The sequence below is a fragment of the Pseudomonas sp. 21LCFQ010 genome (genome assembly GCF_024129905.1).
GTDB lineage: Bacteria > Pseudomonadota > Gammaproteobacteria > Pseudomonadales > Pseudomonadaceae > Aquipseudomonas.
In genome coordinates this window covers 1-57,671 of sequence record NZ_JAMYDZ010000030.1, presented here as the reverse complement: position 1 = coordinate 57,671, position 57,671 = coordinate 1, and the positions used below count along the sequence as shown (strand labels likewise).

The 57,671-nt window shown below is 60.0% G+C and carries 52 protein-coding genes, 1 rRNA gene and 1 pseudogene (1 of these 54 running past the window's edge); 38 read left to right on the top strand and 16 right to left on the bottom strand.

What is annotated here, in order from left to right:
• From gpmI to NJC38_RS25075, 11 genes and pseudogenes are all read left to right on the top strand, one after another.
• On the top strand, positions 1-923 hold the 3' portion of the coding sequence (gene gpmI / locus NJC38_RS25125; RefSeq protein WP_253117559.1) for a 2,3-bisphosphoglycerate-independent phosphoglycerate mutase. The gene continues 601 nt to the left of window position 1, outside the view; the window shows 923 of its 1,524 coding nt (coding positions 602-1,524); its start codon lies beyond the left edge, outside the window; it ends in the stop codon at positions 921-923.
• A gap of 192 nt (positions 924-1,115) precedes the next feature.
• Positions 1,116-1,847 (top strand): TerC family protein, encoded by a 732-nt coding sequence (locus NJC38_RS25120; protein ID WP_253117557.1) that lies wholly within the window; start codon positions 1,116-1,118, stop codon positions 1,845-1,847.
• Between the two features lie 375 nt (positions 1,848-2,222).
• Positions 2,223-4,284, top strand: a pseudogene (locus NJC38_RS25115) (DEAD/DEAH box helicase); the annotation flags it as partial.
• 99 nt (positions 4,285-4,383) lie between these two features.
• Positions 4,384-5,097 (top strand): response regulator transcription factor, encoded by a 714-nt coding sequence (locus NJC38_RS25110; protein WP_253117556.1) that lies wholly within the window; start codon positions 4,384-4,386, stop codon positions 5,095-5,097.
• Positions 5,094-6,431, top strand: a complete 1,338-nt coding sequence (locus tag NJC38_RS25105; RefSeq protein WP_253117555.1) for a sensor histidine kinase — start codon at positions 5,094-5,096, stop codon at positions 6,429-6,431. The genes NJC38_RS25110 and NJC38_RS25105 overlap by 4 nt, the downstream gene beginning before the upstream one ends.
• A gap of 67 nt (positions 6,432-6,498) precedes the next feature.
• The gene (gene tusD / locus NJC38_RS25100; RefSeq protein WP_253117554.1) at positions 6,499-6,891 is read left to right on the top strand and encodes a sulfurtransferase complex subunit TusD; all 393 of its coding nucleotides are present in this window, start codon (positions 6,499-6,501) and stop codon (positions 6,889-6,891) included.
• Between the two features lies 1 nt (position 6,892).
• Positions 6,893-7,249, top strand: coding sequence for a sulfurtransferase complex subunit TusC (gene tusC / locus NJC38_RS25095; protein WP_253117553.1), 357 nt, complete (start codon positions 6,893-6,895; stop codon positions 7,247-7,249).
• Positions 7,249-7,533: a sulfurtransferase complex subunit TusB gene (gene tusB, locus NJC38_RS25090; protein WP_045493088.1), complete on the top strand. Its 285-nt coding sequence runs from the start codon at positions 7,249-7,251 to the stop codon at positions 7,531-7,533. The genes tusC and tusB overlap by 1 nt, the downstream gene beginning before the upstream one ends.
• Positions 7,530-7,865 (top strand): TusE/DsrC/DsvC family sulfur relay protein, encoded by a 336-nt coding sequence (locus NJC38_RS25085; protein WP_253117551.1) that lies wholly within the window; start codon positions 7,530-7,532, stop codon positions 7,863-7,865. The genes tusB and NJC38_RS25085 overlap by 4 nt, the downstream gene beginning before the upstream one ends.
• Entirely contained in the window at positions 7,862-8,863 is a 1,002-nt protein-coding gene (locus NJC38_RS25080; protein ID WP_253117550.1) for a glycosyl transferase family protein, read from the top strand. Before NJC38_RS25085 ends, NJC38_RS25080 begins: the two co-directional genes overlap by 4 nt.
• Before the next feature lie 104 nt (positions 8,864-8,967).
• Entirely contained in the window at positions 8,968-9,960 is a 993-nt protein-coding gene (locus NJC38_RS25075) for a glutathione S-transferase family protein (protein WP_253117549.1), read from the top strand.
• A gap of 120 nt (positions 9,961-10,080) precedes the next feature.
• Here the strand turns inward: NJC38_RS25075 and cysG are convergent, their stop codons facing one another.
• From cysG to NJC38_RS25045, 6 genes are all read right to left on the bottom strand, one after another.
• Entirely contained in the window at positions 10,081-11,475 is a 1,395-nt protein-coding gene (cysG, locus tag NJC38_RS25070; protein ID WP_045493098.1) for a siroheme synthase CysG, read from the bottom strand.
• A complete protein-coding gene (serS, locus tag NJC38_RS25065) occupies positions 11,476-12,756 on the bottom strand; it encodes a serine--tRNA ligase (RefSeq protein WP_045493100.1) in 1,281 nt (426 codons plus the stop codon). It lies immediately after the preceding gene.
• 16 nt (positions 12,757-12,772) lie between these two features.
• Positions 12,773-13,147 carry a fluoride efflux transporter CrcB gene (gene crcB / locus NJC38_RS25060; RefSeq protein WP_045493103.1) on the bottom strand — a complete coding sequence of 125 codons (375 nt, stop codon included), beginning with the start codon at positions 13,145-13,147 and terminating at the stop codon, positions 12,773-12,775.
• Complete coding sequence (locus tag NJC38_RS25055) at positions 13,144-14,469, bottom strand: replication-associated recombination protein A (protein WP_045493106.1); 1,326 nt, start codon at positions 14,467-14,469, stop codon at positions 13,144-13,146. Before NJC38_RS25055 ends, crcB begins: the two co-directional genes overlap by 4 nt.
• A gap of 25 nt (positions 14,470-14,494) precedes the next feature.
• Positions 14,495-15,118, bottom strand: coding sequence for an outer membrane lipoprotein chaperone LolA (lolA, locus tag NJC38_RS25050; RefSeq protein ID WP_253117548.1), 624 nt, complete (start codon positions 15,116-15,118; stop codon positions 14,495-14,497).
• Positions 15,119-15,191: 73 nt separating this feature from the next.
• Positions 15,192-17,675 carry a DNA translocase FtsK gene (locus tag NJC38_RS25045; RefSeq protein WP_045493112.1) on the bottom strand — a complete coding sequence of 828 codons (2,484 nt, stop codon included), beginning with the start codon at positions 17,673-17,675 and terminating at the stop codon, positions 15,192-15,194.
• 410 nt (positions 17,676-18,085) lie between these two features.
• On the opposite strand from NJC38_RS25045, the gene aat reads away from it, so the two are divergent.
• The 3 genes from aat to infA all read left to right on the top strand — a co-directional run bounded on the left by aat (position 18,086) and on the right by infA (position 19,853).
• Positions 18,086-18,775 carry a leucyl/phenylalanyl-tRNA--protein transferase gene (aat, locus tag NJC38_RS25040; protein WP_253117546.1) on the top strand — a complete coding sequence of 230 codons (690 nt, stop codon included), beginning with the start codon at positions 18,086-18,088 and terminating at the stop codon, positions 18,773-18,775.
• A 50-nt stretch (positions 18,776-18,825) separates the two neighbouring features.
• Positions 18,826-19,533, top strand: a complete 708-nt coding sequence (locus NJC38_RS25035; RefSeq protein WP_045493118.1) for an arginyltransferase — start codon at positions 18,826-18,828, stop codon at positions 19,531-19,533.
• Between the two features lie 101 nt (positions 19,534-19,634).
• Positions 19,635-19,853 (top strand): translation initiation factor IF-1, encoded by a 219-nt coding sequence (infA, locus tag NJC38_RS25030; protein ID WP_002553999.1) that lies wholly within the window; start codon positions 19,635-19,637, stop codon positions 19,851-19,853.
• A 131-nt stretch (positions 19,854-19,984) separates the two neighbouring features.
• On the opposite strand, the gene clpA is transcribed toward infA, so the two are convergent.
• Together clpA and clpS are read right to left on the bottom strand one after the other, a co-directional pair.
• A complete protein-coding gene (gene clpA / locus NJC38_RS25025) occupies positions 19,985-22,258 on the bottom strand; it encodes an ATP-dependent Clp protease ATP-binding subunit ClpA (RefSeq protein ID WP_045493120.1) in 2,274 nt (757 codons plus the stop codon).
• Between the two features lie 30 nt (positions 22,259-22,288).
• On the bottom strand, positions 22,289-22,651 hold the full coding sequence (clpS, locus tag NJC38_RS25020; RefSeq protein WP_045493123.1) for an ATP-dependent Clp protease adapter ClpS: 363 nt from the start codon (positions 22,649-22,651) through the stop codon (positions 22,289-22,291).
• 240 nt (positions 22,652-22,891) lie between these two features.
• Between clpS and cspD the strand changes: the two genes are divergently transcribed.
• A complete protein-coding gene (cspD, locus tag NJC38_RS25015) occupies positions 22,892-23,170 on the top strand; it encodes a cold shock domain-containing protein CspD (RefSeq protein ID WP_045493125.1) in 279 nt (92 codons plus the stop codon).
• Between the two features lie 83 nt (positions 23,171-23,253).
• Here the strand turns inward: cspD and icd are convergent, their stop codons facing one another.
• Positions 23,254-24,516: an NADP-dependent isocitrate dehydrogenase gene (gene icd, locus NJC38_RS25010; RefSeq protein WP_253117545.1), complete on the bottom strand. Its 1,263-nt coding sequence runs from the start codon at positions 24,514-24,516 to the stop codon at positions 23,254-23,256.
• Positions 24,517-25,118: 602 nt separating this feature from the next.
• On the opposite strand from icd, the gene NJC38_RS25005 reads away from it, so the two are divergent.
• From NJC38_RS25005 to nuoN, 22 genes are all read left to right on the top strand, one after another.
• Positions 25,119-27,344, top strand: a complete 2,226-nt coding sequence (locus NJC38_RS25005; protein ID WP_253117543.1) for an NADP-dependent isocitrate dehydrogenase — start codon at positions 25,119-25,121, stop codon at positions 27,342-27,344.
• Between the two features lie 243 nt (positions 27,345-27,587).
• Entirely contained in the window at positions 27,588-28,034 is a 447-nt protein-coding gene (locus NJC38_RS25000) for an NUDIX hydrolase (protein WP_253117542.1), read from the top strand.
• 60 nt (positions 28,035-28,094) lie between these two features.
• Positions 28,095-29,225 (top strand): tRNA 2-thiouridine(34) synthase MnmA, encoded by a 1,131-nt coding sequence (mnmA, locus tag NJC38_RS24995; RefSeq protein ID WP_253117541.1) that lies wholly within the window; start codon positions 28,095-28,097, stop codon positions 29,223-29,225.
• Entirely contained in the window at positions 29,225-29,845 is a 621-nt protein-coding gene (gene hflD, locus NJC38_RS24990) for a high frequency lysogenization protein HflD (RefSeq protein ID WP_045493135.1), read from the top strand. The genes mnmA and hflD overlap by 1 nt, the downstream gene beginning before the upstream one ends.
• Before the next feature lie 117 nt (positions 29,846-29,962).
• A complete protein-coding gene (gene purB, locus NJC38_RS24985; protein WP_253117540.1) occupies positions 29,963-31,333 on the top strand; it encodes an adenylosuccinate lyase in 1,371 nt (456 codons plus the stop codon).
• Between the two features lie 81 nt (positions 31,334-31,414).
• Positions 31,415-32,581 (top strand): cupin domain-containing protein, encoded by a 1,167-nt coding sequence (locus NJC38_RS24980; protein ID WP_253117538.1) that lies wholly within the window; start codon positions 31,415-31,417, stop codon positions 32,579-32,581.
• On the top strand, positions 32,574-32,999 hold the full coding sequence (locus NJC38_RS24975) for a GNAT family N-acetyltransferase (RefSeq protein ID WP_045493144.1): 426 nt from the start codon (positions 32,574-32,576) through the stop codon (positions 32,997-32,999). The genes NJC38_RS24980 and NJC38_RS24975 overlap by 8 nt, the downstream gene beginning before the upstream one ends.
• A 260-nt stretch (positions 33,000-33,259) precedes the next feature.
• On the top strand, positions 33,260-34,000 hold the full coding sequence (locus tag NJC38_RS24970) for a secretin N-terminal domain-containing protein (protein ID WP_253117537.1): 741 nt from the start codon (positions 33,260-33,262) through the stop codon (positions 33,998-34,000).
• Between the two features lie 573 nt (positions 34,001-34,573).
• The gene (gene aceA, locus NJC38_RS24965) at positions 34,574-35,899 is read left to right on the top strand and encodes an isocitrate lyase (RefSeq protein WP_045493151.1); all 1,326 of its coding nucleotides are present in this window, start codon (positions 34,574-34,576) and stop codon (positions 35,897-35,899) included.
• Positions 35,900-36,362: 463 nt separating this feature from the next.
• Positions 36,363-36,776, top strand: a complete 414-nt coding sequence (locus tag NJC38_RS24960) for an NADH-quinone oxidoreductase subunit A (protein WP_045493154.1) — start codon at positions 36,363-36,365, stop codon at positions 36,774-36,776.
• Between the two features lie 10 nt (positions 36,777-36,786).
• The gene (locus NJC38_RS24955) at positions 36,787-37,461 is read left to right on the top strand and encodes an NADH-quinone oxidoreductase subunit B (RefSeq protein WP_045493157.1); all 675 of its coding nucleotides are present in this window, start codon (positions 36,787-36,789) and stop codon (positions 37,459-37,461) included.
• Positions 37,462-37,534: 73 nt separating this feature from the next.
• Positions 37,535-39,316, top strand: coding sequence for an NADH-quinone oxidoreductase subunit C/D (nuoC, locus tag NJC38_RS24950; RefSeq protein ID WP_253117536.1), 1,782 nt, complete (start codon positions 37,535-37,537; stop codon positions 39,314-39,316).
• 2 nt (positions 39,317-39,318) lie between these two features.
• On the top strand, positions 39,319-39,816 hold the full coding sequence (gene nuoE / locus NJC38_RS24945) for an NADH-quinone oxidoreductase subunit NuoE (RefSeq protein ID WP_253117534.1): 498 nt from the start codon (positions 39,319-39,321) through the stop codon (positions 39,814-39,816).
• Positions 39,813-41,171: an NADH-quinone oxidoreductase subunit NuoF gene (gene nuoF / locus NJC38_RS24940; RefSeq protein WP_045493166.1), complete on the top strand. Its 1,359-nt coding sequence runs from the start codon at positions 39,813-39,815 to the stop codon at positions 41,169-41,171. Before nuoE ends, nuoF begins: the two co-directional genes overlap by 4 nt.
• A 146-nt stretch (positions 41,172-41,317) precedes the next feature.
• Positions 41,318-44,041, top strand: coding sequence for an NADH-quinone oxidoreductase subunit NuoG (nuoG, locus tag NJC38_RS24935; RefSeq protein ID WP_253117533.1), 2,724 nt, complete (start codon positions 41,318-41,320; stop codon positions 44,039-44,041).
• A complete protein-coding gene (gene nuoH / locus NJC38_RS24930) occupies positions 44,038-45,045 on the top strand; it encodes an NADH-quinone oxidoreductase subunit NuoH (RefSeq protein ID WP_045493172.1) in 1,008 nt (335 codons plus the stop codon). Before nuoG ends, nuoH begins: the two co-directional genes overlap by 4 nt.
• A gap of 12 nt (positions 45,046-45,057) precedes the next feature.
• Positions 45,058-45,606, top strand: a complete 549-nt coding sequence (gene nuoI, locus NJC38_RS24925; protein WP_045493175.1) for an NADH-quinone oxidoreductase subunit NuoI — start codon at positions 45,058-45,060, stop codon at positions 45,604-45,606.
• 10 nt (positions 45,607-45,616) lie between these two features.
• Positions 45,617-46,132 (top strand): NADH-quinone oxidoreductase subunit J, encoded by a 516-nt coding sequence (gene nuoJ, locus NJC38_RS24920; protein ID WP_045493178.1) that lies wholly within the window; start codon positions 45,617-45,619, stop codon positions 46,130-46,132.
• Complete coding sequence (gene nuoK / locus NJC38_RS24915; RefSeq protein ID WP_003317980.1) at positions 46,129-46,437, top strand: NADH-quinone oxidoreductase subunit NuoK; 309 nt, start codon at positions 46,129-46,131, stop codon at positions 46,435-46,437. Before nuoJ ends, nuoK begins: the two co-directional genes overlap by 4 nt.
• Positions 46,434-48,284 (top strand): NADH-quinone oxidoreductase subunit L, encoded by a 1,851-nt coding sequence (gene nuoL / locus NJC38_RS24910; protein WP_045493186.1) that lies wholly within the window; start codon positions 46,434-46,436, stop codon positions 48,282-48,284. Before nuoK ends, nuoL begins: the two co-directional genes overlap by 4 nt.
• 39 nt (positions 48,285-48,323) lie before the next feature.
• Complete coding sequence (nuoM, locus tag NJC38_RS24905; protein ID WP_253117531.1) at positions 48,324-49,856, top strand: NADH-quinone oxidoreductase subunit M; 1,533 nt, start codon at positions 48,324-48,326, stop codon at positions 49,854-49,856.
• A gap of 7 nt (positions 49,857-49,863) precedes the next feature.
• The gene (nuoN, locus tag NJC38_RS24900; protein WP_045493192.1) at positions 49,864-51,333 is read left to right on the top strand and encodes an NADH-quinone oxidoreductase subunit NuoN; all 1,470 of its coding nucleotides are present in this window, start codon (positions 49,864-49,866) and stop codon (positions 51,331-51,333) included.
• A 54-nt stretch (positions 51,334-51,387) separates the two neighbouring features.
• On the opposite strand, the gene NJC38_RS24895 is transcribed toward nuoN, so the two are convergent.
• The 6 genes from NJC38_RS24895 to NJC38_RS24870 all read right to left on the bottom strand — a co-directional run bounded on the left by NJC38_RS24895 (position 51,388) and on the right by NJC38_RS24870 (position 56,915).
• Complete coding sequence (locus tag NJC38_RS24895; protein ID WP_045493195.1) at positions 51,388-52,452, bottom strand: AI-2E family transporter; 1,065 nt, start codon at positions 52,450-52,452, stop codon at positions 51,388-51,390.
• Between the two features lie 93 nt (positions 52,453-52,545).
• On the bottom strand, positions 52,546-54,225 hold the full coding sequence (locus NJC38_RS24890) for a methyl-accepting chemotaxis protein (RefSeq protein WP_253117529.1): 1,680 nt from the start codon (positions 54,223-54,225) through the stop codon (positions 52,546-52,548).
• 92 nt (positions 54,226-54,317) lie between these two features.
• A complete protein-coding gene (locus tag NJC38_RS24885) occupies positions 54,318-55,634 on the bottom strand; it encodes an ATP-binding protein (protein WP_045493201.1) in 1,317 nt (438 codons plus the stop codon).
• Positions 55,631-56,299: a response regulator transcription factor gene (locus NJC38_RS24880; RefSeq protein ID WP_253117528.1), complete on the bottom strand. Its 669-nt coding sequence runs from the start codon at positions 56,297-56,299 to the stop codon at positions 55,631-55,633. The genes NJC38_RS24885 and NJC38_RS24880 overlap by 4 nt, the downstream gene beginning before the upstream one ends.
• Positions 56,299-56,607, bottom strand: a complete 309-nt coding sequence (locus NJC38_RS24875) for a PepSY domain-containing protein (protein ID WP_045493207.1) — start codon at positions 56,605-56,607, stop codon at positions 56,299-56,301. The genes NJC38_RS24880 and NJC38_RS24875 overlap by 1 nt, the downstream gene beginning before the upstream one ends.
• Positions 56,607-56,915: a PepSY domain-containing protein gene (locus NJC38_RS24870; protein ID WP_253117527.1), complete on the bottom strand. Its 309-nt coding sequence runs from the start codon at positions 56,913-56,915 to the stop codon at positions 56,607-56,609. Before NJC38_RS24870 ends, NJC38_RS24875 begins: the two co-directional genes overlap by 1 nt.
• A gap of 171 nt (positions 56,916-57,086) precedes the next feature.
• Between NJC38_RS24870 and queD the strand changes: the two genes are divergently transcribed.
• The gene (gene queD / locus NJC38_RS24865; protein ID WP_144403353.1) at positions 57,087-57,443 is read left to right on the top strand and encodes a 6-carboxytetrahydropterin synthase QueD; all 357 of its coding nucleotides are present in this window, start codon (positions 57,087-57,089) and stop codon (positions 57,441-57,443) included.
• 125 nt (positions 57,444-57,568) lie between these two features.
• Here the strand turns inward: queD and rrf are convergent.
• Positions 57,569-57,671, bottom strand: a 5S ribosomal RNA gene (gene rrf, locus NJC38_RS24860); the annotation flags it as partial.

Below are 57,671 nucleotides of genomic sequence, written 5' to 3'. Positions count from 1 at the left end.
AGCTGGTCAGCTGCGGCGAAGCTGATCACCAGAGCGCTTGCGCATCTGATGCACTTCAAGCCGCTTACGAACGTGAAGAGTCAGATGAATTCGTCAAAGCGACTGTCATTGGCGACCCGGTGCGGATGGAACCCGCTGACGGTGTGATGTTTCTGAACTTCCGCCCTGATCGAGCACGGGAATTAAGCCAGGCGCTGATCAATACGACCTTCGATCATTTCGCCCGCCCAGTCACGATTGCCAAGGATCGCTTTCTGACGTTGACGCAGTACTCTCAAGACCTGGGAAGCTTGTGTGCATTCCCGCCAGAGTCGATTAACAACAGTCTTGGTGAGTACTTAGGCCAGCTGGGCAAGACTCAGCTGCGGATCGCCGAAACCGAGAAGTACGCTCACGTCACGTTCTTCTTCAACGGCGGTCGCGAACAGCCCTTCCCGGGAGAAGAGCGCATTTTGATTCCGTCCCCGAACGTCGCCTCCTACGACGAAAAGCCGGAAATGAGTGCACACGAGCTCACTGACCGATTGGTTGAATCGATTCGCGGCGGCGCCTTTGATCTGATCGTTTGTAACTACGCGAACGGCGATATGGTCGGGCACACCGGAGACTTTGACGCTGCAGTCAGAGCCGTCGAGACACTGGATGAATGCTTGCAACGCGTGGTTGAGGCCACGCTTGAAAGTGGAGGCGAATGCCTGATTACGGCTGATCATGGAAACGTCGAACAGATGCTGGATCCTGACTCCGGTCAGGCCCACACCGCTCATACGTTAAACCCTGTCCCTCTGATTTACGTCAGTGACCGGGCACAGGATTGCCAGCTGCGAGACGGCAGCCTCTGCGATATTGCGCCCACCCTGTTACATCTCATGAATGTAGCTATTCCCGCAGAGATGGAGGGCCAGTCTCTGCTCCTCGACTGATTGACCGGTTGGCGGCATCAGGACATCGCTAGGCTGTAGATATTATTGGTCTTTATCTCCACCTCCGATGTTGAAACACGGTCGTTTGCTCATTTGAGCACAGGGCATAAGCACGATGCGGACTGCCCCTTTTTTTCCGTCTTAGGGTTCCACGCCCTTTTTTCTAACGTACCAGCAAGAGATATACGCATTATGGAATGGCTTACAAATCCAGAAATCTGGGTCGCGTTCTTTACCTTGACTGTTCTTGAGATTGTTCTGGGTATAGACAACATCATCATGATCTCGATTCTGGTAAGCCGCATGCCAAAGTCGATGCAGCCCAAGACAAGGATTTTCGGCCTCGCCCTCGCAATGCTGACAAGAATCCTGTTGCTACTATCGATCACCTGGATCATGAGACTGACGGCGGATCTATTTAACGTATTAGGGGAAGGCATATCAGGTCGCGATCTAATCCTGTTTTTCGGCGGTCTGTTCCTGATCTGGAAAAGCAGTACCGAGATTTATCAATCTGAAGAAGGCGCAGAGGAAGATCCAGACCTGCCAGGAAAAAAAGGCAGCGGCTTTCTCAGCACTATTATTCAGATCGCAATTATCGATATCGTGTTTTCACTGGACTCAGTGATTACTGCTGTCGGCATGGTTTCTCACGTTCCGGTAATGATTGCTGCCATCATCGTTGCAGTACTGTTCATGATGTTAGCAGCTGGGCCTATCAGCGACTTCATCGAAAAACACCCGAGTCTGAAAATGCTGGCGTTGTCGTTTTTGATTGTCGTAGGCGTTGTGTTGATCGGTGAGTCTCTCGACTTCCATATTCCGAAGGGTTACGTCTACTTCGCGATGGGCTTCTCCCTGGCCGTAGAAGCGCTGAATATTCGACTGCGTACAGCGAGCCAGAATAAAAAAGTGGAAGGTTAGTCGGTACGGGTAAAGCCCTCACCAAGGGCTTTGCCTGTGTCGGGAATGAAGCGTACTGATAACAAGGATAAAAAATGAACAGTATGGCAATCAGTCGCCGTGACTTTGTGAAAGCAAAGACGGTGATTGCTGGTGTTAGTCTCGTCGGATCCCACGTCCCGTTCGCGAGCGCTGAAACAACTTACCGCATCAGTGCAGGGTCTGGCTTACCCGCTCTGAAAGTCCCTCCTCTGGCGTGCGATTGCCACCATCATATCTACGATAGGGCCTCCCCCCACGTCGATGATCGAAATCCGCCCAGGGCAAGCGTCGCAGACTACTTTAAACTGCGCTCCATATTGGGGCTGAGTCGCAGCGTAGCTATCCAACCCTCGTGAAGCCGCGTTTCTGCCCATCCTGACTCACCTGCTCCAGGACGATCAGCTAACCGGGGCGGTGCTGTACATCAGCCCGCTCAAAGCCCTGATCAATGACCAGTGGGACAGGTTGACGCGCCTGTGCGAGCATCTGGAGATTCCGGTGGTGGGCTGGCACGGGGATGTGTCAGCCAGCAAAAAACATCGTTTTCTCAAGTCGCCCAACGGCATCTTGCTGATTACCCCCGAGTCACTGGAAGCGTTATTCGTCAATCGCGGATCGGCATTGGCCGGCCTGTTTTGTCATCTGCGCTACATCGTGGTCGATGAACTGCATGCGTTTATCGGCAGTGAACGCGGCAAACAATTACAGTCACTGCTGCAGCGCGTCGAAACTGTCGTGGCCAGGCCACTAACGCGTGTCGGCCTGTCCGCCACGCTAGGCGACATGTCGCTGGCACGGGAGTTTCTGCGCCCCGGTCAAAGCCGCCCCATGCAAGTGATCGAGTCAAAGGCCTCGGGCTCCGACCTTCAGGTTCAGGTACGCGGCTATATCACTCTGCCGTTCTCCAGCGCTGTGTCGGGTAAAGAGCCGGCAGACGGGCAAGCCGATAATGAAGACGATGACGAAGACGCGGGCGGGGCGGCGCAGGCGATTGCAGCTCATCTTTACAAGGTCTTGCGCGGCAGCAATAACCTGATTTTCCCCAATAGCCGTAACAACGTTGAGTGGTATGCCGATCGACTGCGACGGCTGAGTGAGAACGAAGGCCTGGCCAACGAGTTCTTGCCTCATCATGGCAGCCTGTCCAAAGACCTGCGCGAAGAAACAGAGCGAGCATTGAAGGCAGGCAGCCCGCCCACCTCTGCCATCTGCACCACGACCCTTGAACTGGGCATCGACATTGGCAACATCAAAGCCGTGGCGCAGATCGGCCCGCCCCCTTCGGTCGCCAGCCTGCGCCAACGCCTGGGCCGCTCCGGGCGCCGCCCAGGCGAGCCGGCGATATTGCGTGCCTATTGCCAGGAATACCCCCTCAGCCCTGATTCCAGCCTGTCGGACCAACTGCGGCAGAACCTGGTGCAGACCATTGCCATGATCCGCTTGCTGATCGAAAAGTGGTGCGAACCGCCCAGAGCCGGTGGTCTGCACGCCTCAACGCTGGTCCAGCAGTGCTTGTCGATGATTGCCCAGCAAGGGGGTGCCAGCGCTGTGCAACTATGGAACGGGCTGGTCGCCAGCGGGACCTTTGCCGCCATCAGCAAAGCGGATTTCCTCGCTATGCTCAAAGGCTTGGGCGAACAAAAGCTGATCATGCAGGACAGCTCCGGCTTGTTGCTGCCCGGTGAGATCGGCGAACGGCTGGTCAACCATTATGAGTTCTACAGTGCCTTTACCAACGATGAGGAGTTCAGGCTGATTCGCGAAGGCAAGCCACTCGGCTCAGTGCCGGTCAGCCGCCCGTTAACCGAAGGCCAACGCATTATTTTCGGCGGTCGGCGCTGGCAGGTACTGGATGTCGACCTTGAGAAAAAAGTCATCGTTGTCAAAGCCGCACGCGGCGGTGCGCCACCCCAGTTCGACGGGCTCGGGGCCATGATGCATGACCGGGTCAGGCAGGAAATGCGTGCGGTATTGATCGAAACCCAGCCTTGCCCGTTCGTCGATGCAACAGCGCAGCGCCTGCTGGCCGAAGGTCGGCAAACGTTCCACGATCTGGGGCTGGCCAGCCAGTCGATCATTGAGTCGGGCGCCACCAGCTACCTGATGACCTGGGCAGGTGACTACACCAATGATGCGCTGTGCCTACTGCTCAATCACGTCGGCGCATCCTGCGAGAACTCGGGACTGGCACTTGCGGTCAACGCGCCGAAGGCAGGTTCTGGCCGCACTGGGCACCGTTGCGAAGCTGGATGTCAGCAATGTCATACCGTTGTTGCAGGAGGTGAAAAACCTGAGCCGGGAAAAATGGGACTGGACTCTGCCTGCACCACTCTTGATGAAGTCATTTGCATCGAGCCAGTTGGATCTGCCCGGCGCAGTAGAACGAGCGCAAATGCTGATTGCGCAAAATACTTAATGATGGACTTGTCGCCGCTTGCCAGCGCAATCGGTAGGCATCCTTCGCAACATTCGTCAGAATACGCGACAAAGAAGCATTCTCAGCAAAGGATTCGTCATGCTCCCCCCTGCCCCGCAGTCCAGACCGCCGCGAGTCCTCGCCATCGAGGACGACCCGGTGCTGGCCGCACACCTTGAAAGCCACCTGCAGCAGCGCGGTTTCAGCGTTACGCTACGGCACAAGGCCGAAGATATTGCAGCGCTGGTGGACCGCGAGAGCTTTGATCTGATTCTGCTGGACATCATGCTGCCTGACGGCAACGGCCTGGCACTGTTGAGCGAACTGCGTGAGCACCAGCGGGTGCCGGTGATCCTGATGTCGGCGCTGGGCGCCGAGCAGGACCGTATTCTGGGTTTCAGTCAGGGGGCCGACGATTATTTGCCCAAGCCCTTCAGCATGCGCGAAATGGACGTGCGCATTGATGCAGTGTTACGCCGCGTGGCTTATGAGCACGAAGCCAAGACGCGGCATGATGACCTGCAACTGATCGTCGATAATCGGCGTTGCGATGTTTGCCATGCGCAGCAGTGGGCCGATCTGAGCGGCATGGAATTTCGCGTCCTGCAAGTGCTGCTCGACCATAGCGGCGAGGTGCTGAGCAAAGCGTTTCTGTATCAGCAGGCGATGCATCGTGCCTGGTCGCTGCATGATCGCAGCCTGGACATGCATGTCAGCCGGATCCGTCGCAAGTTGCTGGCCATCGGTTATAACAGCCGCTGCATCGAGACCGTGCGCGGCACCGGTTATGTGCTGAGCCCGGCCAAAGCATGAGCCTGCCTGATCGTCATTCGTTGCTGTGGAAGCTGGTTGCGGCCCTGGCATTGTTGTGTCTGTTGGTGGTGATCCTTGAAGAGGACCTGGCCGAGCGGGTGGAAAATGCCACTTCACGTTTGCCTGAAGAAACCCAGCAGGTGCTCAAAGGGTACGCCGCTCAGGCGCAGCGCGCCTGGGAGCAGCAGGGTGCGGCGGGCGTCGATGCGTTTCTCGAGCAACTGCAAGAGCACGAACAGGTCTGGGCGGTGGTCGTCAGTGCCCAGCGCGAATCACTGGCGTCGCAGCCGTTGTCGGAAGACGAGCACACCAGACTCAACTTCATCCGCCCCATTGATGGCCTGATCGGCAGGCCGGGCGCGCGACCGAGTTTCTATATTCCCTTCGACGGCAGTGATGCGCGGCTGGTGATGGAGCTGCCGTTGCGCCTGAATCCACGCCAGCATAATCGCCTGTGGGAGATCCTCGCCCAGCAGGTGTTGCCCGCCAGCCTGGCCGTGCTACTGGGCGCGCTGCTGTATCGCATGCTGATTGCGCCAATGGCCAGCCTGCGCCGCCAGGCCATTGCACTGGGCAGCGGCGATCTGTCGGCACGCATCGAGCCGCAGATTGCCGAGCGCCGCGACGAACTGGGCGAACTGGCGCGCACCGTCAATCACATGGCTGCACGCCTGGAGTCCACCGTCGATTTCCAGCGCCGGCTGTTGCGCGCGCTGTCCCATGAGCTGCGCACGCCGTTGAGCCGCCTGCGGGTGGCTGGCGAGCGTGAACTGGATATCGCCACATTGCGTCAGCGTCAGGAGCGTGAAGTGCTGGCCATGGAACGCTTGATCGACGACACCCTGGAGCTGGTCTGGCTCGACACCGAGCGCCCCCGGTTGCCCGCAGAATCCGTGGAAGTGGCCGAACTGTGGAATATCCTGCGCGAAGACTGCTGCTTTGAAACCGGCTGGCCGGTCGAGCGCCTGCCCTGCGAACTACCGGCCGACTGCCGGGTGTCAGGCAACCTCAATGGCCTGGCCCAGGTGCTGGAGAACATCCTGCGTAACGCGGTACGCCATTCTCCGGAACACGGCATCGTGCGCCTGAGCGGGCAGCGCGAGGACGCCCACTGGCATTTGTGGATCGAGGACCAGGGTCCTGGGGTGGCGCCGGAACAACTGCAACAGATTTTCAAGCCGTTTACCCGGCTCAGCGCCGACCGGCCTGGCGGCGACGGCTTTGGCCTGGGGCTGTCGATCGCCCAGAGCGTGGTGCATTCACAAAGCGGCGATATCTGGGCCGATAACGCCCATCCTGGGCTGCGGGTGCATGTACGCTTGCCAGCCGCCTGAGCGGGTTGCTCACACTCAGGCGCCTTAATTCTTTATCATTGCGCCTGTCACGCTGATCGAGCCGAGCATGAAATTCGCCCTTTGTCTGTTTTCCGCCCCCCATGCACCCTCCTCGCGCCGCGCCCTGCTGTTCGCCCAGGCATTGCTGGCGGGCGGGCATGAAATCGTGCGGCTGTTCTTTTATCAGGATGGTGTGCACAACGCCTGCGGCAGTGTGGTTACGCCGCAGGACGAGCAGGACCTGCCGCAACAATGGCGCGCCTTCATCAGCGAACACCAGCTCGATGGCGTGGTGTGCATTGCGGCGGCGTTGCGCCGTGGCGTGCTGAACGCCGAAGAGGCTGCACGCTATCAGCGCAGTGCGGCCAGCCTGCTGGCGCCCTGGGAGCTGTCCGGGTTGGGCCAGTTGCACGATGCGGCGCAGGCAGCCGACCGGGTGATCTGTTTTGGAGGGCCATAAGATGAGCAAATCGCTATTGATTATCAGCCGCCAGGCACCGTGGTCCGGGCCTGGAGCACGCGAAGCGCTGGACATCGTCCTGGCCGGCGGCGCCTTCGACCTGCCGGTCGGCCTGCTGTTTCTCGACGATGGGGTATTTCAGTTGCAGGCCGGGCAGCACGCCAGCGCCGTGCAGCAGAAAGACATCACCGCCAACCTCAAGGCCTTGCCGATGTTCGGTATCGAAGACTTGTATGCCTGTGGCCACAGCCTTGAGCAACGCGGCGTCCAGGCTGACAATCCGGATGTCCAGACCTTGGCCAGCGGTGCCGATATCGCCGCGCTTATCGACCGTTACGACCAGGTGATCACGATCTGATGGCGACCTTGCACGTTGTATCCCACTCCCCGTTCGCCGACAGCCGCCTGAGCAGTTGCCTGCGTGTGCTTGGCGAACATGACGCGCTGCTGCTGTGCGGCGACGCCACCTATGCGCTGCGCCAGCCCGATGCTGCGCTCAGTGCGCTGGGTGAGCGGCTGTTCGCGCTCGAAGAAGACCTGCTCGCCCGACACTTGGCACTGCCCGCCAGCGCCCGTGCGGTGGACTATCCAGGTTTCGTCGAGTTGTCGGTACGCTTCGACAAGGTGAATACCTGGCTATGACCCATCTGAGCGTAGACGGCCGCCAGATCCCGCTGGACAGCGATGGATTTCTGCAGAACCTCGGCGACTGGTCGCTGGCGGTTGCCCAGGCACTGGCCGCCGAAGAAGACATCGATTTCGGCGACGAGCATGTGGAAATCCTCCATCTGCTGCGCGCGTTCTACACCGAATTCCAGCTGTCGCCCGCCACCCGGCCGCTGATCAAGTACACGGCACTCAAGCTGGGCCCGGAAAAGGGCAACAGCATGCACCTCAACCGCCTGTTCAACGGCCGGCCCGCCAAGCTGGCGGCCCGTCTGGCAGGCCTGCCCAAGCCGACCAATTGCATATGACCGACTACCGCCCGCTGGTTACCGAAACACCAGCAGAACACCCCTTCGCCCAGTTCGTACGCATCCTCGGCAAGGGCAAACGCGGCGCTCGCGGCCTGACCCGCGAAGAAGCCCGCCAGGCCATGGGCATGCTGCTCGATGAACAGGTCGAGGACACCCAGCTCGGCGCGTTTCTGATGCTGCTGCGCCACAAGGAAGAAAGCCCCGAAGAGCTGGCCGGCTTTACCGAAGCGGTGCGTGAGCGGGTCAAGGCGCCGGCCATTGAGGTGGATATCGACTGGCCGAGCTACGCCGGCAAGAAACGCCACCTGCCGTGGTTTCTGCTGGCCGCCAAATGCCTGGCCAACAACGGTATCCGCGTCCTGCTGCACGGTGGCGGGGCGCACACCGCCGGGCGCCTGTACACCGAACAACTGCTGGAGCTGCTGAATATTCCGCTGTGCCGCAACTGGCAGAGCGTCGACAGCGCGCTGCAACAACGCCACCTGGCGTTCATCCCGCTGGCCGACTGGGCACCGCAGTTGCAGCGCATGATCGACCTGCGCAACACCCTGGGGCTGCGCTCGCCGATCCATTCCCTGGCGCGGGTGCTCAATCCGCTCAAGGCCCGCTGCGGCCTGCAGAGCATCTTCCACCCCGGCTACCAGGCGGTGCACCGTGAAGCCAGCCGCCTGCTGGGCGACCATGCAATTGTGATCAAAGGTGATGGCGGCGAGATCGAGGTCAACCCTGACACCATCAGCCACCTGTACGGTGCCACGGCCGGCGTCGAGTGGGATGAAGAATGGCCGGCATTGTCCGAACGCCGCCACGTCAAGCCTCCGAGCCTGGAGCCGACACATCTGGTGGCCTACTGGCGCGGTGAAGTCGAAGACAGTTATGGACAACTGGCGCTGCTGTCGAGCATGGCGCTGGCGCTGCGCGGCCTCGGTGTCGAGCGTGAAGCAGCGTTCGAACAGGCCCGGCAGTTCTGGGACCAGCGTGATCGCAACCTTTGATTAATCGAACCATTCGATAATTAAGGGCCTATATTTGCGCTTTTAGTTCGAACCAATACCGATAGACTGACTCCAATTTCCAACTACGGACCTGGAGTCAGGACATGGGTTTGCTTGTCGAAGGACGCTGGCACGACCAGTGGTACGAAACCAAGGAAGGCGCGTTTCAGCGCGAGAACGCCCAGCGCCGCAACTGGGTGACGGCTGACGGCTCGCCCGGCCCGTCCGGCGAGGGTGGCTTTCAGGCACAAGCCGGTCGCTACCACTTGTATGTGTCGCTGGCCTGCCCGTGGGCGCACCGCACGCTGATCGTGCGCCAGCTCAAAGGTCTGGAAAAGCTCATCGACGTCTCGGTGGTCAGCTGGCTGATGCTGGAAAACGGCTGGACCTTCGACCCGCAGACCGGCTCGACCGGCGATTCGCTCGACGGCCTGGAATTCATGCACCAGCGCTACACCAAAGATGACCCGAACTACACTGGCCGGGTCACGGTGCCGGTGCTGTGGGACAAGAAGCTCAAGCGCATCGTCAGCAACGAGTCGGCGGAGATCATCCGCATGTTCAACTCGGCGTTCAACGAACTGACCGGCAACCCGCTGGACCTGTATCCCGAGCACTTACGGGCGCAGATTGATGAGCTGAACGAGCAGATCTACCCGAATGTGAACAATGGCGTATACCGCGCCGGCTTCGCCACCTCACAGGCGGCGTACGAGCAAGCCTTCGACGCGCTGTTCAGCAAACTTGATGAGCTGGAGCACTTGCTGGGAGAAAACCGCTACCTCAGCGGTGAATACCTGACCGAAGCCGACGTGCGCCTGTTCACCACACTGATTCGCTTCGATGCCGTGTACCACGGCCACTTCAAGTGCAACCTGCGGCGCTTGAGCGATTATCCGAACCTGAGCAATTGGCTGCGTGAGCTGTACCAGTGGCCGGGCATTGCCCAGACTGTGGATTTCCAGCATATCAAGCATCACTACTACGCCAGCCACCGCACCATCAACCCGACCGGGGTGGTGCCTAAAGGTCCTTTACAGGACTTCAGCGTGGCGCATGATCGGCAGCGCTTGGCAGGCAACGGGATATGGCAGTAACTGCCGCAAGCGTGCAGGAGCGGCCTTGGTCGCGAAGAGGCCAGATCAGTCGGCGCATCACCTGTGACTGAAATATTGCATTCGCCAGCAAGCTCGCTCCTACCCGGCCATACCGAAGGCTCAGAGTGTCCCCTGAGCCCCTTCAAACCACGCCAGCTTGTTGCGCAACACCACCACTTCCCCCACGATCACCAGGGTCGGAGCATGGACTTCATGCTCGGCTACCAGCTGCGGCAGGTTGGCCAGGGTGCCGGTGAACACCCGCTGACCGGTGGTGGTGCCCTGCTGGACCAAAGCTGCCGGGGTGCTGGCAGCGCGGCCGTGTTTGATCAACTGCTCGCAGATGGTCGGTAGCCCCACCAGGCCCATGTAGAACACCAGAGTCTGCGCCGGCGCGACCAGGTCGCTCCAGGGCAGGTCACTGCTGCCGTCTTTCAGGTGCCCGGTGATGAACCGCACCGACTGCGCATAATCACGGTGGGTCAGCGGAATCCCGGCATAAGCCGCGCAACCGCTGGCTGCAGTAATGCCCGGCACGACCTGGAACGGGATGCCATGGGCGGCCAGTTCTTCGATTTCTTCACCGCCACGACCGAAGATGAACGGGTCACCACCCTTCAGGCGCACGACCCGCTTGCCCTGTTTCGCCAGATCGACCAATTGCTGGTTGATCTGGTCCTGCGGCACGGCATGCTCGGCACGGCGCTTGCCGACGTAAATGCGTTCGGCATCCCGGCGGCACAGCTCAAGAATGGTTGGTGCCACCAGACGGTCGTAAAGCACCACATCAGCCTGCTGCATCAGCCGCAGCGCCTTGAAGGTCAGCAGGTCAGGATCGCCGGGGCCGGCGCCGACCAGATACACCTCACCCGGCGCATGCGGTGGTTCGCCGTCGACCTTGGCCTGCAACAGACGTTCGGCTTCGGCGCCCTGCCCGGCCAGTTGCCGGTCGGCGATAGGCCCCTGAAACACCTCTTCCCAGAAAGCGCGGCGCTGCTGCACATCCGGATAAAGGCTTTTCACCTGGCTGCGAAACCGCGCCGCCAGCCCGGCCAACTGACCATAAGTAGCGGGAATCCAGGCTTCCAGTTTGGCGCGAATCAGGCGCGCCAGCACCGGCGCATCGCCGCCACTGGACACCGCAATGACCAATGGCGAGCGATCGACGATGGCTGGAAAGATCACACTGCATAGCGCCGGCGCATCGACCACGTTGACCGGCATGCCACGGCTGCGGGCATCGGCGGATACCTGGGCATTGAGCGGTTCGTCATCGGTGGCGGCGATCACCAGCACACAACCGTCCAGGTCGTTCGGCACATAGCCGCGCAGGCGCTGCTCACCGCCACTGCGCTCGATCAGCTCACTCAACTGCGGCTCGATATGCGGGGCGACGACCCGCAACAACGCACCGGCATCGGCCAGCAGGCGTGACTTGCGCAAGGCAATCTCGCCGCCGCCGACCACCAGCACCCAGCTGCCACGCAGGTTGTGGAACAGTGGCAGAAATTCCATTTAGCCGATGACCTCAAGGCCGCCCATGTACGGTTTGAGCACTTGCGGCACACGAATCGAACCGTCGGCCTGCTGGTAGTTCTCCAGCACGGCAACCAGGGTACGGCCCACCGCCAGACCCGAACCGTTCAAGGTGTGCACCAGCTCAGGCTTGCCGGTTTCCGGGTTGCGCCAGCGCGCCTGCATGCGGCGGGCCTGGAAGTCGCCACAGTTGGAGCACGAGGAAATCTCGCGGTACTTGTCCTGGCTCGGCACCCAGACTTCCAGATCGTAGGTCTTGACCGCGCTGAAACCCATGTCGCCGGTGCACAGCGCCAGAACGCGATAAGGCAATTCCAGCAGTTGCAGAACGCGCTCGGCGTTGGCCGTCAGGGATTCGAGCTCATTCATCGATTCGGCCGGGGCCACGACCTTGACCATCTCGACCTTGTCGAACTGGTGCTGGCGGATCATGCCGCGAGTGTCACGACCCGAGGCACCGGCCTCGCTGCGAAAGCACGGCGTGTGAGCGACGAACTTCAGCGGCAGCTCCTTGGCATCGAGGATCTGCCCGGACACGATATTGGTCAGCGACACTTCGGCGGTCGGGATCAGGTACAGGTCGGCTTCGCCATCGCGGCTGATCTTGAACAGGTCTTCTTCGAACTTCGGCAACTGGCCAGTGCCCTGCAAGGCAGGCGCCTGGACCAGATACGGGGTGTAGGTTTCCTCGTAGCCGTGTTCGTTGATGTGCAGGTTGATCATGAACTGCGCCAGAGCGCGGTGCAGGCGGGCAATCGGGCCGCGCAGCAGGGCGAAACGCGCGCCGGACAGTTTGGCGGCGGTCTCGAAGTCCAGCCAGCCGAACTTCTCGCCCAGTGCGACGTGATCCTGTACCTGGAAATCGAACGCGGTCGGCGTGCCCCAGCGGCGCACTTCAAGGTTGCCGTCTTCGTCTTCACCGACCGGCACAGAGGCGTCCGGCAGGTTGGGGATGGTCAACAGGATGGCGTCCAGCTCGGCCTGCAGCTTGTCCAGCTCGAGCTTGCCTTCGGAGAGCTCGTTACCCATACGCTCGACGTCAGCCATCAGCGGTGCGATGTCTTCGCCGCGCTGCTTGGCCTGTCCAATCGTCTTGGAACGGGCGTTACGCTCGGCCTGCAGCTGTTCGGTGCGGGTCTGTACCACCTTGCGCTGGGCTTCGAGCGCCTCGATGCGGGCCACATCCAGAGTGTAGCCACGCGAAGCCAGGCGGTCCGCTACGTCCTGAAGTTGAGTACGTAACAGTTTGGAATCGAGCATATCGGTCTCTCGTCTATCAAAGTCGGGTCAATGTCAGGCCCACCCAGGTTGCGAGCAGGCCGCCGAACACGCTGATGCCGGCATAGCCCAGGGCCAGTGGCAGTTGCCCGCTTTCCAGCAGGCGCAGCGTATCCAGTGAAAAGGATGAAAAGGTCGTCAGACCACCTACAAAACCGACGATCAGGCCGGCGCGAATCTCGATCGGCACTTCCGGACGAATCAGGAACAGGCCGTACAGCACGCCAATGATCAGGCAACCGATCAGGTTGACCGCCAATGTGGCTGTGTAAAAGTGCCGTGGCCAGTGGGCGCTTACCCAGTTGCCAGTGGCGAAACGCAGTAATGTACCAGCGATGCCGGCAATCGACACCGCAAGAATGGTCTGAATCAAGACTTTCTCCGTTGAAGAGGGCTGGCAGCATCCAGCGCATGCAGATGACGCAGCTTTTCGCCGATCTTCATTTCCAGGCCTCGGGGCACCGGATGATAGTACTGGCGCGGCTCCAGGTCGTCGGGAAAATAGTCTTCGCCGGCGGCGTAGGCGTCCGGCTCGTCGTGAGCATAACGATACTGCTCGCCATAACCCAGTTGCTTCATCAGTTTGGTGGGGGCATTGCGCAGGTGCAACGGCACTTCCCGCGAACCATTGGCCGCCACGTCAGCCATGGCAGCCTTGTAGGCCATGTACACCGCATTGCTTTTCGGCGCACAGGCCAGATAGACAATCGCCTGGGCAACGGCCAGCTCGCCTTCAGGACTGCCGAGGCGCTCCTGAACGTCCCAGGCCGACATGCACAGCGGCAAGGCACGCGGGTCAGCATTACCGATGTCTTCGCTGGCCATGCGCACCACCCGTCGCGCCAGGTACAGCGGGTCACAGCCGCCGTCGATCATCCGCGCGAACCAGTACAGCGCCGCATCGGGGTTTGAGCCTCGAATCGACTTGTGCAACGCCGAAATCTGGTCGTAAAAGGCTTCGCCGCCCTTGTCGAAGCGCCGGCGGGTGTCGCCCAGCAGGCTGTTGAGCAGCTCGCTGCCGATTTCGCTGCCGTCTTCGGCGAGGTCCGAGGCGTTTTCCAGCAGGTTGAGCATGCGCCGGCCATCGCCGTCGGCGGCCGCCATCAGGGTGGCAAAGCCTTCGTCACTCAGGCTCAACTGACGCCGCCCTAGGCCACGCTCTTCGGTGAGGGCACGCTGTACCAGCTTGCGCAAGGCAGCTTCGTCCAGGCTTTTGAGCACATAGACCCGCGCCCGCGATAGCAAGGCATTGTTCAGTTCGAACGAGGGGTTTTCGGTGGTCGCACCGATGAAGATCAGCGTGCCGTCTTCAACATAGGGCAAGAAGGCGTCTTGCTGGGACTTGTTGAAGCGGTGCACTTCGTCGACGAACAGGATGGTACGCCGCCCATACTGGGCCGCCTGCTGCCGGGCGACTTCAACGGCCTGACGGATCTCCTTGACCCCGGCCAGCACCGCCGAGACGGTTTCGAAATGTGCATCCGAGACCTTGGCCAGCAACTTCGCCAGGGTGGTCTTGCCCACCCCCGGCGGGCCCCAGAAGATCATCGAATGCAGCGCCCCCTGCTCCAGGGCTTCACGCAGGGGCTTGCCATGGGCCAGGACGTGCTCCTGGCCCACGTATTCGTCCAGGTTAGTGGCACGCAGGCGCGCCGCCAGGGGCTGGGCAATGGGTTCACGGCTGAACAGGTCCATGATTCGGGCGCCTTGTGTCGGCTACTTACTCTTGGATCACGTCCGCGCCCTTGGGAATCTGGAACTGGAACTTGTCCTTGGCTACGGGCTGGTTGGCAGTAACCCCGGTGAACAGGATATTGGTGCGCTGGCCAACGTTGTCCACCAGTTGCATGTCGTTGATCAGGCCATTGCGAAACGACAGGCGCAGGTTATCGAACAGCGTGTCCTTGGTCTTGGGCTTGAGCACGAAATCCACTACACCACCGGCCTCTTTCGAGGTGATATCGAAGCTTTCGCTGATTTTCGATACATCGCCGGACAGCAGCAGCGCCGGGGTCTGGGTCAGGCGCTGGTCGAGGGTCTTGATCGTCACCTGTTGCAGGTCCGGGTCCCAGAGGGTGACCTTCTTGCCATCGGAAACCATCAGTTGCTCCTGAGGCGGATCGATGTGCCAGTTGAACAGCCCTGGACGTTGCAGGGTCATGCTGCCCTGCGACTCCTGCAACTGGGTGCCACTGCCGTCGAGGGTCATCTGCGAAAACCGGCCGCTGAGGGTCTGGGACTTCTCCAGCAACTGGGTCAGGCGCGCCACGTCCTTGCTGTCGGCATGGGCGGTCAGCGCGGAAAAGGTCAGAGCAGTAGCCAGAAACATGCGGATCAGACGCATGGGATTCCTCTTTAAATTCACTGAAAGTGCGGCAGCGCGACACACACGCTGCCAACAGGGTTGCTCTGCGGGATCAGTCGCGCATCGGTGCCGGCGCGATGACCTCACGTGAGCCATTGGTGTTCATCGGGGTGACCACGCCTGCGTTTTCCATCGCCTCGATCATACGTGCGGCGCGGTTGTAACCGATCTTGAGTTTGCGCTGCACCGCCGAAATCGAAGCCCGACGGCTTTCCAGCACAAACTTGACCGCTTCGTCGTAAAGCGCATCGCTTTCGCTGTCTTCACCGTCGCCACCCCCACTACCGCCATCGAACCCGCTACCGGCCTCTTCGACGCCGGCCAGAATATCGTCGTTGTAGTCAGGGGTGCCACGCATTTTCCAGGCCTCAACGACCCGATGGACCTCATCATCGGACACGAAGGCACCATGGACCCGGATCGGCAGGCTGGTGCCTGGTGGCATGTAGAGCATGTCACCGTGCCCCAGCAGTTGCTCGGCACCGCCCTGGTCGATGATGGTCCGCGAGTCAATCTTGCTCGACACCTGAAACGCCATACGGGTCGGGATGTTGGCCTTGATCAGACCGGTAATCACATCCACCGACGGCCGCTGGGTGGCAAGAATCAGGTGAATACCGGCGGCACGGGCTTTCTGGGCGATACGCGCGATCAGTTCTTCGACCTTCTTGCCGACGATCATCATCATGTCGGCAAATTCGTCGACCACCACCACGATGGTCGGCAGGGTACTGAGCAACGGCGCCTCATCGTGAATGCTTTCACGGCGATACAGCGGGTCGCTGACCGGTGTACCGGCCTCTTCGGCATCCTTGATCTTGCGGTTGAAGCCGGCCAGGTTACGCACGCCCATGGCCGCCATCAGCTTGTAGCGCCGCTCCATCTCGGCAACGCTCCAGCGCAGGGCGTTGGCCGCGTCCTTCATGTCGGTGACCACCGGGCACAGCAGATGCGGAATGCCCTCATAGATCGACAGCTCAAGCATTTTCGGGTCGATCATGATCAAGCGGGCATCTTGCGGACCGGACTTGAACAGGATCGACAGGATCATGGCGTTGACCCCCACCGACTTACCGGAACCGGTGGTACCGGCGACCAGCAGGTGCGGCATCTTGGCCAGATCGGTAATTACCGGGCGGCCACCGATGTCATGCCCCAGCGCCAGGGTGACTGGCGATTTGGCGGTATCGAATTCGGGGGTCGACAATACTTCCGAGAAACGCACGATCTGCCGGTCTTCGTTGGGGATCTCGATACCCACGGTGGTTTTGCCGGGAATCACCTCGACCACCCGCACACTGGTCACCGCCAGTGAACGAGCAAGGTCTTTGGCCAGGTTGGCAATCCGACTGACCTTGACCCCGGCCGCTGGCTGGATTTCGTAGCGGGTAATCACCGGCCCCGGATGAATCGAGTCCACCGTAACCTCGACACCAAACTCCTTGAGCTTGATTTCCAGCAGCTTGCCCACCGCGTCCAGCGATTCGGGTGAATAACTAAGGGCTTTCTTTTCCACCGGATCAAGAATCGACAGCGGCGGCAATGTGCCTTCGATGGCGCTGTCGACAAACAGCGGCGCCTGCTTTTCCTTCATCACCCGGTTGCTCGGCTCCGGCGCTTTGGCCGGAGTCGGAGGAATGATCGCCGGCATCGGCTTGCCCGGTTGCGCAGGTGTTGCCAGCGGCGCCACAGCAGCACTGGCGGCGGGCACCACAGGCGCGGCGACAGGCGCCGGTTTGCCGGCGGCAGGCTGCTCACGCTCAAACACCTTGTCGCGGGCGCCGAGTGCCGGCTCACGGCGACTGGCGGGTCTGGGCGCCTGCTTCTCGTCTTCCAGATGCAGGTCGACCTCGCGCAACTTGACCACCATGCTGCGCCGCTCGGCACGGGCGGCCCACCAGCGGCTGACCGCGCCTTGCAGCAATTCGACCAGATCCAGGGTGATCTTACCGGTGACATCCATGACCTTGAACCACGACAGGTCAGTGAACACAGTCAGCCCGAACAGGAACAGGGCAATGAACAGCAGCGTGCTGCCCTGAATATTCAGCGCCCGCTTGGCAAGGTCACCGAGCACCTCACCCAGCACTCCGCCTGCCGAACCCGGAAAGCCGGCTGTGAAATGAAAGTGGATGTGCGCCAGGGCCGCGCCGGCCAGGACCAGAAACACCAGACCGATCAGGCGCCAGGAGAACAGCCAGCCGCTCCATTGCCAGGGTTCATGCCGCTGACGGAACACCTGCCAGGCCTTGATCCCCAGCAACAGCGGAAAGATATAGGCGAAGTAGCCCAGAACCATGAACAGGATGTCGGCACTGAACGCTCCGGCCCGGCCAGCGGCATTCTGTACCTGGCCGCCACTGCTGCTGGTATGACTCCAGCCGGGGTCGCTCTGGTCGTAGGTCAGCAAGGCCATGATCAGATACAGGCACAGGAAGCCGAAGGCTATCAATGCCCCTTCCTTGAGCCGATAGTGCAACTGCTGCCGCCATAGGGGTACAGCTGCGGGTGCGGGTGCTGGAGTGGATTTCTTCAAAACGCTTTAATTCCTGCGCAGGAGCGCGAACAACTCATTGAACGACCAGGTGTGGCGACGGCGCGAGACAAGCGCGAACGGTGACATTGACATTGCACTACGGATGAACGCCTCCTGAAACACTCGGCTTGAATGATAACGCGCAACGTTGGCATTGTACGGTTTTGTAGCGGTACCGGTCTGTACTGGCACGCGACAAGTCTGGCGCGCCGGTCTGCTCTGTTCAAGCAGCACTGACGATAGCCCAATTTGAGCATGCATTGTCTTGCGTGACAAAGGCTTATGACATGACGTTGATCCTGTATCGGCAGCAGCTCAGGGGTACGACAACCTGACTCAGACCTGCTTGAGCGTATAGAGTTGCAAAATGACTGACGCCCTCCCCTCCCCTGCTGAGACCCATTGATCCCATGCTGACCTGGTTACGACGTGACAGCCTCGACTTCCCGCCCCTGGACAAGGCCCTGCGCGAGCCCAACGGGTTACTGGCCGCCGGCGGCGACCTGTCTGCCGACCGCCTGGTGCAGGCTTATCGCCACGGCTGCTTTCCGTGGTTTCAGGACGGCCAGCCCATTCTCTGGTGGTCCCCCGACCCACGTACCGTTCTGCCCCCGGCAGAGCTGCATGTTTCCCGCAGCCTCGCCAAGCTGCTGCGCCAACAGAAGTACCGGGTCACCTTCGACCAGGACTTTGCCGCGGTCATTGAGGCCTGTGCAGCCCCGCGCAGCTATGCGCAGGGCACCTGGATCACCACCAGCATGCAGGACGCTTACCTTGAGTTGCATCAACGCGGCCATGCTCACAGCGTCGAAGTCTGGCTGGGCGACGAACTGGTCGGCGGCCTGTATGGCTTGGCCATGGGACGCCTGTTCTTTGGCGAGTCGATGTTCAGCCGCGCCGACAATGCTTCAAAGGTCGGCTTTGCGACTCTGGTGGAGCACCTCAAGGCCTGGGACTTCGTGCTGATCGATTGCCAGATGCCTACCCAGCACCTGCACAGCTTCGGCGCCCGCTCGATCCCGCGCCAGGCATTTGCCCAATACCTGAACCAATACCTCGACTCGGCCAATAAGGCTGACTGGTCAGCTAGTCGAGTCTGACATGCTGGCTTACACTGATAGCTACAAGGTTTTCGAGAACGGGGGCAATCATGACAGAGCTGGCGCGCCTCAAGTTTTATGCCACTCAACCCCACTCCTGCAGCTACCTGCCCGATGAACAGGCGACCACGCTGTTCCTCGATCCCAGCCAGCCCATGGACGTACAGGTCTATGCCGACCTGTCTGACATGGGGTTTCGCCGTAGCGGTGACCACCTGTACCGCCCGCACTGCCAGAACTGCAGCGCATGCATCCCGGCGCGCATTCCGGTGGCATTGTTTGAACCTGACCGCCAGCAAAAGCGCATCATCAAGCGCAATGCCGACCTGGTGGTACGCAGCGTCAAGCCGGTGTTCACCCAGGAATACTTCGATCTTTATCAGCGCTACATCGAACAACGCCACGCCGATGGCGACATGTACCCACCCAGCCGTGAGCAGTTCAGCACGTTTCTGGTTCGCGACCTGCCGTTTACCCGCTTCTACGAATTCCGCGCCGAAGGCCGACTGATGGCAGTGGCGGTTACCGACCTGCTGCCCAATGGCCTGTCGGCGGTTTATACCTTCTATGAGCCTGACGAAGAACGCCGCAGCCTGGGGCGTTACGCGATCCTTTGGCAGATCGCCGAAACGGCACGTTTGCACCTGCACTCGGTCTATCTCGGCTATTGGATCAAGAACTGCAAAAAGATGAATTACAAGACCCAATATCGGCCCATTGAGCTGCTAACCAATCAAAGATGGGTCACTCTGTACTGAACTGCTTGGCTTGAAACACATTTTTCGGGCACAATGCACGCCGCTTTTGCCTGGCGCCACTTGCACCGGGCCACTCATTTGATTCCCGAGGGCTTTACTGCATGTCGAAAGAAGACAGCTTCGAAATGGAAGGCACTGTCGTCGACACCCTGCCCAACACCATGTTTCGTGTGGAGTTGGAAAATGGGCACGTCGTAACCGCGCACATCTCCGGCAAGATGCGCAAGAACTACATCCGCATTCTGACTGGTGACAAGGTACGCGTTGAACTGACGCCATACGACCTGAGCAAAGGCCGTATCACCTACCGCGCACGCTGATCGCACAAGCTTTAAACGACAAAGCCCGGCAGTGCCGGGCTTTGTCGTTTTTGCTTGCCTGAAGCATTTGTTTACCTGAATAAACACCTGCTCGCCCACTGCCATAATGGCAGCGGGCGAAGCAAGTGGGATCAGGCCATTTCTGCCGTGGTTTCGTAGTCGAAGGTAATCTCGCCATCCTTGACATCGATATGCACGACACCGCCATGCTCGGACAACTCGCCGAACAGGATCTCTTCGGCCAGCGGCCGCTTGATCCGGTCCTGGATGAGTCGAGCCATCGGCCGCGCGCCCATTGCTGCATCGTAACCGCCCTGAGCCAGCCAGCTGCGCGCCGCATCCGACACTTCAAGCTGGACACGCTTGTCCTCAAGCTGCGCCTGCAGTTCGGTGAGGAACTTGTCGACGACGCTCTTGATGACTTCGTGACTGAGCCGGCCGAACTGGATGATGGTATCCAGACGGTTGCGGAACTCTGGCGTGAAGCTCTTCTTGATCACTTCCATGGCATCGGAGGAGTGGTCCTGATGCGTGAAGCCGATCGAGGCCCGCGAAGCGGTCTCGGCACCGGCGTTGGTGGTCATGATCAGGATCACATTGCGGAAGTCCGCCTTTCGCCCGTTGTTGTCGGTCAGGGTACCGTGGTCCATGACCTGCAGCAGCAGGTTGAAGACTTCCGGGTGAGCCTTCTCGATTTCATCGAGCAGCAATACGCAATGCGGCTGCTTGGTGATAGCCTCGGTCAACAGACCGCCCTGGTCGAAGCCGACATAACCCGGTGGCGCACCGATCAGCCGCGAGACGGTATGGCGCTCCATGTACTCGGACATGTCGAACCTGACCAACTCGACGCCCAGCGCTTTGGCCAACTGGCGTGCCGCCTCGGTCTTGCCAACCCCGGTAGGACCGGCAAACAGGAACGAGCCTACTGGCTTGTCGGGTGACTTCAAGCCGGCCCGGGACAGCTTGATGGCGGTCGACAGCGAGTCGATGGCCGCATCCTGACCGAATACGGTGAGCTTGAGGTCACGCTCCAGGTTGCGCAGCAGTTCCTTGTCGGAGCTGTTGACGTGCTTGGGCGGAATGCGCGCGATCTTGGCAACGATGTCCTCGACCTGAGCAACCTCGATGCGCTTGACCCGCTGCTCGACCGGCCGCAGGCGCTGGTAGGCACCGGCCTCGTCGATCACATCGATGGCCTTGTCAGGCATGTGCCGGTCGTTGATATAGCGTGAAGCCAGCTCGGCGGCGGCACGCAGGGCTTCGTCGCTGTACTCGATGTTGTGGTGTTGCTCGAAGCGACCCTTGAGCCCCTTGAGAATGCCAATAGTGTCTTCAACCGACGGCTCAGACACGTCAACCTTCTGGAAGCGCCGTGCCAGGGCACGATCCTTCTCGAAAATACCGCGAAATTCCTGGAAGGTGGTGGAACCGATGCAGCGGATCTCGCCTGACGACAACAGCGGCTTGAGCAGGTTGGAGGCATCCATCACGCCACCGGAGGCAGCACCGGCACCGATGATGGTGTGAATCTCGTCGATGAACAGGATCGCATGCGGGCGTTTGCGCAATTCGTTGAGCAGCGCCTTGAAGCGCTTCTCGAAGTCACCGCGGTACTTGGTGCCCGCCAGCAGCGCGCCCAGGTCCAGCGAGTAGACGACACTGCTGGCCAGCAGGTCAGGCACCTGATTGTCGACAATACGCTTGGCCAGGCCCTCGGCAATGGCTGTCTTGCCCACACCGGCCTCGCCGACCAGTAGCGGGTTGTTCTTGCGACGACGGGCCAGGATCTGCGCCACGCGCTCGACTTCCTGCTCGCGACCGACCAGCGGGTCGATACGCCCCTGGCGGGCCTGGTCGTTAAGGTTACTGGCATAGGCATCCAGAGGATTGCCAGAGGAAGAAGCCTCACCACCCTCGTCGTCCTGCATATCTTGCTCACCTTCGGAAGAGTGTTCGCCGTGCCCGGGGACCTTGGAAATCCCGTGGGCAATGTAATTGACGACATCGATCCGGGCCACGCTCTGCTGCTTGAGCAGAAAGACGGCCTGGCTTTCCTGTTCGCTGAAGATTGCAACCAGTACATTGGCGCCGGTCACTTCACGCTTGCCGGAGCTCTGTACATGAAAGACTGCGCGCTGCAGAACGCGCTGGAAGCCCAGCGTCGGCTGGGTTTCCCGATCTTCGTCATGCACGGGGATCAGTGGCGTAGTGGAGTCGATGAACTCCTGCAGATCATGCTTGAGCTTATCGAGGTTCGCGCCGCATGCCCGCAAAACGGTGGCAGCGGCCTCGTTGTCCAATAAGGCCAGAAGCAGATGCTCGACGGTCATGAACTCATGACGCTTCGAGCGCGCCTCCTTGAAGGCCAGATTGAGGGTGACTTCGAGCTCACGGTTTAACATAGCTTCACCTCATAACCCAAGTGGTCGGCGTTAACCGTCCTTCTCGATCTCACAGAGTAGTGGATGCTGACTTTCCCTGGCGTACTGATTGACCTGCATGGCCTTGGTCTCGGCGATGTCACGGGTAAACAATCCGCATACTGCCCGCCCCTCTGTATGGACAGTCAGCATGATCTTGGTTGCCAGCTCACGATTCAGATTGAAGAACACCTCCAGCACTTCGATGACGAAATCCATCGGCGTGTAATCATCGTTGAACAAAACCACCTTATACATCGGTGGGGCCTGCAGAGTCGGCTGAGCGTCCTGCACTGCAACACCGGCCGAGTCATCCTCGTAAGGCTGCTGATCGTCCTGATTGAAGGTTAGTCGAATCTTGCTGATTGCATGCATGGGAAAACGTTCGAAATTTGCGTAGGTCGGATTGAACTAATAGCAATTGGCCGCTGTCAGAACGCCCATTCATTGAAATGGACTGCCGCATGACCTTGACTATCAGCTAAACGGTGTTACAAACAATAGAGCCCACATTGGGTAAAAAGGGTCCGCGCAGTCAACCAAAATTTTATTTCAGGTATGGCGGATTGAGGTGGATGATACTCCAGACGGAGTCCTTTGCAGAGGGATATGGCTATGCTCAGTGGTAAAGTCAAGTGGTTCAATAATGCAAAAGGCTATGGATTTATCCTTGCCGACGGCCGGGATGAAGATCTGTTCGCGCATTATTCAGCTATTCAGATGGACGGTTACAAGACACTCAAAGCCGGCCAGCCGGTCAACTTCGAGATTATTCAGGGCCCCAAGGGTCTGCACGCCGTTAACATTTCGCCCGCTGCGGCCACTGCCGCCAAGCCGATCGAAGCGTCCAGTGCAGCGACCTTGACCTTGAAAACCTCCAATGTGCCAGCCTGAGGCGAACCACCACAAACCCCAGCCATGATGTGATGTAAAGCACGCCGGTTCAGCAGTTCGAACCGGCCGCTCGTGACCCCTCTTTACGCCTGCATGTGCGCAATCAGCGCATCACCAAACCCCGAGCAGGACACCCGGTTGGCCCCCTCCATCAGCCGTGCGAAATCATAGGTAACGGTTTTCTCAGCCATCGCCGCTTCGATCCCCTGAACGATCAGCCCTGCCGCCTCAACCCAGCCCAGATGGCGCAGCATCATTTCTGCCGACAGAATCAGAGACCCCGGATTGACCTGGTCCTTGCCCGCATAACGCGGCGCCGTACCATGGGTTGCTTCGAACACCGCAACGTCATCAGACAGATTGGCGCCCGGAGCAATACCGATACCACCGACCTGAGCGGCCAGCGCATCGGACAGGTAGTCGCCATTGAGATTCAGGGTTGCAATCACGTCGTACTCAGCCGGGCGCAACAGCACCTGCTGCAACATCGCATCGGCGATGACGTCCTTGACGACCACCTCATTACCGGTCCTGGTATTGATGAACCGCATCCAGGGCCCGCCGTCGAGCAGCGTCGCACCAAACTCCGCCGAGGCCACCTCATAACCCCACTCCTTGAAGGCGCCTTCGGTGTATTTCATGATGTTGCCCTTGTGCACAATGGTCAGCGAACGCCGGTCATGATCCACCACATATTGCAGAGCCTTACGCACCAGCCGCCGGGTGCCATCACGGGAAACCGGCTTGATACCGATTCCGCAGTCGTGGTCGAAGCGCAGGCGCGTCACTCCCATTTGCTCTTTCAGAAAATCGATGACCCGCTGCGCCTCGGGTGAACCCGCCGCCCACTCGATACCGGCGTAAATGTCTTCGCAATTCTCACGAAAGATCACCATATCGACATCACCCGGCTTGTTGACCGGGCTGGGCACCCCGGCAAACCAGCGCACCGGACGCAGGCAGACGTACAAATCCAGTTGCTGGCGCAGAGCAACGTTCAGCGAACGGATTCCGCCACCAACCGGTGTAGTCAGCGGCCCCTTGATCGACACCACGTAGCGCTGCAGTGCATCCAGGGTTTCATCGGGCAACCATATGTCCGGGGCATAGACCTGGGTGGCCTTTTCTCCGGCATAGACCTCCATCCAGGCAATTTTTCGGCTTCCGGCGTAAGCCTTGGCGACTGCAGCATCGACGACCTTGAGCATGACAGGGGTGATATCGACGCCCACGCCATCGCCTTCTATATAAGGAATAATCGGTTGCTCGGGGACATTGAGCGAGTGATCCGGGTTGACGGTGATCTGCTCACCAATGGCGGGGATTGTGATCTTTGCGTATTTCATGCTGAGCTCCAATACGTGTCTGATTGGACAGCCTGACCGCAATGAAGCCTAGCACCCGTGCCGCTTCTGACAATCACGGCCACTGGACACCATCGCGCAATCTTTTGCAAAATCCCGAAAAGCATTGATCCAGAGCGCTTGCGTTCGACCAAGGCCGTATTGGCATGCGCCAATTGGCCGCATAGCATTAATGCTTGCGTTTCAGGGTTTGATATACTCCGGCGTGACTGCCGAGTCATAGGGGCTCCAGTCACTGGAACTGGCCCGTCCGGATACACGACACCAGCTCCGATCTGCGTTGGGACTTATGGGCGCCTTTAAAAACGTAGGCGAGGCAGCCAGTGCAAGGCAAAAACAGGCGAGAAAGCGGAGTTTACGGGTTGTAAATGAGCATTTTGAGCCTGTTTTTAACGCAGCGATGGCCACGCAGGTAGTTTTTAGAGGTGCCGTTATGGTGCCCGATTGCTTGACGCTCGACTGATGCACCCAACATCACCGCGAATCAATCCCGACCCGAGCCCGTGGCACGAACCCGGGTCAAGCGCCTACTCAGCGCGTATCGGGATTTTGTGCATGCTCAGCAAAACAGAGAGTTAATACGAATGTCCAACCGCTCGAAGATCATCTACACCTTCACCGACGAAGCTCCGGCCCTCGCCACTTATTCCCTGCTGCCCATCATCGAAGCGTTCACGGCTTCGTCCGACATCGACGTCGAGACCCGTGACATTTCCCTGGCGGGCCGTGTATTGGCCAGCTTCCCGGAGTCGCTGCGCGCCGACCAGCAAATCCCGGATCATCTTGCCGAGTTGGGCAAACTGGCTACCACACCAGAAGCCAACATCATCAAACTGCCGAACATCAGTGCTTCGGTTCCGCAACTCAAAGCCACCATCAAAGAGCTGCAGGAACAGGGCTACGCCATTCCTGACTACCCTGAAGCGCCGTCCACTGACGCCGAGAAAGACGCCCGCGCCCGCTACGACAAGGTCAAGGGCAGCGCCGTGAACCCGGTCCTGCGTGAAGGCAACTCCGACCGTCGCGCACCGCTGTCGGTCAAGAACTACGCGCGCAAGCACCCGCACAAGATGGGCGCCTGGGCAGCAGACTCCAAGGCCCATGTAGCCCACATGAGCGGTGGCGATTTCTACGGCAGCGAAAAAGGCGCCCTGATCGAAGCCGACGACAGCCTGAAGATCGAACTGATCGCCAAGGACGGCACTGCCACCGTCCTGAAAGAGAAAACCGCCGTCAAGGCCGGTGAAATCATCGACAGCTCGGTACTGAGCAAAAAGGCCCTGCGCAGCTTCATCGCGGCCGAGATCGACGACGCCAAGAAACAAGGCGTACTGTTCTCGGTGCACCTCAAAGCCACCATGATGAAGATCTCCGATCCGATCATCTTCGGCCAGATCGTCGAAGAGTTCTATCAGGACGCCCTGACCAAGCACGCCGACGTGCTCAAGGAAATCGGCTTTGACCTGAACAACGGTATCGGCGACCTGTACAACCGTATCGGCAGCCTGCCGGCCGACAAGCAAGCCGCAATCAAGGCTGACATCGACGCCGTCTACGCTGCTCGCCCACAACTGGCGATGGTCAACTCCGACAAGGGCATCACCAACCTGCACGTACCAAGCGACGTGATCGTCGACGCTTCGATGCCGGCCATGATCCGTGACTCGGGCAAGATGTGGGGCACCGATGGCCAACTGCACGACGCCAAGGCCGTGATCCCGGATCGCAGCTACGCCACCATCTACCAGGCGGTTATCGAAGACTGCAAAAAGCACGGCGCATTCGATCCGACCACCATGGGCAGCGTGCCGAACGTCGGCCTGATGGCCCAGAAAGCCGAAGAGTACGGCTCTCACGACAAGACCTTCCAGGTCAAGGCTGACGGCGTTGTACGTGTATCCAACAGCAAGGGTGAAGTCCTGCTGGAGCAGAACGTCGAAGCGGGCGATATCTTCCGCGCCTGCCAGACCAAAGACGCGCCGATCCAGGACTGGGTCAAACTCGCCGTCAACCGCGCTCGCGCCAGCAGCACGCCTGCGCTGTTCTGGCTGGACCCGGCGCGTGGTCACGACGCACTGGTGATCGACAAGGTCAAGAAGTACCTGGGCGACCACGATACTTCGGGCCTGGACATCCAGATCCTGACCCCGGTCGAGGCAATGAAGCTGACCCTGGAGCGTACCCGCGCCGGCAAAGACACCATCTCGGCCACCGGTAACGTACTGCGCGACTACCTGACCGACCTGTTCCCGATCATGGAGCTGGGCACCAGCGCCAAGATGCTGTCGATCGTGCCGCTGATGAACGGTGGCGGCCTGTTCGAAACCGGTGCTGGCGGTTCGGCGCCAAAGCACGTGCAGCAGTTCGTCGAAGAGAACTTCCTGCGCTGGGACTCGCTGGGCGAATTCCTGGCTCTGGCGGCTTCTCTGGAGCACCTGGGCAATGCCTACAACAACCCGAAAGCACTGGTGCTGTCCAAGACGCTGGACCAGGCGACCGGTGAGTTCCTGGACCGCAACAAGTCGCCATCGCGCAAGGTCGGCAGCATCGACAACCGCGGCAGCCATTTCTACCTGACCCTGTTCTGGGCGCAGGCACTGGCGGCACAGAATGACGACGCGGCCCTGAAGGCCCAGTTCGCGCCACTGGCCAAGACCCTGACCGACAACGAAGAGAAAATCGTTGCCGAGCTCAATGCGGTACAAGGCAAGCCGGTTGAGATTGGCGGTTACTACTTCGCCAAGCCGGAGCTGGCCAGCAAGGCCATGCGCCCTAGCGAGACCCTGAACGCGGCAATCGCTGCGCTGTAAGGTTCAAGCTGCTGTAAACAACAACCCCGGCCCACGCAGCCGGGGTTGTTGTTTTTTGAGGCACCGAAGTTTCCAGCTTTTTGCAGGAGCGACTTCAGTCGCGAAAGCCTTCTAAAAGCGCAAAGGTGACTAAAACCCAACACATCAGCTGAGGATGCACACCACAGGATACCCCCCCCTCAAACCACCCACTCCCCGCCTTTACGTATACTGCCACCCACCAAGACTCTCAAGGATCCACCCATGACCTGGCAAGCCCACGTAACCGTCGCCACTATCGTTGAAGATCAGGGCCGCTTCCTGTTCGTCGAGGAACTGCAAAGCGGGCAGACGGTGTTGAATCAGCCGGCCGGACATCTGGATCCGAATGAAAGCCTGCAGCGTGCGGCAGTGCGCGAAACCCTGGAAGAAACCGGCTGGGATGTGGAGCTGACCGGGGTGGTCGGCATTTACCTGTACACCGCCCCCAGCAATGGCGTCACTTATCAGCGAATCTGCTTTGCCGCCAAGCCCCTCAAGCACAACCCCGACTATCAACTGGACGACGGCATCATCGGCCCGGTCTGGCTGAATCGCGATGAACTGGTTACCCAACAGGCACGCTGGCGCAGTGAGCTGGTGCTGCGCTGTGTCGATGATTACCTGCAAGGCGAGCGTTTCAGTCTTGAGCTGCTGCGCGACAAGGCATGAGACGCAACAGCCCGCGCCTGATAGAATCGCGTCCTTTTCACCCATAGCTGTTGAATGCCCATGTCTGATTCTGCCCTTCCAAACACCGATAAACCCCGTGTCATCGTCGGCATGTCCGGCGGCGTGGATTCCTCCGTATCCGCCGTTCTGCTGCTGGAACAGGGCTATCAGGTGGAAGGTCTGTTCATGAAGAACTGGGAAGAAGACGACGGCACCGAATACTGCACCGCGAAAGAAGACCTGGCCGACGCCCAGGCCGTTTGCGACCGCATCGGCATCAAGCTGCACACGGCCAACTTCGCTGCCGAGTACTGGGATCACGTGTTCGAACACTTCCTGGAAGAGTACAAGGCCGGCCGCACGCCCAACCCCGACATCCTGTGCAACCGGGAAATCAAGTTCAAGGCATTCCTCGACTATGCACTGAGCCTGGGCGCCGACCTGATTGCCACCGGCCATTATGTGCGTCGCCGCGACACCGCCACCCACACCGAGCTGCTCAAGGGCCTGGACCCGAACAAGGACCAGAGCTATTTCCTGCATGCCGTCGGCGGCGAGCAGATCGCCCGCACCCTGTTTCCGGTCGGTGAACTGGAAAAACCCGAAGTGCGGGCGATTGCCGAGAAACACGGCCTGATCACCGCCCGCAAGAAAGACTCGACCGGGATCTGCTTCATCGGCGAGCGACGTTTTACCGACTTTCTGCGCCAGTATCTGCCCGCCCAGCCCGGCGAGATCAAGACCACTGAAGGCGAAGTCATCGGCCAGCATGCCGGGCTGATGTACCACACCATTGGTCAGCGCCAGGGCCTGGGCATTGGCGGCCTGAAAGACGCCGGCGACGAGCCCTGGTATGTGCTGGAAAAAGACCTGACCCACAACGAGCTGATCGTCGGTCAGGGCAACGATCATCCATGGCTGTTCTCGCGCGCCCTGCTGGCTTCGCAAATTTACTGGGTCAACCCGATTGACCTGCACAGCCCGCGACGCCTGACTGCCAAGGTCCGCTATCGCCAGGCCGACCAGGCCTGCACCCTGGAGAAAACCGCCAACGGTTACCGTGCGGTGTTCGACGAGCCGCAACGCGCTGTCACACCAGGGCAATCGGTGGTGTTCTATGACGGTGAAATCTGCCTGGGCGGCGGCGTTATTGAAATTGCCGAACCCTGGCACAGCAAGGACATGGTTTGATGACTCCGATTCAGGAACAATTGACCGCCCTGGGCGGCGTATTCCAGACCGCTGTGCTGGTCGACCGCATCGCCAAGACCGGCCAGGTCAGCGAAGCCGAACTGGGCTGCATGCTTGGCAGCCTGCTGGTACTTGACCCGAAGGACACCCTGGAGGTATACGGCGGCAGCGATCAGTACCTGCGCGAAGGCTTGCGCGCCCTGGCCAGCGCCCTGGAGCGCGACCCCGGCACATTGCAGCGCGAGCCGCTGCGCTATGCGCTGTCGATGCTGGGCCTGGAGCGACAATTGGCCAAGCGCAACGACATGCTGGAAGTGATTGGCCGGCGGCTGCCGCAGATCCAGTCTCAGGTTGAGCATTTCGGCATCACTCACGAAAACGTGATCGCCGCCAGCGGTGCGCTGTACCAGGACACCCTGAGCACCCTGCGCCAGCGTATTCAGGTGCAAGGCGACATGCGCAATCTGCAGCAGCCCAGCAACGCCTCGAAGATTCGCGCCCTGTTGCTGGCCGGCATTCGCTCGGCGCGCCTGTGGCGGCAAGTTGGCGGCCATCGCTGGCAACTGGTGTTCAGCCGCCGCAAGTTGTTGAATGAACTCTATACCATGATGCACGGCTGAAACGCCGCGCATCGACTGCACGCGACGCTATCTACGCTGGTCAGCCCGCTCCAGATGAGCGGTGATTTCGTGTATGATGTGCGCCCTTTTCAAAGCCAGACTGTCCGAGAGCACCCCATGCAGCTTTCTTCGCTCACCGCGGTTTCCCCTGTCGACGGCCGCTACGGTGGCAAAACCCAGGCCCTGCGCCCTATCTTCAGCGAATACGGCCTGATCCGTTTCCGTGTTCTGGTCGAAGTACGCTGGTTGCAGCGTCTGGCGGCGCACCCGCAAATCACCGAAGTGCCGGCCTTCAGCGCCGAAGCCAACGCCATTCTCGACACCCTGGCAGACAATTTCCTGCTGGAGCACGCCGAGCGCGTCAAGGAAATCGAGCGCACCACCAACCACGACGTGAAAGCCGTGGAGTACCTGCTCAAGGAACAGGCCGCCAAGCTGCCTGAACTGAACAAGGTCAGCGAGTTCATCCATTTCGCCTGCACCAGTGAAGACATCAACAACCTGTCCCACGCACTGATGCTGCGCGAAGGCCGCGACACCGTGGTACTGCCGCTGATGCGCCAGATCGCCGACGCGATCCGCGAACTGGCCCAGCGCTTTGCCGGCGTGCCGATGCTGTCGCGCACCCACGGCCAGCCGGCTTCGCCAACCACCCTGGGCAAAGAACTGGCCAACGTCGTCTACCGCCTCGAGCGGCAGATCGCCCAGGTCGCAGCCGTACCGCTGCTGGGCAAGATCAACGGCGCCGTGGGCAACTACAACGCCCACCTGTCGGCCTACCCGGACATCGACTGGGAAGCCAACGCCCGCGCCTTCATCGAAGACGAGCTGGGCCTGGAGTTCAACCCGTACACCACCCAGATCGAGCCGCACGACTACATTGCCGAGCTGTTCGATGCGGTTGCCCGCTTCAACACCATCCTGATCGACTTCGACCGCGATATCTGGGGCTACATTTCCCTGGGCTACTTCAAGCAGAAGACTGTCGCTGGCGAAATCGGCTCCTCGACCATGCCGCACAAGGTCAACCCGATCGACTTCGAAAACTCCGAAGGCAACCTGGGTATCGCCAATGCGCTGTTCCAGCATCTGGCCAGCAAACTGCCGATCTCGCGCTGGCAGCGCGACCTGACCGACTCCACCGTACTGCGTAACCTGGGCGTGGGCTTTGCGCACAGCGTCATCGCCTACGAAGCCAGCCTCAAGGGCATCGGCAAACTGGAGCTGAACGAGCAACGCATCGCCGCCGACCTGGACGCCTGCTGGGAAGTGCTGGCCGAGCCGATCCAGACCGTCATGCGCCGCTACAACATCGAGAACCCGTACGAGAAGCTCAAGGAGCTGACTCGCGGCAAAGGCATCAGCCCTGAAGCGCTGCTGACCTTCATCGATGGCCTGGACATGCCGGGCGACGCGAAGGCCGAACTCAAGAAACTGACGCCAGCCAACTACATCGGCAATGCCGTGGCCCAGGCCAAACGCATCTGACCTGCGCCCCGCGAATAACGCCCGGCCCAGCCGGGCGTTTTTATTCGCGAACGAAAATCACCTTATTTCAATGGTTTGAACATGAATCCTGATATTCCTCTGCAACTTCTGGGCGGCATAAGTGCACGCGTCTTCCTGCGTGACTACTGGCAGAAGAAGCCTTTGCTGATCCGTCAGGCCATCAGTGACTTCCAGAGCCCTATCGAGCCTGACGAACTGGCCGGCCTGGCGCTTGAAGAAGAAATCGAATCGCGCCTGATCATCGAGAACGGCGAGCGCCCATGGGAGCTGCGTCGCGGCCCGTTCGCAGAGGACGAGTTCAGCAAGCTGCCAGAGCGTGACTGGACCCTGCTGGTGCAGTCGGTTGACCAGTTCGTGCCGGAAGTCGCCGAACTGCTGGAGAACTTCCGTTTCCTGCCAAGCTGGCGCATCGACGACGTGATGATCAGCTACGCCGCACCGGGCGGCAGCGTTGGCCCGCATTTCGACAACTACGACGTATTCCTGCTGCAAGGCCACGGCAAACGCAACTGGAAAGTGGGCCAGCTGTGCAACACCGAAAGCGAGCTGATCCAGCACGCTGACCTGCGCATCCTGGCAGACTTCGAAGGTACTGATGAGTGGACTCTGGAGCCTGGCGACATGCTCTATCTGCCACCGCGCCTGGCCCACTGGGGCGTGGCGGTAGACGACTGCCTGACCTATTCGGTAGGTTTCCGCGCGCCAAGCGCCGCTGAAGTTCTGACACACTTTACCGACTTCCTCAGCCAGTTCATTCCTGACGAAGAGCGTTACACTGACGCCAACCTTCAGCCCGCTGCAGATCCACACCAGATCCAGCACGACGCGCTGGACCGTCTCAAGAGCCTGCTCGCCGAGCACATGGGCGATGAGCGGCTGCTACTGACCTGGTTCGGCCAGTTCATGACCGAGCCACGCCACCCGGAACTGGTCAGCGGCGAAGAGTTGCAAGAAGAAGACCTGCTGGACAGCCTGGAACAAGGTGCCATCATCATTCGCAACCCAAGCGCGCGTCTGGCCTGGTCAAATGTCGATGAAGACCTGCTGCTGTTCGCCAGCGGCCAGAGCCGCTTGCTGCCGGGCAAGCTGCGCGATCTGCTCAAACTGATCTGCGCCGCCGACGCCCTGCACATCGAGAACCTCGGACCCTGGCTGGCGGACGAGGACGGACGCACACTGCTTTGCGAGCTGGTAAAACAAGGAAGCCTGGGATTTGCCGATGAATAAAATCAGCGTATCGGTTGCAGACTGGCACAAGGACAACGCCGCCATACGGCGTATCCGTGAAAGCGTGTTCATCTTCGAACAGGCGGTTCCTCCAGAGCTGGAATGGGATGCCGAAGATGCCGACGCCGTACACTTCCTGGCCAACGAAGGCGACTATCCGATAGGCACCGCACGTTTGCTGCCGGACGGTGAAATCGGTCGTCTGTCGGTACTCAAGGACTGGCGTGGCCTGAAGGTTGGCGAAGCCCTGCTCGGCGCGGTGCTGAGCGAGGCCGAAAAGCGCGGCCTGCAACAGCAGAAGCTAAGCGCACAGGTTCATGCCGCGCCCTTTTATGAGCGCTTTGGCTTTCGCGTGGTCAGCGACGAGTTCCTCGAAGCCGGCCTGCCGCATGTGGATATGCTCCGCGAGGCGGTGTAGTTTAAAAACTGCACACCTGCGATCAACGCCCCGCTCGACCCGCCGTTACCGGCCGGTTGATCGGGGCGTTTTGCTATCGCTCGGCAAAGTGGCACACTCAAGCCTTCAGGGCACCTCTAAAACGTAGGCGAGGCAGCCAGCGCAAGGCAAAAACAGGCGAGCAACGGTCGGACTCGCGCACAAGCCTGTTTTTAACCCAGCGATGGCACGCAGGTAGTTTTTAGCGGCGCCCTTCTGGAAGCTCTTCGCGGAGAAAGGACATGTCTGTACGCCCCTTGCTGGTTTCACTGCTGCTGGCTGTAAGCACCCCGGTACTGGCTGCCACGGAAGTGGTGCCGCTCAATTACCGCACCAGTGACGAAATGCTGCCGGTAGCACGCAACTTCCTTGGCCAGGACGGCACGGTCAGCGCCTATGGCAACCAGTTGATCGTCAACGCCGAGTCGCGCAGGATCGAAGAACTGCGCGCCCTGCTCGCCCAACTCGATGTAGCCGCCAGACGCCTGCTGATCAGTGTCGACACCAGCGACAGTGCTGCACACAGCCAGAACGGCGCCAGCAGCGGCCGGGTGATCAGCTACGGCACCAGCAGCCGTGAGGGCGGCGTGCAGCAGGTGCAGACCAGCGAAGGCACCCCGGCGCTGATTCAAGTCGGCCAGAGTGTTCCGCTCACCACCTCACGCACCGACAGTTACGGTTATAGCCAGAGCGAAACCCAGTATCGCAACGTGACCCAGGGCTTCTACGTCACCGCCAGCGTGACCGGCGATATCGTGCACCTGAGCATCAGCACCAACCGTGACCGCCTCAGCCAGGAGCGCCCGGACGCAATCAAGGTGCAGAGTACCGATAGCAAGGTCAGCGGCCGGCTTGGCGAATGGATCACCCTGGCAGGCAACCAGAGCCAGTCGATAGCCGATCGTCAGGGCAATGCCCAGTACTACTCGACCCAGGGCCGCGACGACATGCTGCTACGCGTCAAGGTCGATGCCCTCGACTAACCCGGCCTCTGGCGCAAAGCCAGAACCTACGGGCCTTTTGGTGACCCACCAGTCGTATTAGACCAAAGATGTAGTGACACCATAAAAGCACTACAAAACGTTTGACGGAGCAAAAACGGCGCGGCATGATGGCCTCGCTCCCGCTGATCAGAGGCTTGAATAGAGCCTTCGAAGCACGTCCGTCGCCACTGCATGGACCGTTTCGTGTCTTGACCGCCCAAAAGGCAGTTTGACGAGGTTGCGACTGGAACGAAGTTGTCCTGAGGGACGGTAGCCCTGTTCGGCAGTCAGATAAAATGTAGTGAGCTTCGCACTGTGCAACATCGTTCTGTGCGTACTTTTCGACAGCACCTGAATGCCCGCTCGACACCCCGAGCCATTCGTTCATCCGTCGCAACCCGATGCAAATGCGGTTCGCCGCAAGTTTTCCGATCAGTGAGCTAATCGTGCCTTCGATAAACGAGGCGTTTTGGCGGAGCAGGACACTCCAACCGCATCAGACTGCTGAAACGTAGCGAGTCATTGACGCGACGCTTCACAGCCTGAAAAACCCAGGAACTGAGGTTTATCAACATGGCACTGACACGCGAACAACAAATAGCGGCTCTTGAAAAAGACTGGGCTGAAAATCCGCGCTGGAACAATGTGACCCGAACCTATTCTGCTGCTGATGTCGTCCGCCTGCGTGGCTCGGTACAACCGGAACACACGTTTGCAAAACTGGGCGCCGAAAAACTGTGGAACCTGATTACCCAGGGTGCGCGACCGTCGTTTCGTCCCGACAAAGACTTCGTCAACTGCATGGGGGCACTGACCGGCGGACAAGCCGTCCAGCAGGTCAAGGCGGGTATCCAGGCCATTTACCTGTCCGGCTGGCAGGTCGCTGCCGACAACAACTCGGCCGAGTCCATGTACCCCGACCAATCACTGTACCCGGTCGACTCGGTGCCCACCGTCGTGCGACGGATCAACAACGCCTTCACCAGGGCCGACCAGATTCAATGGAAAACCGGCAAGAATCCCGGCGATGAAGGCTACATCGATTACTTTGCCCCTATCGTGGCGGACGCCGAGGCCGGCTTTGGCGGTGTGCTCAATGCTTATGAGCTGATGAAAAGCATGATTGAAGCCGGCGCCGCCGGGGTGCATTTCGAAGACCAGCTGGCCTCGGTTAAAAAGTGCGGTCATATGGGCGGCAAGGTACTGGTGCCGACCCAGGAAGCGGTGCAGAAGCTGGTTGCCGCACGTCTGGCTGCCGACGTGGCCGGGGTGCCGACCATTATCCTGGCGCGCACCGACGCCAACGCTGCCGACCTGCTGACCTCTGACTGCGACCCTTATGATCAGCCATTCGTGACCGGGACCCGCACCCAGGAAGGCTTCTACAAGGTGCGCGCCGGCCTCGATCAGGCGATCGCCCGGGGCCTGGCCTACGCACCTTATGCCGACCTGGTGTGGTGCGAGACCGCCAAGCCGGATCTGGACGAGGCTCGCCGGTTTGCCGAGGCAATCAAGAAGGAATACCCGGACCAGCTGCTGTCGTACAACTGCTCGCCATCCTTCAACTGGAAGAAGAACCTGGACGATGCCACCATCGCCAAATTCCAGCGCGAGCTGTCTGCGATGGGCTACAAACATCAGTTCATCACCCTGGCTGGCATCCACAACATGTGGCATGGCATGTTCAGCCTGGCGCATGACTACGCCCGCAATGACATGACCGCCTACGTCAAGCTGCAGGAACAGGAGTTTGCCGACGCCGCCAAGGGTTACACCTTCGTCGCCCACCAACAGGAAGTCGGTACCGGCTATTTCGACGACATGACCACAGTGATTCAGGGTGGCAGTTCGTCGGTCACCGCCCTCACCGGCTCCACCGAGCAGGAGCAGTTTCACTGAAACTGAGCGCAGTTGAGTAACCATGAGCCACTTTTACCAGTGGCTCATCTTTTACACCCCGAGTAACGTTACTTTCCGCAACATTGACCTCAAGCAAGGTGGCACTTTCGCAATTCTGCTACTTGTAAGATGAGTTAAATCACTTTCTTTCAACAGCAGCAAATCCAATGATACTGATTACCAGATGATATCAATTATCATTAAGATTCTCTTCGTTTGCTTTTCGATACGATAAACATACTTGACTAAAACAGTAGTAATACACGGTTTACGTGGCCTGCAGCGCCATGCAAGCCATTACTGCGACCAACCGGTCGAATAATTTTCATGTAGAAAATTTACTTGCCCTCTATTTGCACATAAAATCAGTTTTATTGATTTCGTTGCGACATTTCGTCACGGCCTACACTCTTAAATATTTCAAGCTCAGAGCCCTTTCGCGCTCTGATTAAGGATTGCCAGCATGTCCGAATCGACAGGTTTGATCGCCCACAACTGGGCCCTCGCCATCTTCCTTTTGGGCGTCGTCGGCCTCTGTGCCTTCATGCTTGGCCTGTCCAGCCTGCTCGGCAGCCGCGCCTGGGGGCGCAGCAAGAACGAACCTTTCGAGTCCGGCATGTTGCCCACCGGCGGCGCCCGGCTGCGACTCTCCGCAAAATTCTATCTGGTCGCGATGCTGTTCGTGATCTTCGATATCGAAGCCCTCTTTCTCTTTGCATGGTCTGTGTCGGTACGCGAAAGCGGCTGGGCCGGATTCGTCGAAGCTCTCGTTTTCATAGCAATTCTGTTGGCAGGTCTTGTCTACCTTTGGCGAGTGGGGGCGCTCGATTGGGCACCCGAAGGTCGTCGTAAGCGGCAGGCGAAGCTAAAACAATGAGGCTTTGGCAATGCAATACAATCTCACCAGGATCGACCCGGATGCGCCTAACGAGCAGTATCCAATCGGCGAACGGGAAACCGTTTCCGACCCGTTAGAGGACCAGGTTCACAAGAACATCTTCATGGGCAAGCTCGAAGATGTTCTGAGCAACGCAGTCAACTGGGGGCGCAAAAACTCCCTGTGGCCGTATAACTTCGGCCTTTCGTGCTGCTACGTGGAAATGACCACCGCCTTCACGGCGCCCCATGACATCGCGCGCTTCGGCGCCGAAGTCATCCGGGCATCGCCGCGTCAGGCGGATTTCATGGTTATTGCCGGGACCTGCTTCATCAAGATGGCTCCGATCATCCAGCGTCTCTACGAGCAAATGCTCGAACCCAAGTGGGTCATTTCCATGGGCTCGTGCGCTAACTCCGGCGGCATGTATGACATTTACTCCGTGGTTCAGGGCGTGGACAAGTTCCTGCCTGTGGATGTCTACGTGCCAGGCTGCCCGCCCCGCCCCGAAGCGTTCCTGCAAGGCTTGATGCTGCTGCAGGAGTCGATCGGCAAAGAGCGGCGCCCGCTTTCCTGGGTTGTCGGCGATCAAGGCATCTACCGTGCCGAAATGCCGTCGACCAAGGTTCAGCGCCGCGAACAGCGTATTCAGGTCACCAACCTGCGCAGCCCCGACGAAGTCTGATACGCCCCGTTGTTCTTATAACAAAGACAAGAACGGGGTTGACTCTGTACGTTGACCGAAGTGATTGAGACCTATGACTGCAGACACCGCTCTGTACATCCCGCCGTACAAGGCTGACGACCAAGATGTCGTCAATGAACTGAATTCCCGCTTCGGCGCCGAGGCCTTCACGGCCCAGCCGACCCGTACCGGCATGCCGGTGCTGTGGGTCGAGCGCGCCCGGCTGATCGAAATACTGACGTTCCTGCGCAATGTCGCCAAACCGTACTCCATGCTCTATGACCTGCATGGTGTCGACGAGCGGCTGCGCACCCATCGCCGCGGCTTGCCGGGCGCTGACTTCACGGTGTTCTACCACCTGATGTCGGTTGAACGTAATAGTGACGTAATGATCAAGGTCGCGCTGTCCGAAAGCGACCTGAGCGTACCTACCGTCACCCGTATCTGGCCTAACGCCAACTGGTACGAGCGTGAAGTGTGGGACATGTTCGGCATCGATTTCCCGGGCCACCCGCACCTGTCGCGCATCATGATGCCGCCGACCTGGGAAGGTCACCCGCTGCGCAAGGACTTCCCGGCCCGCGCCACCGAGTTCGACCCGTACAGCCTGAACCTTGCCAAGCAGCAGCTTGAAGAAGAAGCCGCGCGCTTCAACCCCGAAGACTGGGGCATGAAGCGTTCTGGGGCGAACGAGGACTACATGTTCCTCAACCTCGGCCCCAACCACCCGTCTGCGCACGGTGCTTTCCGTATCGTGCTGCAACTGGACGGTGAAGAGATCGTCGACTGCGTTCCGGACATCGGCTACCACCACCGTGGTGCAGAGAAGATGGGCGAGCGTCAGTCCTGGCACAGTTACATCCCCTACACCGACCGTATCGACTACCTCGGCGGGGTGATGAACAACCTGCCGTACGTGCTGGCGGTGGAAAAACTCGCCGGTATCAAGGTGCCGGACCGGGTCGACACCATCCGCATCATGATGGCCGAGTTCTTCCGCATCACCAGCCACCTGCTGTTCCTGGGTACCTATATCCAGGACGTCGGCGCCATGACCCCGGTGTTCTTCACCTTTACCGACCGCCAGCGCGCCTACACCGTGATCGAGGCGATCACCGGTTTCCGCCTGCACCCGGCCTGGTACCGCATCGGTGGCGTGGCTCACGACCTGCCGCGCGGCTGGGAGAAACTGGTCAAGGACTTCGTCGACTGGCTGCCCAAGCGCCTCGACGAGTACACCAAAGCCGCCTTGCAGAACAGCATTCTCAAGGGCCGGACCATCGGTGTGGCCGCCTACAACACCAAAGAGGCGCTGGAATGGGGCGTCACAGGTGCTGGCCTGCGTTCCACCGGCTGTGATTTCGACCTGCGCAAGGCGCGTCCGTACTCGGGCTACGAGAACTTCGAATTTGAAGTGCCACTGGCCCACAACGGCGACGCCTACGACCGCTGCATGGTTCGTGTCGAGGAGATGCGCCAGAGTATCCGCATCATCGACCAGTGCCTGCGCAACATGCCTGAAGGCCCGTACAAGGCGGATCACCCGCTGACCACGCCGCCACCAAAAGAGCGCACCCTGCAGCACATCGAAACCTTGATCACCCACTTCCTGCAGGTTTCGTGGGGTCCGGTCATGCCGGCCAACGAATCATTGCAGATGATCGAAGCGACCAAGGGTATCAACAGTTATTACCTGACGAGCGACGGCGGCACCATGAGCTACCGTACCCGGATCCGTACTCCGAGCTATCCGCACCTGCAACAGATCCCTTCGGTGATCAAAGGCAGCATGGTCGCGGACCTGATTGCGTACCTGGGTAGTATCGACTTCGTTATGGCCGACGTGGACCGCTAAGAATGAACAGCCCACTTATCCAGACAGACCGTTTCGTTCTCAGCGAAACAGAGCGCTCGGCCATCGAGCACGAAATGCATCACTACGAGGACCCGCGTGCGGCGTCCATCGAAGCCTTGAAAATTGTCCAGAAGCAGCGCGGCTGGGTGCCGGACGGCGCGATCTATGCGATCAGCGACATCCTCGGCATCCCTGCCAGCGACGTCGAAGGCGTAGCCACCTTCTACAGCCAGATCTTCCGTCAGCCGGTCGGCCGGCACATCATCCGCGTCTGCAACAGCATGGTGTGCTTCATTGCCGGTCACGAGTCGATCGTCGAAGAAATCCAGAGCTCGCTGGGCATCGCTCCGGGCCAGACCACCGCCGACGGCCGCTTTACACTGCTGCCGGTGTGCTGCCTGGGCAACTGCGACAAGGCGCCAGCGGTAATGGTCGATGACGATACATTCGGCAATCTGCAGCCCGGCGGCGTTGCCAAGATGCTGGAGGCTTACCCATGACCCTGACTTCCTTCGGTCCGGCCAACCGCATTGCGCGCACGGCTGAAACCCACCCGCTGACCTGGCGTCTGCGTGACGACGGCGAGCCGGTGTGGCTCGACGAGTACCAGAGCAAGGACGGCTACGCTGCGGCGCGCAAGGCGCTGACCCAGCAATCGCCCGATGACATCGTCCAATCGGTCAAGGACTCCGGTCTCAAAGGTCGTGGTGGCGCAGGCTTCCCCACCGGCGTGAAGTGGGGTCTGATGCCTAAAGACGAGTCCATGAACATCCGTTACCTGCTGTGTAACGCCGATGAAATGGAACCCAACACCTGGAAAGACCGCATGCTGATGGAGCAACTGCCCCATCTGCTGATCGAAGGCATGCTGATCAGTGCCCGTGCACTGAAAGCCTACCGCGGCTACATCTTCCTGCGCGGTGAGTACGTCACCGCCGCCCGCCACCTCAACCGTGCGGTCGAAGAAGCCAAGGCTGCCGGCCTGCTGGGCAAGAACATTCTTGGCAGCGGTTTTGATTTCGAGCTGTTCGTGCACACCGGCGCCGGCCGTTACATCTGCGGTGAAGAAACCGCACTGATCAACTCGTTGGAAGGCCGCCGCGCCAACCCGCGCTCCAAGCCGCCCTTCCCTGCCGCCGTAGGCGTGTGGGGCAAGCCGACGTGCGTGAACAACGTCGAAACCCTGTGCAACGTGCCGGCCATCGTCAACAACGGCAACGACTGGTACAAGTCGCTGGCCCGCGAAGGCAGTGAAGACCATGGCACCAAGCTGATGGGCTTTTCCGGTAAGGTCAAGAACCCGGGCCTGTGGGAGCTGCCGTTCGGCGTGCCGGCCCGCGAGCTGTTCGAAGACTACGCCGGCGGCATGCGCGACGGCTTCAAGCTCAAGTGCTGGCAGCCAGGCGGCGCCGGTACCGGCTTTTTGCTTCCGGAACATCTGGACGCGCAAATGTACGCCGGCGGCATCGCCAAGGTCGGTACCCGGATGGGTACGGGCCTGGCCATGGCGGTGGACGACAAGGTCAACATGGTTTCCTTGCTGCGCAACATGGAAGAGTTCTTTGCCCAGGAGTCCTGTGGCTTCTGTACTCCGTGCCGCGATGGCCTGCCCTGGAGCGTGAAGATGCTGCGCGCCCTGGAAAAAGGCCAGGGCCGTGCCGAAGACATCGAGACGCTGCTGGGCCTGGTCAACTTCCTCGGCCCTGGCCGGACCTTCTGTGCTCACGCACCGGGTGCGGTCGAGCCGCTGGGTAGCGCGATCAAGTACTTCAGGCCGGAATTCGAGGCCGGTGTCGCGCCAGCAAGCGCGGGCCTGCCCATCCCCGGCAAGATCCCGACCACAGTCGGGGCATAAACAAGACTGACCGGTCGCCAATGCCTGGCATGGCGACCCTGTACCGGCTGACGCCGCCCCTTCCATGAAGGGGCCGAGCGAAGCAGGTACCACCGGATTCCATTAGCCACGCCCGCTGACAACGGGCCAACGAAGAACTTTGAACCATGGCCACTATCCACGTAGACGGCAAAGCGCTCGAAGTCAACGGTGCGGACAACCTGCTACAGGCTTGTCTGTCCCTGGGCCTCGACATTCCGTATTTCTGCTGGCACCCCGCGCTGGGTAGCGTCGGTGCCTGCCGCCAGTGCGCGGTCAAGCAGTACAACGATGAAAACGATACCCGCGGCCGGATCGTCATGTCCTGCATGACCCCTGCCACCGACAACACCTGGATCTCCATCGAAGATGAAGAGTCCAAGGCGTTCCGCGCCAGTGTCGTCGAATGGCTGATGACCAACCACCCGCATGACTGCCCGGTCTGCGAGGAGGGCGGTCACTGCCACCTGCAAGACATGACCGTGATGACCGGCCACAACGAGCGCCGCTATCGCTTTACCAAGCGCACGCACCAGAATCAGGACCTGGGGCCGTTCGTCGCTCACGAGATGAACCGCTGCATCGCCTGCTACCGCTGCGTGCGTTACTACAAGGACTACGCCGGCGGCACCGACCTGGGCGTGTATGGCGCTCACGACAACGTGTACTTCGGTCGCGTTGAAGACGGCGTGCTGGAGAGCGAGTTTTCCGGCAACCTGACCGAGGTCTGCCCGACCGGCGTGTTCACCGACAAGACCCACTCCGAGCGCTACAACCGCAAGTGGGACATGCAGTTTGCCCCGAGCATCTGCCATGGCTGCTCCAGCGGCTGCAACATCAGCCCCGGTGAGCGTTATGGCGAACTGCGGCGCATCGAAAACCGTTTCAACGGATCGGTGAACCAGTACTTTCTGTGCGACCGTGGCCGTTTCGGCTATGGCTACGTCAACCGCAAGGATCGTCCGCGCCAGCCGCTGCTGAACAAGGGCCAGGAGCAGCTGAAACTGAGCCTGGACGACGCGCTGGACACCGCCGCCGACCTGCTGCGCGGTCGTAACATCGTTGGTATCGGCTCGGCACGCGCCAGCCTGGAAGGCAACTACGCGCTGCGCGAACTGGTCGGTGCCGAGCACTTCTACAGCGGTATTGAAGCCGGTGAGCTTGAGCGCGTGCGCCTGATCGCCCAGGTATTGAGCGACAGCCCGCTGCCGGTGCCGAACATGCGTGACATCGAAGATCACGACGCGATCTTCATTCTTGGCGAAGACCTGACCCAGACGGCTGCCCGGGTCGCCCTGGCCGTGCGTCAGGCGGTCAAGGGCAAGGCCCGCGACATGGCCGCCGCCATGAAGGTCCAGCCATGGCTTGATGCTGCGGTGCGTAACATTGCCCAGCACGAACTGAACCCGCTGTTCATTGCCAGCCTGACAGACACCCGTCTGGACGACGTGGCCGAGCACTGCGTGCACGCCGCGCCAGACGACCTCGCCCGTCTCGGCTTTGCCGTGGCCCACGCCATCGACGCCAGCGCCCCGGCTGTTGCTGGCCTGGACGCCGAAGCGCTGGAACTGGTGAAAACCATCGCCGATGCGTTGCTGGCCGCCAAACGCCCACTGATCATCTCCGGCGGTTCGCTGGGCTCCAAGGCCATGATCGAAGCCGCCGCCAACATCGCCAAAGCGCTGAAACTGCGCGAGAAAGAAGGCTCGCTGAGCCTGGTGGTGCCGGAAGCCAACAGCATGGGCCTGGCCCTGCTCGGTGGTGATTCGCTCGATGCTGCGCTGCAGCAGGTGATCTCGGGTCAGGCCGACGCCATCGTGGTGCTGGAAAACGACCTGTACAGCCGTACCGATGCCGCCACCGTGGACGCCGCACTGAACGCGGCCAAGGTAGTGATCGTTGCCGATCACCAGAAGACCGCGACCGCCGACCGTGCCCATCTGGTCCTGCCAGCGGCCAGCTTCGCTGAAGGCGATGGCACCCTGGTCAGCCAGGAAGGCCGCGCCCAGCGTTTCTTCCAGGTGTTCGATCCGACCTATCTGGACGCCAGCATTCTGGTCCACGAAGGCTGGCGCTGGCTGCACGCGCTGCGTTCGACCCTGCTCAATCAGCCGGTGGACTGGACCCAGCTCGACCAGGTCACCGAAGCCTGCGCCGCGGCCAACCCCCGCCTGGCAGGTATTGTCGATGCCGCACCGTCCGCGTCGTTCCGTATCAAAGGTCTGAAGCTGGCTCGCGAACCGCTGCGTTACAGCGGCCGGACCTCGATGCGCGCCAATATCAGCGTGCACGAGCCGCGCACGCCACAAGACAAGGACACGGCGTTCTCGTTCTCGATGGAAGGTTATTCGGGCTCGGTCGAACCACGCCAGCAGGTGCCATTCGCCTGGTCACCGGGCTGGAACTCACCGCAGGCCTGGAACAAGTTCCAGGACGAGGTCGGCGGTCATCTGCGTGCCGGTGACCCGGGCGTGCGCCTGATCGAAAGCACCGGCGACAAGCTGAGCTGGTTTGCCAGCGTGCCACGCGCCTTCGCTCCGGCGCAGGGTAGCTGGCAAGCGGTGCCGTTCTACCACCTGTTCGGCAGCGAAGAGAACTCTTCGAAAGCCGCACCGGTGCAAGAGCGCATCCCGGCTGCTTACGTTGCACTGGCCAAAGCAGAAGCCGATCGTCTGGGCGTCAACGAGGGCGCGCTGGTCAGCCTGGAGGTGGCCGGCCAGACCCTGCGTCTGCCGCTGCGCATCAATGAAGAACTGGGCGCTGGCCTGGTCGCCCTGCCGGTCGGTCTGGCAGGCATTCCGCCGGCGTTTTCCGGCAAATCCGTGGCCGGTCTGCAGGAGGCAGCGCAATGAGCTGGTTCACCCCTGAAGTGATCGATGTGATCATTGCGGTCCTCAAGGCCATCGTCATCCTGCTTGCCGTGGTCATCAGCGGCGCGTTGCTCAGCTTCGTCGAGCGACGCCTGCTGGGCTGGTGGCAGGACCGCTATGGCCCGAACCGGGTTGGCCCGTTCGGTATGTTCCAGATCGCTGCCGACATGCTGAAGATGTTCTTCAAAGAAGACTGGATGCCGCCGTTTGCCGACAAGGTGATCTTCACCCTGGCACCGGTGGTGGCCATGAGCGCCTTGCTGATCTCGTTCATCGTCATCCCGATCACCCCGACCTGGGGTGTCGCAGACCTGAACATCGGCCTGCTGTTCTTCTTCGCGATGGCGGGTCTGTCGGTGTACGCGGTGCTGTTCGCCGGTTGGTCGAGTAACAACAAGTACGCCTTGCTGGGCAGCCTGCGGGCTTCGGCCCAGACCGTGTCGTACGAAGTGTTCATGGGTCTTGCGCTGATGGGCGTGGTGGTTCAGGCCGGCTCGTTCAACATGCGCGACATCGTCGAGTATCAGGCGCAGAACCTGTGGTTCATCATTCCGCAGTTCCTCGGCTTCTGTACGTTCTTCGTCGCTGGCGTCGCCGTGACTCACCGTCACCCGTTCGACCAGCCCGAAGCCGAGCAGGAACTGGCCGACGGTTACCACATTGAATATGCCGGCATGAAATGGGGCATGTTCTTCGTCGGCGAGTACATCGGCATCGTGCTGATCTCGGCGCTGCTGGTCACCCTGTTCTTCGGTGGCTGGCACGGTCCGTTCGGTATCCTGCCGCAGATCCCCTTCATCTGGTTCGCTTTGAAGACCGCGTTCTTCATCATGCTGTTCATCCTGCTGCGCGCTTCGATTCCGCGCCCGCGCTATGACCAGGTGATGGATTTCAGCTGGAAATTCTGCCTGCCGCTGACCCTGATCAATTTGCTGGTGACTGCCGCGATCGTGTTGCTCAACACGCCGGCAGGCGCGGTTCAGTGAGGTAACTGACCCATGTTCAAATATATTGGCGACATCGTTAAGGGTACCGGTACCCAGTTGCGCAGCCTGGTGATGATTTTCGGTCACGGCTTTCGCAAGCGCGACACCCTGCAATACCCGGAAGAACCGGTTTATCTGGCACCACGCTATCGCGGCCGGATCGTCCTGACCCGCGACCCCGACGGTGAAGAACGCTGCGTGGCCTGCAACCTGTGCGCCGTGGCCTGCCCGGTCGGCTGCATCGCCTTGCAGAAGACCGAGGCCGAAGACGGTCGCTGGTACCCGGAGTTCTTCCGCATCAACTTCTCGCGCTGCATTTTCTGCGGCCTGTGCGAAGAAGCCTGCCCGACTACCGCGATCCAGTTGACCCCGGATTTCGAAATGGCTGACTTCAAGCGCCAAGACCTGGTGTACGAGAAAGAAGACCTGCTGATTTCCGGCCCCGGCAAGAACCCCGACTATAACTTCTATCGCGTTGCCGGCATGGCAATCTCCGGCAAGCCCAAAGGCGCCGCGCAGAGTGAAGCCGAACCGATCAACGTCAAGAGCTTGCTGCCTTAAGGAAGTCCAGATGGAATTCGCTTTCTACTTTGCATCCGGCATTGCTGTCGTGTCGACCTTACGGGTCATCACGAACACCAATCCCGTGCATGCCCTGCTCTACCTGATCATCTCACTGATCGCCGTGGCTATGACCTTCTTCAGCCTCGGCGCACCATTTGCCGGGGTGCTGGAAATCATCGCCTACGCTGGCGCGATCATGGTTCTGTTCGTGTTCGTGGTCATGATGCTCAATCTGGGCCCTGCCTCGGTGCAGCAAGAACGTAACTGGTTCAAGCCTGGGATCTGGGCGGGACCTGTGTTCCTGGGCGGCATGCTGCTGTTCCAACTGCTGTATGTGCTGTTTGCCAACCCGAGCGGTGCCGGCCTGGGCCACACCACAGTGGACGCCAAGGCCGTCGGCATCAGCCTGTTCGGTCCTTACCTGCTGGTGGTGGAACTGGCCTCGATGCTGCTGCTGGCGGCTGCCGTGACCGCATTCCACCTTGGCCGTACCGATACCAAGGAAGAAGGAGCCCAGCCATGAATGCAATTCCTCTCGAACACGGCCTGGCGGTTGCCGGGGTGCTGTTCTGCCTTGGCCTGGTCGGCCTGATGGTGCGCCGCAACATCCTTTTCGTGCTGATGAGCCTGGAAATCATGATGAATGCCGCCGCCCTGGCATTCGTGGTAGCCGGTAGCCGCTGGGGTCAACCGGATGGACAGGTAATGTTCATTCTGGTGATCAGCCTTGCAGCTGCCGAGGCCAGTATCGGCCTGGCGATCCTGATGCAGCTGTATCGCCGCTTCCACACTCTCGATATCGATGCTGCCAGCGAGATGCGCGGATGAACCTTCTCTTTCTGACTTTTGTATTTCCCCTGATCGGTTGGCTGCTGCTGTCGTTCTCCCGTGGCCGTATCTCGGAGAACCTCGCGGCACTGATCGGCGTCGGCTCGGTCGGCCTGTCGGCCATTGTCACTGCCTGGATCATCTGGCAGTTCAACGTCGCACCACCCGAAGGCGGCCACTACACCCAGGTGCTGTGGCGCTGGATGGACGTGGACGGCTTCAGCCCCAACTTCGCCCTGTACCTGGACGGCCTGTCGGTCACCATGCTCGGCGTGGTGGTCGGGGTGGGCTTTCTGATCCATCTGTTCGCCTCCTGGTACATGCGCGGCGAAGAGGGCTACTCGCGCTTCTTCTCCTACACCAACCTGTTTATTGCCAGCATGTTGTTCCTGATCCTGGGCGACAACCTGCTGTTCATCTACTTCGGTTGGGAAGGCGTGGGCCTGTGCAGCTACCTGCTGATCGGTTTCTACTATGGCCAGCGCAAGAATGGCGATGCCGCACTGAAAGCCTTCATCGTCACCCGGATCGGCGACGTTTTCATGGCGATCGGTCTGTTCATCCTGTTCCAGCAACTGGGCACCCTGAATATCCAGGAACTGCTGGTGCGTGCGCCTGAGCACTTCAAGGCCGGCGACTTCTGGATCGTGCTGGCGACCCTGATGCTGCTTGGCGGTGCCGTAGGTAAATCCGCGCAACTGCCGCTGCAGACCTGGCTGGCTGATGCAATGGCCGGTCCTACTCCGGTTTCGGCACTGATTCACGCCGCGACCATGGTCACCGCCGGCGTGTACCTGATCGCCCGTACCCACGGTCTGTTCGTCCTGGCGCCGGATATCCTGCATCTGGTCGGCGTCGTCGGTGGTGTGACGCTGGTACTGGCCGGCTTCGCCGCGCTGGTACAGACCGACATCAAGCGGATTCTCGCCTACTCGACCATGAGCCAGATCGGCTACATGTTCCTGGCCCTGGGCGTCGGTGCCTGGGAAGGTGCGATCTTCCACCTGATGACCCACGCGTTCTTCAAGGCCCTGCTGTTCCTTGCCTCCGGTGCGGTGATCGTCGCCTGCCACCACGAGCAGAACATCTTCAAGATGGGTGGCTTGTGGAAGAAACTGCCTCTGGCCTACGCCAGCTTCATCGTCGGCGGCGCCGCCCTGGCCGCCCTGCCGCTGCTGACCGCCGGTTTCTATTCCAAGGACGAGATCCTCTGGGAGGCTTTCGCCAGCGGCCATACCGGCCTGCTGTATGCCGGTCTTGCCGGTGCGTTCATGACCTCGATCTACACCTTCCGGCTGATCTTCATCGCCTTCCACGGCGAGGCCAAGACCGAAGCTCATGCAGGCCATGGCATCTCGCACTGGCTGCCACTGTCGGTGCTGATCGTGCTGTCGACCTTCATCGGTGCCTGGATCACTCCACCACTGGCAGGCGTGCTGCCGCAAAGCGTCGGCCATGCCGGCGGCGATGCCAAGCACAGTCTGGAGATCGCTTCGGGGGCCATTGCCATTGCCGGTATCGTGCTCGCCGCGCTGCTGTTCCTGGGCAAACGCACCCTGGCTACCGCCATCGCCAACAGCCGTATCGGCCGTTTGCTCTCGGCCTGGTGGTTCGCCGCCTGGGGCTTCGACTGGATCTACGACAAACTGTTCGTCAAGCCATACCTGGCGATCAGTCACTTGCTGCGCAGTGATCCGTTCGACCGTCTCATTGGTGTGATCCCGCGTCTGGTCAAAGGCGGTCATGTTTCCATGAGCCGCACCGAGACTGGTCAGCTTCGTTGGTACGCTGCCTCGATCGCGTTTGGTGCCGTTCTGGTACTGGGCGGCATTCTGGTTGCGGTCTGACATGAACCTTGCGAATTTGCGAAAGGAATTGAGCCCGTCATGATTCTGCCTTGGCTAATCCTGATCCCCTTTATCGGCGGCCTGCTCTGCTGGCAGTTCGAGCGCGTCAGCGCGACAATGCCACGCTGGATCGCGCTGGCGACCATGTCCCTGCTGCTGGGCCTCGGCCTGTGGCTGTGGGCTGTCGGCAACTACACCCTGGCCCCTGCGCCGGGCGGTAATCCTGCCTGGGCCCTGGAATTCCAGGCCCAGTGGATCACCCGCTTCGGTATCAGCCTGCACCTGGCGCTCGATGGCCTGTCGCTGCTGATGATCATGCTCACCGGCCTGCTCGGGGTGCTGTCGGTGCTGTGTTCGTGGAAAGAGATCGACCGCAAGGTCGGCTTCTTCCACCTCAACCTGATGTGGATCCTCGGTGGCGTGGTCGGTGTGTTCCTGGCCATCGACCTGTTCCTGTTCTTCTTCTTCTGGGAAATGATGCTGGTGCCGATGTATTTCCTCATCGCACTCTGGGGTCACAGCTCCTCGGACGGCAAGAAGACCCGGATTTACGCCGCGACCAAGTTCTTCATCTTCACCCAGGCCAGCGGCCTGATCATGCTGGTGGCGATCCTTGGTCTGGTTCTGGTGCATTACAACCAGACCGGCACCCTGACCTTCGCCTATGCCGAGCTGCTCAAAACGCAACTGGCACCTGGCACCGAGTACATCCTGATGCTGGGCTTCTTCATCGCTTTCGCGGTGAAGCTGCCGGTGGTGCCGCTGCACTCGTGGCTGCCTGACGCTCACGCCCAGGCGCCGACCGCAGGTTCCGTGGACCTGGCCGGTATCCTGCTGAAAACTGCTGCATACGGCCTGTTGCGCTTTGCTCTGCCGCTGTTTCCGAATGCTTCGGCAGAGTTCGCGCCGATTGCCATGACCCTGGGTCTGGTCGGGATTTTCTACGGTGCCTTCCTGGCGTTCGCCCAGAGCGACATCAAGCGCCTGATCGCGTTCTCCAGCGTCTCGCACATGGGCTTCGTGCTGATCGGTATCTACTCGGGCAGCCAGCAAGCCCTGCAGGGCGTGGTGATCCAGATGATCGCCCACGGCCTGTCGGCAGCGGCACTGTTCATCCTCAGCGGCCAGTTGTACGAGCGTCTGCACACCCGTGACATGCGCCAGATGGGTGGCCTGTGGTCGCGCATTCCTTACCTGCCGGCAATCAGCCTGTTCTTCGCAGCCGCGTCACTGGGCCTGCCCGGCACCGGTAACTTCGTCGGTGAGTTCCTGATCCTGCTGGGTGCCTTCGTCAGTTCGCCATGGGTCACTGCCATCGCCACCTCCGGTCTGGTGTTCGGTTCGGTCTATTCGCTGATCATGATCCACCGCGCCTACTTCGGCCCGTCGCAGTCCGATGCGGTCTACAAGGGCCTGGATGCACGGGAAATGATCATGGTGCTGGGTCTTGCCGTCCTGCTGATCGTGCTCGGGGTCTACCCGCAGCCGCTCCTGGACACTTCGGCGTCGACCATGCACGGCGTGCAGCAATGGCTAGGCACTGCCTTCACTCAACTCGCTTCGGCCCGGTAAGAGCGCTATGGACCTGACGATTCAACACTTTATTGCGCTAGGCCCTCTGCTGATCACCAGTATCACCCTTGTGGTGGTGATGCTGGCCATCGCATGGCGCCGCAATCACTCGCAAACCTTCCTGCTTAGCGTGGCCGGCCTGAACCTGGCCCTGCTGTCGGTTTACCCGGCCCTGAAGGTCGCGCCACTGGTGGTCACCCCACTGCTGCTGGTCGATCCGTTCGCCTGCTTCTACATGGCGCTGATCCTCGCTTCGACCCTGGCTTGCGTGACCATGGCTCATGCCTATCTGGGTGATGACAAGACCGGCTATCCAGGCAACCGCGAAGAACTGTACCTGCTGATTCTGCTGGCGGCAGCCGGCGGCATGGTGCTGGTCTGCGCGCAGAACCTGGCCGGCCTGTTCATCGGCCTGGAATTGCTCTCGGTACCGGTCTATGGCCTGGTAGCCTATGCGTTCTTCAACAAGCGTTCGCTGGAAGCCGGTATCAAGTACATGGTGCTGTCGGCAGCCGGCTCAGCGTTCCTGCTGTTCGGCATGGCACTGCTGTACGCCGAAGCCGGCAGCCTGAGCTTCGACGCGATCGGCAAGGCGCTGGAGGCCACCGGCCTGCCTAGCCCGATTGCCAGCATGGGTCTGGGCATGATGGTCATCGGCCTGGGCTTCAAGCTCTCGCTGGTGCCGTTCCACCTCTGGACGCCAGACGTTTATGAAGGTGCTCCGGCGCCGGTCGCGGCCTTCCTGGCCACTGCCAGCAAGGTGGCGGTGTTCGCGGTGCTGGTGCGGCTGTTCCAGATGTCGCCGGCGGCAAGCGGCGGTGTGGTGCTGGACGTGCTGGCGGTTGTGGCCGTGGCATCCATCCTGGTCGGCAACCTGCTGGCACTGGTGCAGAACAACCTCAAGCGGCTGCTGGGTTACTCCTCGATCGCCCACTTCGGTTACCTGATGATCGCGCTGGTGGCAAGCAAGGGCATGGCGGTAGAAGCCATCGGCGTATACCTGACCACCTATGTGCTGACCTCGCTGGGCAGCTTCGGTGTGATCACCATGATGTCCTCGCCGTACAGCGGCCGTGACGCTGATGCCATGTTCGAGTACCGCGGCCTGTTCTGGCGTCGTCCATACCTGACCGCAGTGATGACCCTGATGATGCTGTCGCTGGCGGGTATTCCGCTCACTGCAGGCTTCATCGGCAAGTTCTACATCATCGCTGCCGGTGTCGAGTCGCACCTGTGGTGGCTGATCGGTACGCTGGTGCTGGGTAGCGCCATCGGCGTGTTCTACTACCTGCGGGTGATGGTCACCATGTACCTGGTCGACAACAAGCTGCCGCGTCATGACGCCGCCTTCAACTGGGCACAGCGTACCGGCGGTGTGATGCTGCTGGCCGTGGCGATCCTGACCTTCGTGCTGGGTGTGTACCCGCAGCCGTTGCTGGATCTGGTACTTAGTACCGGCCTGCAAGTACCGAGCTGATTCACTGCGCATAAAAAAACCCTGCCTCGGCAGGGTTTTTTATTGCCTGGTTTTTTAACCCGGCAGGCGTACCGGGCGTTTATTGCTGCTGAACAGTGCCCAGGACGACATGAACAGGGCAGCGATCAACGGCCCGATGACAAAGCCATTGAGGCCAAATACCGACATGCCGCCCAGGGTGCTGATCAGGATCAGGTAGTCCGGCATCCGAGTGTCCTTGCCGACCAGTACCGGGCGCAGCACGTTATCTACCAGGCCGATCACAAACACGCCGAACAAGGCCAGTACCACACCTTGCCAGATCATCCCGCTGAGCAGGAAGTACACTGCCACCGGCGCCCAGACAATCCCTGCACCCACCGCCGGCAACAGCGACAGGAAGGCCATGATCACTGCCCAGAGCAACGCACTGGGAATATCGAGGAACCAGAAGATAAGGCCACCCAGCGCGCCCTGGGTGACCGCAACCACCAGGTTGCCCTTGACCGTGGCGCGCACCACGCGGGTGAACTTCAATTGCAGGCGGCGCTTGTGCTGGTCTGCCAATGGCGCTGCATTGCGCATCTTGCGGACCAGTTCCTGACCGTCACGCAGGAAAAAGAACAGCAGGTAAAGCATGATGAAGAAGCTGACCACAAAATCGAAAGTGCCCTGACCAAAACTGAACGCCTGGCCGGCCAGGTATTGGCTGCCTTGCATGGCCCCCTTGGAGATTTTGTCGCGCAAGCCGTTGAAATCGCCCATGCCCATCCGGTCCAGCAGACGCTGCCCTGAGGCCGGCAACAGTTCCTTGTACTCGGTCAGGTACTGCGCGACATCCAGCTTGCCGCTCTCGACATTCTTGTACAGCAGCGCGCCTTCCTGAACCAACATGGCGCTGATCACGATCACCGGCAAAATGGCGATGACCAGACAGATTCCCAAGGTCAGCAACGAGATACGGTTACGTGGCCAGCCCAGCTTGAGTTGCAGGCGACGCTGCATGGGGGAAAAGATAATGGCCAGGATCACCGCCCAGAATACCGCGCCATAGAACGGCAGCAGGATCCAGATAAAAGCGATGCTGACCAGCACCAACAGGAGCAGAAAGGTCTTGTAATGCAGGGAGGTTTCGTTCATGTCTCATCCGTGTCGTCAGGCTGGCTAGATGCCCGCTCAGAGCATTAGTCAGCCACGACACGCAGGAGTGCCCCGAAGCCTTCGGGCAATGGTTCAGACGCGAAATTGTGCCGCCAGCCCTCCCAGCCGCTGGCCGAGATCGGACAGGCTGCGTGAAGTGATCGCGCTCTGGCGGGTTTCCTCAGCAACGCTGTCCACTGCTACGGCGATCTGGTGCACGCTGCGGTTGATCTCTTCGGCCACGGCAGTCTGCTCCTCTGCGGCGCTGGCAATCTGCGCGTTCATCGCGTTGATGGTGGCGATCAGTTCACCAATGGTGACCAGCGAACGGCCGGCTTCGTTGGCCTGCACCGAGGTGCCCTCCCCCGCCTCACTGGAACGCCGCATGGCACTGACTGCCTCTTGAGTGCCAGACTGCAGACGGTCGATCATGCCCTGGATTTCCTGAGTGCTCTGCTGGGTTCGGCTAGCCAGCGCCCGAACCTCATCGGCAACCACGGCAAAGCCACGTCCCGCCTCGCCGGCCCGCGCCGCTTCGATGGCTGCGTTGAGCGCCAACAGGTTGGTCTGCTCGGCAATCGAACGAATCACCCCCAGAACGCTGACAATCGACCCGACGTCTTGCTGCAGGCTGTCGAGCGACACACCACTTTTGCGAATGTCTTCGACCAGCGAATGGATCTGCACAATGCTGCCGTCCACCACCCGCTTGGCAGTACGCCCCTGCTCGTCGGTCTGCTGCGCGGCGTTCGAGGCATTTTGCGCGCTGCTGGCTACCTCGTGGGCAGCTGCAGACATCTGGTTGATGGCAGTGGCCACCTGATCGGTTTCGTAGCGCTGGCGCTCCATGGCCTGCTCAGAGCGCTGAGCCTGGGAGGACACCTCAGCCACCAGCCCGGTGAGTTGCGAGGTCACTTCGGTCATTTGCCGCACCAACGAATGGATCTTGTCGACAAAGCGATTGAAAGAACCGGCAAGCTCGCCCAGCTCGTCCTGACTGGTGACGGGCAGGCGGCGGGTCAGGTCGCCTTCGCCGGCGGCAATATCGTCAAGGCTGGCTTTCATCAGGCGCAGTGGGCGCAGCAGCGTGCCTGTCACCAGAGCGCCAATCACGCTGATGATGATCAGCACCACCAAGGTAATGCCGACAATGCTGTAGAGCATCTCCTGCAGGCGGGCATCGACATTCTTGCGCACCTGTTCGACCTGGGCCTCGATGCCATCAAGGTTGACCGCGCTGCCAACCACCAGGTCCCACTTGGGCAGGTATTCGGTGTAGCCCACTTTAGGCACTGGTTCGCTCTTGCCCGGCAATGCCGAGGCGTAGCGCACGTAGTGAGTACCGTTTTTAGCCACCGCCACCAGTTCGCGGTTCAGGTAGATGCCGTTGGGGTCCTTGGTGTCCTTGAAGCTCTTGCCCAGACCATCGGTGCTGTTACTGCGAAAGATCCGGATAATCTCCGAATCATAGCCGAACAAGTAACCGTCTTTGCCGTAGCTGACAGAGGCAAACTGCTTGATCGCAGCGGCGCGGGGCGCTTCATCGCCAGGCGCGGCAGCATCGTAAAGGGGTTTGATCGCACTGATGGCGACGGAGACGTGATCCTTGAGATTGCTTTTGGCTTCTTCAAGCAGACGTTCACGGGTCTCATTGACCTCTATATCAGCCTGTTGGTGGAGGATATAGATCGTCGAGGCACTGACGACCAGGGCGAATAACAGAACCGGCGCAATCGCCAGTGACAGCACTTTGGCCTTGAGATTGGGTCGCATGATCTTTGCCTTATCGTTATTGTCGTTCTTGAAACAAGCGCTCTTGATCAGCTATCGACTGATAGCCAGGAAACTGATGCCCCTTTGGCAATTCATTTACGTTCTGGCAGATCGATACGGACGCGGAGCCCGTCTGCCGGGCTCACCAGCAGTTGCAATGTGCCACCCCATGTTTCCACGATATCACGAACAATGCCCAAGCCAAGCCCGTGGCCGCTAATCTGTTCATCCAGACGGGTTCCGCGGCTGAAAACCCCTTCACGGCGCGACTCAGGAATGCCCGGACCGTCGTCATCAATCAACAGGCATGTTCCTGCTGCGCTGACACTGATGCTCAGGCTGACCTCGCTGTCGGCCCATTTGCAGGCGTTGTCCAGCAAATTGCCGAGCAGCTCGAGCAAATCCTCGCGATCCCAGGGCAGCGTCAACCCGGGTGGGGTGTCGTTGACCAGTTGCAAGTGTTCGCCATGGATCATGTTCAGGGTGGAAAACAGCGCGGGAAGCTCCACATCACAATCAAAGCGTGCCCCCGGTAACGCATCTCCCGACAGGCGTGCACGATTAAGCTCACGTTCAAGACGCTGCTGAATCTGTTGCAGTTGTTCATGCAAGGTCTTGCGCAGCGCAGGCTGGGACTCCAGCGCCGGGCTGGACGCAATGCTGAGCAGCACCGCCAACGGAGTCTTGAGTGCATGGCCAAGATTGCCCAAGGCATTGCGCGAACGTTTGAGGCTGTCTTCAGTGTGGGCAAGCAGATGGTTGATCTGGTCGACCAAGGGCTCAAGCTCACGAGGCACCTGATCATCAAGTTGCGAACGCTGGCCCTGCTGCAACTGAAAGATCTGTTCACGTACGGTATTGAGAGGCCGCAGTGCCCTGCGCACAGTAACCCGCTGCAAGCCCAAAACCAGTAACAACGCCGCCAGCCCCAGCCCCATGCCAATCTGCTGCACGCGCTTGAAGGTCTGGCGTACTGGCGTGTAGTCCTGCGCGACGCTGATGGAGAACTGCTGGCCGAACTTGCGGTAATCGGCTGTCAGGACCAATAACGACTGGCCAGTCTCGCCCAGTTCGAGGTCGCTGTGCAGCCCAGTGCTCTGTGGCTTGGGCAGCTCGAAATCCCACAAGGATCGCGAGCGCCAGTGGCCATCGGCAAAATCGACGCGAAAGTAGTGACCCGAGAAGGGCCGATGGTAGGCGCCGGACAACCGCTGCTCGTCAAGTTGCAAGCCCACCGGGCCGCGCACGATAGCGACCAACAGGTTCTCACTCTCGTTGCGCAGTCCTGACTCCAGATAACGCTGCAGGCCCAGCTCGAACAACCACAGACTGGTCTGCGCCATGACCAGGCCGATCACCAGCATGATCGCGACCAGCCCCAGGCTCAGACGTCGCTGGATGGACCTCAACCGCCAGCCCCACCATACAGATAACCCTGACCGCGGCGGGTTTCGATCACTGAGCGGCCCAGCTTGCGGCGCAAGTGATTGACGTGAACCTCGATGACATTGGAATCACGCTCGCTCTCGCCGTCGTAGAGATGCTCGGCCAGATGACTCTTGGAAAGGATTTGTTCCGGGTGCAGCATGAAGTAGCGCAGCAAGCGGAACTCTGCGGAAGTCAGCTGGATATCGACGCCGTCGCGTGCCACCGATTGACGTCCCTCATCCAGGTGCAAGCCTGCCGACTCCAGTTTCGGCTGATTGGCCAGGCCCCGGGCGCGGCGCAGCAGGCCCTGAATGCGCAATTGCAGTTCTTCAGGATGAAAAGGCTTGGTCAGGTAATCGTCTGCACCGGCCTTGAGTCCCTCTATGCGCTCTGACCAGGAGCCGCGCGCGGTCAACACCAGCACCGGCGTCGCCAGACCGTTGCTGCGCCAGTGCGCCAGAACTTCCAGGCCGGGTATGCCCGGCAATCCCAAATCAAGCACGATGAGGTCATAGGGCTCGCTCAGGCCCTGATACTGCGCATCCCGGCCGTCTGCCAACCAGTCAACCGCATAACCCTGGCGGGTCAGGGTCGCCATTAGCTCATCAGCCAGAGATACATGGTCTTCAACCAGTAACAGACGCATCAGTCATCTTCCTCGTCTTTGAGTAACCGACTGTCACGGGCATCGAACTTGAGTTCACGTACCACGCCTTCAGGAGTAACCAATTCAACCTCATAGACATACACATCGTTCTTTTCTTCGAGTTCGGCCTCAAGCAACCTGGCGCCGGGATACCGCGCCAGGGCCTGCCCGATGAACTGTTCGAGCGGCAGAATAACGCCACGCTGGCGCAGTTGCAGGGCTTCATCCTGGTCAAGATCGCGGGCCTGAACCAAGGTGCAGGTAAACAGCAGACCCAGTAATGCGATACGACGCTTAGCAGCAGTCATCAATTATCCTGATGGTTCTTGTAGATCTGCCCGGTTACCGCATCGAGTTCCAGATCCCATTCAATGCCCTTAGTATCGCGCAATTCCACCTGGTAAACATATTTGCCGTATTCACTTTCGAGCTCAGTATCGGTAATGCTCGAACCAGGATGAGCGGCCAGCGCAACGGCATTGAGTTTCTCGAACGACTGGATAACACCGTTATCTCTGAGTCGCAGGGCTTCATCCGGACCCAGGTCCCTGGCCTGTACCAGATTGGCCGTCAGGGCCCAGGCAAAGGCAGTTGTAAAGGTCAGCAAAGCTTTCATTGTTGGCTCCACGGTCAGCTAATGTTGATGCCGTCACCATACCTTCAGGAACTTAATTCAAACTGAATGACTCTGGCCACATGCCATTAGCTTTGCAATGGTACTGATCATGCCGTGTTGAGTGTATTGCTGTTACACTCGTGTGCTGTATCTCGTTTCAGAGTCAAGATTTTGGAAATTTTCAAGGAATTCACCTTTGAGTCCGCGCATCGCCTTCCCCACGTGCCGGAAGGCCACAAGTGCGGTCGCCTGCATGGCCACTCATTTCGCGTAGGTATCCATCTGTCCGGCCCGGTCGACCCCCATACCGGCTGGATCCGGGACTTCTCAGAGATCAAGGCGATATTCAAGCCGCTGTACGAGCGACTGGATCACAACTACCTCAATGACATTCCCGGCCTGGAGAACCCGACCAGCGAAAATCTGGCCAAGTGGATCTGGAATGAGTTGAAGCCGCTGCTACCTGAGCTGTCTGCCATTCGTATTCACGAGACCTGCACCAGCGGGTGTGAATACCGAGGCGACTGAAACAGAATTGACGTTGTTGACCGCCCTCTGAGGCGGTCTTTTTTTGCCCGGCAGGAGCGGCCGACTTTTCTTTCGCGCAAAGCAAAACCCCCGATCGCAGAGCGATCAGGGGTTCTGTGTTTGAATCTTGACGATGACCTACTCTCACATGGGGAAGCCCCACACTACCATCGGCGATGTATCGTTTCACTACTGAGTTCGGGATGGGATCAGGTGGTTCCAACACTC

Bases quoted from the DNA above. Each gene is read 5' to 3' on its own strand.
- NJC38_RS25105 (WP_253117555.1), top strand. From the start codon at position 5,094: ATGAGCCTGCCTGATCGTCATTCGTTGCTGTGGAAGCTGGTTGCGGCC.
- nuoF (WP_045493166.1), top strand. From the start codon at position 39,813: ATGACCCTGACTTCCTTCGGTCCGGCCAACCGCATTGCGCGCACGGCT.
- infA (WP_002553999.1), top strand. From the start codon at position 19,635: ATGTCGAAAGAAGACAGCTTCGAAATGGAAGGCACTGTCGTCGACACC.
- mnmA (WP_253117541.1), top strand. From the start codon at position 28,095: ATGTCTGATTCTGCCCTTCCAAACACCGATAAACCCCGTGTCATCGTC.
- NJC38_RS24970 (WP_253117537.1), top strand. From the start codon at position 33,260: ATGTCTGTACGCCCCTTGCTGGTTTCACTGCTGCTGGCTGTAAGCACC.
- nuoK (WP_003317980.1), top strand. From the start codon at position 46,129: ATGAATGCAATTCCTCTCGAACACGGCCTGGCGGTTGCCGGGGTGCTG.
- NJC38_RS25075 (WP_253117549.1), top strand. From the start codon at position 8,968: ATGGGTTTGCTTGTCGAAGGACGCTGGCACGACCAGTGGTACGAAACC.
- tusC (WP_253117553.1), top strand. From the start codon at position 6,893: ATGAGCAAATCGCTATTGATTATCAGCCGCCAGGCACCGTGGTCCGGG.
- lolA (WP_253117548.1), bottom strand. From the start codon at position 15,118: ATGCGTCTGATCCGCATGTTTCTGGCTACTGCTCTGACCTTTTCCGCG.
- NJC38_RS24870 (WP_253117527.1), bottom strand. From the start codon at position 56,915: ATGAAAGCTTTGCTGACCTTTACAACTGCCTTTGCCTGGGCCCTGACG.
- NJC38_RS25080 (WP_253117550.1), top strand. From the start codon at position 7,862: ATGACCGACTACCGCCCGCTGGTTACCGAAACACCAGCAGAACACCCC.
- NJC38_RS25005 (WP_253117543.1), top strand. From the start codon at position 25,119: ATGTCCAACCGCTCGAAGATCATCTACACCTTCACCGACGAAGCTCCG.
- tusD (WP_253117554.1), top strand. From the start codon at position 6,499: ATGAAATTCGCCCTTTGTCTGTTTTCCGCCCCCCATGCACCCTCCTCG.
- nuoE (WP_253117534.1), top strand. From the start codon at position 39,319: ATGAACAGCCCACTTATCCAGACAGACCGTTTCGTTCTCAGCGAAACA.
- NJC38_RS24895 (WP_045493195.1), bottom strand. From the start codon at position 52,452: ATGAACGAAACCTCCCTGCATTACAAGACCTTTCTGCTCCTGTTGGTG.
- NJC38_RS24960 (WP_045493154.1), top strand. From the start codon at position 36,363: ATGTCCGAATCGACAGGTTTGATCGCCCACAACTGGGCCCTCGCCATC.
- NJC38_RS25085 (WP_253117551.1), top strand. From the start codon at position 7,530: ATGACCCATCTGAGCGTAGACGGCCGCCAGATCCCGCTGGACAGCGAT.
- NJC38_RS25055 (WP_045493106.1), bottom strand. From the start codon at position 14,469: ATGGACCTGTTCAGCCGTGAACCCATTGCCCAGCCCCTGGCGGCGCGC.
- NJC38_RS24975 (WP_045493144.1), top strand. From the start codon at position 32,574: ATGAATAAAATCAGCGTATCGGTTGCAGACTGGCACAAGGACAACGCC.
- NJC38_RS24875 (WP_045493207.1), bottom strand. From the start codon at position 56,607: ATGACTGCTGCTAAGCGTCGTATCGCATTACTGGGTCTGCTGTTTACC.
- aceA (WP_045493151.1), top strand. From the start codon at position 34,574: ATGGCACTGACACGCGAACAACAAATAGCGGCTCTTGAAAAAGACTGG.
- NJC38_RS25120 (WP_253117557.1), top strand. From the start codon at position 1,116: ATGGAATGGCTTACAAATCCAGAAATCTGGGTCGCGTTCTTTACCTTG.
- nuoI (WP_045493175.1), top strand. From the start codon at position 45,058: ATGTTCAAATATATTGGCGACATCGTTAAGGGTACCGGTACCCAGTTG.
- aat (WP_253117546.1), top strand. From the start codon at position 18,086: ATGCTGACCTGGTTACGACGTGACAGCCTCGACTTCCCGCCCCTGGAC.
- nuoL (WP_045493186.1), top strand. From the start codon at position 46,434: ATGAACCTTCTCTTTCTGACTTTTGTATTTCCCCTGATCGGTTGGCTG.
- clpA (WP_045493120.1), bottom strand. From the start codon at position 22,258: ATGTTAAACCGTGAGCTCGAAGTCACCCTCAATCTGGCCTTCAAGGAG.
- nuoC (WP_253117536.1), top strand. From the start codon at position 37,535: ATGACTGCAGACACCGCTCTGTACATCCCGCCGTACAAGGCTGACGAC.
- NJC38_RS25035 (WP_045493118.1), top strand. From the start codon at position 18,826: ATGACAGAGCTGGCGCGCCTCAAGTTTTATGCCACTCAACCCCACTCC.
- NJC38_RS24955 (WP_045493157.1), top strand. From the start codon at position 36,787: ATGCAATACAATCTCACCAGGATCGACCCGGATGCGCCTAACGAGCAG.
- purB (WP_253117540.1), top strand. From the start codon at position 29,963: ATGCAGCTTTCTTCGCTCACCGCGGTTTCCCCTGTCGACGGCCGCTAC.
- nuoN (WP_045493192.1), top strand. From the start codon at position 49,864: ATGGACCTGACGATTCAACACTTTATTGCGCTAGGCCCTCTGCTGATC.
- NJC38_RS24980 (WP_253117538.1), top strand. From the start codon at position 31,415: ATGAATCCTGATATTCCTCTGCAACTTCTGGGCGGCATAAGTGCACGC.
- NJC38_RS24890 (WP_253117529.1), bottom strand. From the start codon at position 54,225: ATGCGACCCAATCTCAAGGCCAAAGTGCTGTCACTGGCGATTGCGCCG.
- icd (WP_253117545.1), bottom strand. From the start codon at position 24,516: ATGAAATACGCAAAGATCACAATCCCCGCCATTGGTGAGCAGATCACC.
- NJC38_RS24880 (WP_253117528.1), bottom strand. From the start codon at position 56,299: ATGCGTCTGTTACTGGTTGAAGACCATGTATCTCTGGCTGATGAGCTA.
- NJC38_RS25000 (WP_253117542.1), top strand. From the start codon at position 27,588: ATGACCTGGCAAGCCCACGTAACCGTCGCCACTATCGTTGAAGATCAG.
- cspD (WP_045493125.1), top strand. From the start codon at position 22,892: ATGCTCAGTGGTAAAGTCAAGTGGTTCAATAATGCAAAAGGCTATGGA.
- nuoM (WP_253117531.1), top strand. From the start codon at position 48,324: ATGATTCTGCCTTGGCTAATCCTGATCCCCTTTATCGGCGGCCTGCTC.
- nuoG (WP_253117533.1), top strand. From the start codon at position 41,318: ATGGCCACTATCCACGTAGACGGCAAAGCGCTCGAAGTCAACGGTGCG.
- cysG (WP_045493098.1), bottom strand. From the start codon at position 11,475: ATGGAATTTCTGCCACTGTTCCACAACCTGCGTGGCAGCTGGGTGCTG.
- nuoJ (WP_045493178.1), top strand. From the start codon at position 45,617: ATGGAATTCGCTTTCTACTTTGCATCCGGCATTGCTGTCGTGTCGACC.
- clpS (WP_045493123.1), bottom strand. From the start codon at position 22,651: ATGCATGCAATCAGCAAGATTCGACTAACCTTCAATCAGGACGATCAG.
- hflD (WP_045493135.1), top strand. From the start codon at position 29,225: ATGACTCCGATTCAGGAACAATTGACCGCCCTGGGCGGCGTATTCCAG.
- serS (WP_045493100.1), bottom strand. From the start codon at position 12,756: ATGCTCGATTCCAAACTGTTACGTACTCAACTTCAGGACGTAGCGGAC.
- NJC38_RS25110 (WP_253117556.1), top strand. From the start codon at position 4,384: ATGCTCCCCCCTGCCCCGCAGTCCAGACCGCCGCGAGTCCTCGCCATC.
- nuoH (WP_045493172.1), top strand. From the start codon at position 44,038: ATGAGCTGGTTCACCCCTGAAGTGATCGATGTGATCATTGCGGTCCTC.
- tusB (WP_045493088.1), top strand. From the start codon at position 7,249: ATGGCGACCTTGCACGTTGTATCCCACTCCCCGTTCGCCGACAGCCGC.